Annotated in this window: 54 protein-coding genes and 1 riboswitch (2 of these 55 only partly in view); of the genes, 26 read left to right on the plus strand and 28 right to left on the minus strand. The window is 67.8% G+C overall.

The genetic code is table 11. The features are described from left to right. Window positions 1–11, plus strand: partial view of a LytR/AlgR family response regulator transcription factor gene (locus ACWV8V_RS16775; RefSeq protein WP_455900259.1) — the 3' end only. It extends 730 nt beyond the left edge of the window; 11 of the gene's 741 nt are visible here — the last part of the coding sequence; the start codon falls outside the window, past its left edge; the stop codon is at window positions 9–11. 54 nt (window positions 12–65) lie between these two features. Then, window positions 66–623: a DUF3228 family protein gene (locus tag ACWV8V_RS16780; protein ID WP_455900260.1), complete on the plus strand. Its 558-nt coding sequence runs from the start codon at window positions 66–68 to the stop codon at window positions 621–623. A gap of 34 nt (window positions 624–657) precedes the next feature. Here the strand turns inward: ACWV8V_RS16780 and ybaK are convergent, their stop codons facing one another. After that, a complete protein-coding gene (gene ybaK / locus ACWV8V_RS16785) occupies window positions 658–1,131 on the minus strand; it encodes a Cys-tRNA(Pro) deacylase (RefSeq protein ID WP_455900261.1) in 474 nt (157 codons plus the stop codon). A 17-nt stretch (window positions 1,132–1,148) separates the two neighbouring features. Here ybaK and ACWV8V_RS16790 point away from each other — a divergent pair, with 17 nt between their 5' ends. Then, a complete protein-coding gene (locus ACWV8V_RS16790) occupies window positions 1,149–2,051 on the plus strand; it encodes a tetratricopeptide repeat protein (protein WP_455900262.1) in 903 nt (300 codons plus the stop codon). Window positions 2,052–2,124: 73 nt separating this feature from the next. Here the strand turns inward: ACWV8V_RS16790 and ahcY are convergent, their stop codons facing one another. Beyond that, complete coding sequence (gene ahcY / locus ACWV8V_RS16795) at window positions 2,125–3,570, minus strand: adenosylhomocysteinase (RefSeq protein WP_123728366.1); 1,446 nt, start codon at window positions 3,568–3,570, stop codon at window positions 2,125–2,127. A gap of 35 nt (window positions 3,571–3,605) precedes the next feature. Further along, window positions 3,606–3,694, minus strand: a riboswitch (S-adenosyl-L-homocysteine riboswitch). 126 nt (window positions 3,695–3,820) lie between these two features. On the opposite strand from ahcY, the gene ACWV8V_RS16800 reads away from it, so the two are divergent. Both ACWV8V_RS16800 and ppc read left to right on the plus strand, forming a co-directional pair. Next, window positions 3,821–6,355: a prolyl oligopeptidase family serine peptidase gene (locus ACWV8V_RS16800; RefSeq protein ID WP_455900263.1), complete on the plus strand. Its 2,535-nt coding sequence runs from the start codon at window positions 3,821–3,823 to the stop codon at window positions 6,353–6,355. A 158-nt stretch (window positions 6,356–6,513) separates the two neighbouring features. Beyond that, on the plus strand, window positions 6,514–9,225 hold the full coding sequence (gene ppc, locus ACWV8V_RS16805) for a phosphoenolpyruvate carboxylase (RefSeq protein WP_259261852.1): 2,712 nt from the start codon (window positions 6,514–6,516) through the stop codon (window positions 9,223–9,225). 35 nt (window positions 9,226–9,260) lie between these two features. Here ppc and ACWV8V_RS16810 read toward each other — a convergent pair whose 3' ends face one another. Both ACWV8V_RS16810 and metK read right to left on the minus strand, forming a co-directional pair. Then, entirely contained in the window at window positions 9,261–9,779 is a 519-nt protein-coding gene (locus ACWV8V_RS16810; protein WP_070471768.1) for an acyl-CoA thioesterase, read from the minus strand. Window positions 9,780–9,969: 190 nt separating this feature from the next. Further along, window positions 9,970–11,181, minus strand: a complete 1,212-nt coding sequence (gene metK / locus ACWV8V_RS16815) for a methionine adenosyltransferase (RefSeq protein WP_019182462.1) — start codon at window positions 11,179–11,181, stop codon at window positions 9,970–9,972. Window positions 11,182–11,507: 326 nt separating this feature from the next. On the opposite strand from metK, the gene ACWV8V_RS16820 reads away from it, so the two are divergent. From ACWV8V_RS16820 to ACWV8V_RS16830, 3 genes are read left to right on the plus strand one after another with little or no spacing between them, the layout of a single operon-like run. Continuing rightward, the gene (locus tag ACWV8V_RS16820; protein WP_455900264.1) at window positions 11,508–12,350 is read left to right on the plus strand and encodes a UDP-2,3-diacylglucosamine diphosphatase; all 843 of its coding nucleotides are present in this window, start codon (window positions 11,508–11,510) and stop codon (window positions 12,348–12,350) included. A gap of 48 nt (window positions 12,351–12,398) precedes the next feature. After that, window positions 12,399–13,475: a metal-dependent hydrolase gene (locus ACWV8V_RS16825; RefSeq protein ID WP_455900265.1), complete on the plus strand. Its 1,077-nt coding sequence runs from the start codon at window positions 12,399–12,401 to the stop codon at window positions 13,473–13,475. After that, window positions 13,472–13,912 (plus strand): hypothetical protein, encoded by a 441-nt coding sequence (locus ACWV8V_RS16830; protein ID WP_455900266.1) that lies wholly within the window; start codon window positions 13,472–13,474, stop codon window positions 13,910–13,912. The genes ACWV8V_RS16825 and ACWV8V_RS16830 overlap by 4 nt, the downstream gene beginning before the upstream one ends. A 13-nt stretch (window positions 13,913–13,925) precedes the next feature. On the opposite strand, the gene ACWV8V_RS16835 is transcribed toward ACWV8V_RS16830, so the two are convergent. The 6 genes from ACWV8V_RS16835 to ACWV8V_RS16860 all read right to left on the minus strand — a co-directional run bounded on the left by ACWV8V_RS16835 (window position 13,926) and on the right by ACWV8V_RS16860 (window position 19,488). Further along, window positions 13,926–14,753, minus strand: coding sequence for a methyltransferase domain-containing protein (locus ACWV8V_RS16835; protein WP_455900267.1), 828 nt, complete (start codon window positions 14,751–14,753; stop codon window positions 13,926–13,928). A gap of 9 nt (window positions 14,754–14,762) precedes the next feature. After that, on the minus strand, window positions 14,763–15,755 hold the full coding sequence (gene dusB / locus ACWV8V_RS16840) for a tRNA dihydrouridine synthase DusB (protein ID WP_259261858.1): 993 nt from the start codon (window positions 15,753–15,755) through the stop codon (window positions 14,763–14,765). Window positions 15,756–15,944: 189 nt separating this feature from the next. Continuing rightward, window positions 15,945–16,691 carry a SagB/ThcOx family dehydrogenase gene (locus tag ACWV8V_RS16845; RefSeq protein ID WP_455900268.1) on the minus strand — a complete coding sequence of 249 codons (747 nt, stop codon included), beginning with the start codon at window positions 16,689–16,691 and terminating at the stop codon, window positions 15,945–15,947. Window positions 16,692–16,705: 14 nt separating this feature from the next. Continuing rightward, the gene (locus ACWV8V_RS16850) at window positions 16,706–18,043 is read right to left on the minus strand and encodes a YcaO-like family protein (protein ID WP_259261860.1); all 1,338 of its coding nucleotides are present in this window, start codon (window positions 18,041–18,043) and stop codon (window positions 16,706–16,708) included. After that, a complete protein-coding gene (locus ACWV8V_RS16855) occupies window positions 18,040–18,618 on the minus strand; it encodes a hypothetical protein (protein WP_455900269.1) in 579 nt (192 codons plus the stop codon). Before ACWV8V_RS16855 ends, ACWV8V_RS16850 begins: the two co-directional genes overlap by 4 nt. Window positions 18,619–18,669: 51 nt before the next feature. After that, window positions 18,670–19,488 (minus strand): hypothetical protein, encoded by an 819-nt coding sequence (locus ACWV8V_RS16860; protein ID WP_455900270.1) that lies wholly within the window; start codon window positions 19,486–19,488, stop codon window positions 18,670–18,672. A gap of 115 nt (window positions 19,489–19,603) precedes the next feature. Between ACWV8V_RS16860 and ACWV8V_RS16865 the strand changes: the two genes are divergently transcribed. Then, entirely contained in the window at window positions 19,604–20,263 is a 660-nt protein-coding gene (locus ACWV8V_RS16865) for a hypothetical protein (protein WP_455900271.1), read from the plus strand. Between the two features lie 397 nt (window positions 20,264–20,660). On the opposite strand, the gene ACWV8V_RS16870 is transcribed toward ACWV8V_RS16865, so the two are convergent. Beyond that, entirely contained in the window at window positions 20,661–21,626 is a 966-nt protein-coding gene (locus tag ACWV8V_RS16870; protein WP_259261864.1) for a ribokinase, read from the minus strand. A gap of 26 nt (window positions 21,627–21,652) precedes the next feature. Beyond that, entirely contained in the window at window positions 21,653–22,951 is a 1,299-nt protein-coding gene (locus tag ACWV8V_RS16875) for a NupC/NupG family nucleoside CNT transporter (protein WP_121042760.1), read from the minus strand. Between the two features lie 247 nt (window positions 22,952–23,198). Here ACWV8V_RS16875 and ACWV8V_RS16880 point away from each other — a divergent pair, with 247 nt between their 5' ends. From ACWV8V_RS16880 to ACWV8V_RS16895, 4 genes are all read left to right on the plus strand, one after another. Then, window positions 23,199–24,167, plus strand: coding sequence for a potassium channel beta subunit family protein (locus tag ACWV8V_RS16880; RefSeq protein ID WP_346467368.1), 969 nt, complete (start codon window positions 23,199–23,201; stop codon window positions 24,165–24,167). Between the two features lie 336 nt (window positions 24,168–24,503). Then, window positions 24,504–24,701, plus strand: a complete 198-nt coding sequence (hemP, locus tag ACWV8V_RS16885) for a hemin uptake protein HemP (protein WP_019182448.1) — start codon at window positions 24,504–24,506, stop codon at window positions 24,699–24,701. Between the two features lie 109 nt (window positions 24,702–24,810). Beyond that, complete coding sequence (locus ACWV8V_RS16890) at window positions 24,811–25,401, plus strand: ChuX/HutX family heme-like substrate-binding protein (protein ID WP_259261866.1); 591 nt, start codon at window positions 24,811–24,813, stop codon at window positions 25,399–25,401. Beyond that, window positions 25,401–26,342: a DUF6607 family protein gene (locus ACWV8V_RS16895; RefSeq protein WP_455900272.1), complete on the plus strand. Its 942-nt coding sequence runs from the start codon at window positions 25,401–25,403 to the stop codon at window positions 26,340–26,342. The genes ACWV8V_RS16890 and ACWV8V_RS16895 overlap by 1 nt, the downstream gene beginning before the upstream one ends. Before the next feature lie 296 nt (window positions 26,343–26,638). Here the strand turns inward: ACWV8V_RS16895 and ACWV8V_RS16900 are convergent, their stop codons facing one another. Together ACWV8V_RS16900 and ACWV8V_RS16905 are read right to left on the minus strand one after the other, a co-directional pair. Next, window positions 26,639–29,125: an ABC transporter permease gene (locus tag ACWV8V_RS16900; RefSeq protein ID WP_455900273.1), complete on the minus strand. Its 2,487-nt coding sequence runs from the start codon at window positions 29,123–29,125 to the stop codon at window positions 26,639–26,641. Further along, entirely contained in the window at window positions 29,122–29,724 is a 603-nt protein-coding gene (locus ACWV8V_RS16905; RefSeq protein WP_259261869.1) for an ABC transporter ATP-binding protein, read from the minus strand. The genes ACWV8V_RS16900 and ACWV8V_RS16905 overlap by 4 nt, the downstream gene beginning before the upstream one ends. A gap of 120 nt (window positions 29,725–29,844) precedes the next feature. Here ACWV8V_RS16905 and ACWV8V_RS16910 point away from each other — a divergent pair, with 120 nt between their 5' ends. The 3 genes from ACWV8V_RS16910 (at window position 29,845) to ACWV8V_RS16920 (ending at window position 32,726) form a co-directional block, all read left to right on the plus strand. After that, window positions 29,845–30,495, plus strand: coding sequence for an arylesterase (locus tag ACWV8V_RS16910; protein WP_259261870.1), 651 nt, complete (start codon window positions 29,845–29,847; stop codon window positions 30,493–30,495). Between the two features lie 77 nt (window positions 30,496–30,572). Beyond that, entirely contained in the window at window positions 30,573–31,286 is a 714-nt protein-coding gene (locus ACWV8V_RS16915) for a response regulator transcription factor (protein WP_019182442.1), read from the plus strand. Between the two features lie 168 nt (window positions 31,287–31,454). Continuing rightward, complete coding sequence (locus ACWV8V_RS16920) at window positions 31,455–32,726, plus strand: sensor histidine kinase (RefSeq protein WP_259261871.1); 1,272 nt, start codon at window positions 31,455–31,457, stop codon at window positions 32,724–32,726. Between the two features lie 31 nt (window positions 32,727–32,757). Here ACWV8V_RS16920 and ACWV8V_RS16925 read toward each other — a convergent pair whose 3' ends face one another. Continuing rightward, entirely contained in the window at window positions 32,758–33,465 is a 708-nt protein-coding gene (locus tag ACWV8V_RS16925) for an SGNH/GDSL hydrolase family protein (RefSeq protein ID WP_455900274.1), read from the minus strand. Window positions 33,466–33,697: 232 nt separating this feature from the next. Here ACWV8V_RS16925 and ACWV8V_RS16930 point away from each other — a divergent pair, with 232 nt between their 5' ends. From ACWV8V_RS16930 to ACWV8V_RS16965, 8 genes are all read left to right on the plus strand, one after another. Beyond that, on the plus strand, window positions 33,698–34,078 hold the full coding sequence (locus ACWV8V_RS16930) for a diacylglycerol kinase (RefSeq protein WP_019182439.1): 381 nt from the start codon (window positions 33,698–33,700) through the stop codon (window positions 34,076–34,078). Window positions 34,079–34,132: 54 nt separating this feature from the next. After that, window positions 34,133–34,882 carry a TerC family protein gene (locus ACWV8V_RS16935; protein ID WP_123728386.1) on the plus strand — a complete coding sequence of 250 codons (750 nt, stop codon included), beginning with the start codon at window positions 34,133–34,135 and terminating at the stop codon, window positions 34,880–34,882. A gap of 112 nt (window positions 34,883–34,994) precedes the next feature. Further along, the gene (locus ACWV8V_RS16940) at window positions 34,995–35,639 is read left to right on the plus strand and encodes a LemA family protein (protein WP_259261873.1); all 645 of its coding nucleotides are present in this window, start codon (window positions 34,995–34,997) and stop codon (window positions 35,637–35,639) included. A gap of 10 nt (window positions 35,640–35,649) precedes the next feature. Beyond that, the gene (locus ACWV8V_RS16945; RefSeq protein ID WP_455900275.1) at window positions 35,650–36,540 is read left to right on the plus strand and encodes a TPM domain-containing protein; all 891 of its coding nucleotides are present in this window, start codon (window positions 35,650–35,652) and stop codon (window positions 36,538–36,540) included. Further along, window positions 36,540–37,028 carry a TPM domain-containing protein gene (locus ACWV8V_RS16950; RefSeq protein ID WP_455900276.1) on the plus strand — a complete coding sequence of 163 codons (489 nt, stop codon included), beginning with the start codon at window positions 36,540–36,542 and terminating at the stop codon, window positions 37,026–37,028. The genes ACWV8V_RS16945 and ACWV8V_RS16950 overlap by 1 nt, the downstream gene beginning before the upstream one ends. A gap of 84 nt (window positions 37,029–37,112) precedes the next feature. Then, complete coding sequence (gene lgt / locus ACWV8V_RS16955) at window positions 37,113–38,003, plus strand: prolipoprotein diacylglyceryl transferase (RefSeq protein WP_455900277.1); 891 nt, start codon at window positions 37,113–37,115, stop codon at window positions 38,001–38,003. Next, window positions 38,000–38,794, plus strand: coding sequence for a thymidylate synthase (locus tag ACWV8V_RS16960; protein ID WP_259261877.1), 795 nt, complete (start codon window positions 38,000–38,002; stop codon window positions 38,792–38,794). The genes lgt and ACWV8V_RS16960 overlap by 4 nt, the downstream gene beginning before the upstream one ends. Before the next feature lie 11 nt (window positions 38,795–38,805). Continuing rightward, the gene (locus ACWV8V_RS16965; RefSeq protein ID WP_259261878.1) at window positions 38,806–39,297 is read left to right on the plus strand and encodes a dihydrofolate reductase; all 492 of its coding nucleotides are present in this window, start codon (window positions 38,806–38,808) and stop codon (window positions 39,295–39,297) included. 43 nt (window positions 39,298–39,340) lie between these two features. Here ACWV8V_RS16965 and ACWV8V_RS16970 read toward each other — a convergent pair whose 3' ends face one another. The 9 genes from ACWV8V_RS16970 to ACWV8V_RS17010 form a co-directional block, all read right to left on the minus strand. Further along, on the minus strand, window positions 39,341–40,375 hold the full coding sequence (locus tag ACWV8V_RS16970; protein WP_455900278.1) for a symmetrical bis(5'-nucleosyl)-tetraphosphatase: 1,035 nt from the start codon (window positions 40,373–40,375) through the stop codon (window positions 39,341–39,343). Between the two features lie 13 nt (window positions 40,376–40,388). Further along, on the minus strand, window positions 40,389–40,772 hold the full coding sequence (apaG, locus tag ACWV8V_RS16975) for a Co2+/Mg2+ efflux protein ApaG (protein ID WP_259261880.1): 384 nt from the start codon (window positions 40,770–40,772) through the stop codon (window positions 40,389–40,391). Window positions 40,773–40,895: 123 nt separating this feature from the next. Next, window positions 40,896–41,726 carry a 16S rRNA (adenine(1518)-N(6)/adenine(1519)-N(6))-dimethyltransferase RsmA gene (gene rsmA, locus ACWV8V_RS16980; RefSeq protein ID WP_152154483.1) on the minus strand — a complete coding sequence of 277 codons (831 nt, stop codon included), beginning with the start codon at window positions 41,724–41,726 and terminating at the stop codon, window positions 40,896–40,898. Next, on the minus strand, window positions 41,723–42,703 hold the full coding sequence (gene pdxA / locus ACWV8V_RS16985; protein ID WP_455900279.1) for a 4-hydroxythreonine-4-phosphate dehydrogenase PdxA: 981 nt from the start codon (window positions 42,701–42,703) through the stop codon (window positions 41,723–41,725). The genes rsmA and pdxA overlap by 4 nt, the downstream gene beginning before the upstream one ends. 3 nt (window positions 42,704–42,706) lie before the next feature. Beyond that, window positions 42,707–44,056: a peptidylprolyl isomerase gene (locus ACWV8V_RS16990; protein WP_455900280.1), complete on the minus strand. Its 1,350-nt coding sequence runs from the start codon at window positions 44,054–44,056 to the stop codon at window positions 42,707–42,709. Then, a complete protein-coding gene (gene lptD / locus ACWV8V_RS16995) occupies window positions 44,053–46,515 on the minus strand; it encodes an LPS-assembly protein LptD (RefSeq protein ID WP_259261883.1) in 2,463 nt (820 codons plus the stop codon). Before lptD ends, ACWV8V_RS16990 begins: the two co-directional genes overlap by 4 nt. A gap of 116 nt (window positions 46,516–46,631) precedes the next feature. Then, window positions 46,632–47,543, minus strand: coding sequence for a histone deacetylase family protein (locus tag ACWV8V_RS17000; protein ID WP_455900281.1), 912 nt, complete (start codon window positions 47,541–47,543; stop codon window positions 46,632–46,634). Window positions 47,544–47,577: 34 nt separating this feature from the next. Further along, a complete protein-coding gene (locus ACWV8V_RS17005; protein ID WP_259261884.1) occupies window positions 47,578–48,132 on the minus strand; it encodes a cob(I)yrinic acid a,c-diamide adenosyltransferase in 555 nt (184 codons plus the stop codon). Between the two features lie 18 nt (window positions 48,133–48,150). Then, window positions 48,151–48,735 carry a hypothetical protein gene (locus tag ACWV8V_RS17010; protein WP_259261885.1) on the minus strand — a complete coding sequence of 195 codons (585 nt, stop codon included), beginning with the start codon at window positions 48,733–48,735 and terminating at the stop codon, window positions 48,151–48,153. A 94-nt stretch (window positions 48,736–48,829) separates the two neighbouring features. Here ACWV8V_RS17010 and ubiH point away from each other — a divergent pair, with 94 nt between their 5' ends. Both ubiH and ACWV8V_RS17020 read left to right on the plus strand, forming a co-directional pair. Beyond that, window positions 48,830–50,035, plus strand: coding sequence for a 2-octaprenyl-6-methoxyphenyl hydroxylase (gene ubiH / locus ACWV8V_RS17015; protein ID WP_455900282.1), 1,206 nt, complete (start codon window positions 48,830–48,832; stop codon window positions 50,033–50,035). Then, window positions 50,032–51,207: a UbiH/UbiF family hydroxylase gene (locus ACWV8V_RS17020; RefSeq protein ID WP_455900283.1), complete on the plus strand. Its 1,176-nt coding sequence runs from the start codon at window positions 50,032–50,034 to the stop codon at window positions 51,205–51,207. The genes ubiH and ACWV8V_RS17020 overlap by 4 nt, the downstream gene beginning before the upstream one ends. Before the next feature lie 9 nt (window positions 51,208–51,216). On the opposite strand, the gene ACWV8V_RS17025 is transcribed toward ACWV8V_RS17020, so the two are convergent. The 4 genes from ACWV8V_RS17025 to ACWV8V_RS17040 form a co-directional block, all read right to left on the minus strand. Beyond that, entirely contained in the window at window positions 51,217–51,612 is a 396-nt protein-coding gene (locus tag ACWV8V_RS17025; RefSeq protein ID WP_455900284.1) for an EF-hand domain-containing protein, read from the minus strand. 113 nt (window positions 51,613–51,725) lie between these two features. Continuing rightward, a complete protein-coding gene (gene rlmM, locus ACWV8V_RS17030; RefSeq protein WP_121042813.1) occupies window positions 51,726–52,772 on the minus strand; it encodes a 23S rRNA (cytidine(2498)-2'-O)-methyltransferase RlmM in 1,047 nt (348 codons plus the stop codon). A gap of 24 nt (window positions 52,773–52,796) precedes the next feature. Beyond that, the gene (locus tag ACWV8V_RS17035; RefSeq protein WP_282263133.1) at window positions 52,797–53,357 is read right to left on the minus strand and encodes a nucleoside deaminase; all 561 of its coding nucleotides are present in this window, start codon (window positions 53,355–53,357) and stop codon (window positions 52,797–52,799) included. 202 nt (window positions 53,358–53,559) lie between these two features. Further along, window positions 53,560–54,958, minus strand: partial view of a glutamine--tRNA ligase/YqeY domain fusion protein gene (locus ACWV8V_RS17040; RefSeq protein ID WP_455900285.1) — the 3' portion only. It continues 350 nt past the right edge of the window; 1,399 of the gene's 1,749 nt are visible here — the last part of the coding sequence; the start codon falls outside the window, past its right edge; it ends in the stop codon at window positions 53,560–53,562.

Consider the following 54,958-nt stretch of genomic DNA (forward strand, 5'->3'; position numbering starts at 1 on the left):
TGGCGCTGTAGGGCGCGCGCCGCGCACGTTACCCTGTGCGGGATCTCCGCCACCTGACTGTGCCCATGTCCATCGTCCTCACCGCGTTCGCCCGGCCCCGCCTGTTCCCGCGCGTGCCGCGCGGCAATACCATTCAGGACTGCAGCGCCGAGCAGTTCGAACAGCACCTCAATACGCACGCGCCGTTCAAGGTGCTCGATGGCTACGCGCCTTTCTGCAAGCTGCATGTGTACGAAAACTGGACCTCCACGCGCTGCCTGACTGTACCGATCACCGAGGGCAACCGTCACCAGCTGCGCAGTGGTTATGAAGCGCGCAACCGCGAGGAACTGCCGGTGCTGGTGCGCTGGTTTGAAGGCGTGGAATCGCCGCGCGCGAACTACCTGGTGGTGATCCTGTACAGCGCCGAGCAGTTGGCCAAAGAGGGCTCCCCCATCGATGCGGAGTGGGGGATCGTCGGCTGCATCTACACTGCCGAGCCGGAGGAAGTGCCGATGGCCCCGATCACCATGATGCGCAACGCACTGGGCGTGGAAGAGGGTGGCTCGGGCGTGCCGCTTGATCGCCAGGCGTATCAGCGCGCGGTGACGTTCTGGGACAGCAACGCCAACTGGCGGCCCTGAGGCGCTGGAACCGGCCCGCGGCCGGCACTACCGGTCAACGGGCTTTGCCGATGCTTGCGTAGCTGCCGCCGGTGAGCTGCAGCAGATCGGCCGGTGCCAGCGCCACCTCCAGCCCACGCCGCCCGGCACTGACGTGCACGGTCGGCAGCATCTGCGCGCTCGCCTCCAGGAAGGTGCGGTGCTTCTTTTTCTGCCCCAGCGGGCTGATCCCCCCGACCAGGTAACCGGTCGCGCGCTGCACCGCCTCGGCGTTGGCCATCTCGCACTTCCGGCAGCCGGCCGCTGCGGCGAGTGCCTTGAGGTCCAGGGTGCCGCTCACCGGCACGATCGCCACCAGCAGCTCATGCTTCTCGGTGCTTGCCAGCAGTGTCTTGAACACCTGCGCCGGATCCAGCCCGAGCTGCTCTACCGCCTCGCCACCATAGGACGTGGCGGTGGCGTCATGGTGGTAGGACAGCACGCTGTGCGCGATGCCGAGCGTCTTGAGCAGGTTGATGGCGGGGGTCATGGCGGCATCCTAGCGCGGTGCGGACCGGCTGCCTTGACCGAAGCTACTGCCGTCGCTGCGATAATGGCGGCGTTCCCGTCTGGAAAGTTCCCATGCGCCTCTCTGGTCAATGCAACGCGCTCAGCTTCGATGGGGATGTGGCGCGCGGACCGTATCCCCCTCAGGGGTTTGTGTCGATCGCGGAAGGCGCGCTCGGCAATGGCGATTGTTTCGGGCTGTATTGGCCGTTGGGGCGCGAGGGAGACGCGCCCTTCGTCTGCGAGATGTTCCATGATGAATGGCGCATGGAACTGCGCCATTCCTCGGTGCAGGTGTTCTCGCGCTGGCTGGAGCTGAACGAAGGCGAGTATGGCGAGCATGAGGTCGAAGATCCCGGTTCGCCCTCCGAGCGGTTGGAGCAGGCGCGCGCGCAGGTGCTGGCAGCGGAGGTCGAGCAGGCCATTGAACTGCTGCGCGCAGCCTGCACCGCGTTCCCGGAGCTTCAGCAGGGCTGGGCGCTGCTGGCAAGCCAGTACATGCGGCAGGGGCAGCGCGATGCGGCGATCGATGCGGCACGTTCGGCGGTGCTGGCCAACTGGGCGTTTGGCATTCCCGAGGCCGGCGTACTGCGCATCCTGCGCGCTGCCCCGGCCAGCACTGACCCGGTAATCGCAATGGCGCAGCGGATGGGCTTCGCGTTTGGCGGCGCAAAGACCAATCCGGATTACGCGCTCATGCAGGCCTGCATCGATGAATGCTGGGCCGCCGGTGACACCCTGACGGCGCTGCGCCTGTCGCAGAACCGCTGCTACGTGCTTGCTGGCGAAACGGTCTCTTTTCAGGAGCGCGAAGGGTTCATGCTGTCGCGCTGGCAAGCGGACTTCGCCGGGCAGTGCCAGGCCGTCCTCAACGACGACCGCAGGGGTTTCAGCCAGGACTGAAGGGCATCGCACAAAAAAAACGGGCGCCTTCCGGCGCCCGTCTGTTTTCAACGCAACTGGACCGGCGTGCCGATCAGTAGCGGTAATGCTCCGGCTTGAACGGACCTTCCACCGGTACGCCGATGTAATCGGCCTGTTCCTGGCTCAGGGTGGTCAGCTTCACGCCGATCTTTTCCAGATGCAGGCGCGCCACTTCTTCGTCCAGCTTCTTCGGCAGCAGGTACACCTTCTTCTCGTAGCTGTCCTTGTTCGCCCACAGGTCGATCTGTGCGAGCGTCTGGTTGGCGAACGAGTTGGACATCACGAAGCTCGGGTGGCCGGTGGCGCAGCCCAGGTTGACCAGACGGCCGTCGGCCAGCAGGAAGATCGCATTGCCGTTGTCGAAGATGTACTTGTCGACCTGCGGCTTGATGTTGATCTTCTGCACGCCGGCCAGCGCGTTCAGCGCATCGACCTGGATCTCGTTGTCGAAGTGGCCGATGTTGCAGACGATGGCCTGGTCCTTCATCGCGCTCAGGTGCTCGATGCGGATGATGTCCTTGTTGCCGGTGGTGGTGACGTAGATGTCGCCACGGCCCAGGGTGGATTCGATGGTGTTGACCTCGAAGCCTTCCATCGCCGCCTGCAGGGCGCAGATCGGATCGATCTCGGTGACCACGACGCGCGCGCCGTAGGCACGCAGCGAAGCGGCGCAGCCCTTGCCCACGTCACCGTAGCCGCAGACCACGGCAACCTTGCCGGCCAGCATCACGTCCATCGCGCGCTTGAGGCCGTCGGCCAGCGACTCACGGCAGCCGTACAGGTTGTCGAACTTGCTCTTGGTGACCGAGTCGTTGACGTTGATCGCCGGGATCAGCAGGGTGCCTGCCTGGGCCAGCTGGTACAGACGGTGCACGCCGGTGGTGGTCTCTTCGGAGACGCCCTTCCAGTCCTTGACCACGCGGGCCCAGTAACCCGGGCGCTCCTTGGCCACGCGCTTGAGCAGGTTCTTGATGACCTGCTCTTCGTGCGAGGCGGCCTTTTCATCGACCCAGGTGCTGCCGTTTTCGAGCTCATAGCCCTTGTGGATCAGCAGGGTCACATCGCCGCCGTCGTCCACCACCAGCTCCGGGCCGGTCAGGGTGCCGTCGGGCAGGGTGAAGGTCAGCGCGTCCAGGGTGCAGTCCCAGTACTCTTCCAGGGTTTCACCCTTCCAGGCGAACACCGGGGTGCCCGATGCGGCGATCGCCGCGGCGGCATGGTCCTGGGTCGAGAAGATGTTGCACGAGGCCCAGCGCACGTCGGCGCCGATGTCCTTCAGGGTCTCGATCAGCACCGCGGTCTGGATGGTCATATGCAGCGAGCCGGTCACGCGCACGCCCTTCAGCGGCAGGGTGGCGGCGTGCTTGCGACGGATCGACATCAGGCCCGGCATTTCATGCTCGGCGATGTCCAGCTCCTTGCGGCCCCAATCGGCCAGGGAGATGTCGGCAATCTTGTAATCGCCTTCGGTGGAGAAGGTCTTGGCAACAGCGTTCATTCAAAGCTCCGGTGTAATGACGAGTCGATACTCGTGTTCGCCGGGCGCCGTTGGAACCAATCCTGGCCACCGAGCCTGGCCGCCCCCGGACAAGTCCGGCACGGTCGCAGCGCCCCTCGGTGGAGGGTCACCCATTATATCGCGGCCGGTTGCATTGGCATGAATCGGTCCCTGCCCCCAACCATCGGCAGGGGGGCGATCGGCGCGCGGCTGTTAAGGTCGGGGGTTCGTATCAGTACAGGCACAGAACATGACACGCACCCCCGGTCGACGCGCTCCACAGTGGCGGCATACCTTGATCCTCGGCCTGGCCCTGCTGGCGGTGCCGCCATTGGCGCTGGCCGCCACCCCGGCCGCGAAGACCACTGCGCCGACCGCAGCCGCCGCCCAGGGCGATCAGGGCGGCTACCAGCTGCCGTCGCCGGTCCTGCAGGCCGTGGTCGATGCGCCGCGTGCCCCGACGCTGAGCCTGTCCCCGCGCCGTGATCTGGCCGCGCTGCTGCAGACGCCGCCGCTGCCGTCGATCAACGACGTCGCCCAGCCGGAACTGAAGCTGGCCGGCCTGCGCATCAACCCGGCCACGCATTCGGCCAGCCGCTTCAGCTTCGCCGACAAGCTGTGGCTGATGAGCGTCGCCGATGGCAAGGAGCGCCAGATCAGCGGGCTGCCGCAGCCGTTGTCGATCGCCACCTTTGCCTGGTCGCCGGACCAGAAGTACATCGCCTTCAACCAGGTGCACGCGGCCACCCACACCAATGAACTGTGGATCGTTGATGTCGACGCCGGTTCGGCGCGCCGCCTGGTCGGTGATCTGAACACGGTGATGGGCGATGGCTACAGCTGGCAGCCCGACAGCCGGGGGCTGCTGGTGATGCAGCAGCTCAAGGGCCAGGGCGCGGCACCGGCCGCCGGCGGCATTCCGACCGGCCCGGCGATCCAGCAGACCGAGGCCGACGCCGGTGTGCGCACGATCCGTACCTACCAGGACATGCTCAAGAACGAGGCCGATGCCCGCCTCTTCGACTACTACGCCAGCGCGCAGCCGGCCAAGGTCGCCCTCAACGGCGTGACCACGCCGCTGTCCACCGGCGGGGTGTACTGGGATGTCACGCTCTCCCCGGATGGCCGTTACCTGCTGAGCGAGCGGGTGGTGCGTCCTTACTCCTATCTGGTGCCAGCCAGCGCGTTCGCGCGTCGCATCGAAGTGCTGTCCGCGGTGGATGGCAAGCTCGAACACACCGTCGCCGACCTGCCATTGAAGGAAGGCCTGCCGACCGGCAACGATGCGGTGGCCACCGGCGTGCGCCGGATCGACTGGCGCGCCGATGCCCCGGCGACCCTGGTCTGGGCCGAAGCGCAGGATGGTGGTGACCCGAACCGCGAGGCCAAGGTGCGCGATGCGGTGCTGATGCAGGCGGCGCCCTTCGATAAGCCGCCGGTGACGCTGGCGCAGCTGGGCAGCCGTTATGCGGGCATCCAGTGGGGCCGTGGCGATCTGGCGCTGCTCAACGAGTCGTGGTGGAAGAACCGCGAGGTCAAGCAGTGGCGGATCGCGCCGGATCAGCCGGAGAAGGCGGCCGAGCTGTTGTCGGCGCGTTCCTCTCAGGACCGTTACAACGACCCGGGCCGCCCGGGCCTGGTGCGCGACGTCAACGGTCGCTCGCGCCTGCAGGTCAGTGCCGACGGCCGCAGCATCTTCCTGTACGGACTGGGGGCCTCGCCGGAAGGCGACCGTCCGTTCGTGGACCGTTTCGATCTGGACAGCAAGCAGACCACCCGCCTGTTCCACTCACAGGCGCCGTCCTACGCCGCGCCGGTGGCGCTGCTCGACCAGGAAGGCACCTCGCTGTTGTTGACCCGCGAATCGCCTGATGAGCCGGCCAACTTCTACGTGCAGTCGCTGGCCGATGCCACTGCTTCGCCGAAGGCGCTGACGCACTTCCAGCACCCGTTGCCGCAGCTGCGTGGGGTGAGCAAAGAGCAGATCCGCTACAAGCGCAACGACGGCGTCGACCTGACCGCCACGCTGATGCTGCCGCCGGGCTACAACGCGAAGAAGGACGGTCCGTTGCCGCTGCTGATGTGGGCCTACCCGGGCGAGTTCAAGACCGCCGAAGCCGCCAGCCAGGTCACCGATTCCCCGTACCGCTTCAACGCGATCAGCTACTGGGGTCCGCAGGCGTTCCTGGCCAAGGGCTACGCGGTGCTGGTCAGCCCTTCGATGCCGATCATCGGCGAGGGCGACAAGGAGCCGAACGACACCTACCTGCCGCAGCTGATCGCCAATGCCGAGGCGGCCGTGAATGAAGTGGTGCGGCGTGGCGTGACCGACCGTGAGCACATCGCGATCGGCGGCCACTCCTACGGTGCGTTCATGACCGCCAACCTGCTCGCGCATACCCGCCTGTTCAAGGCCGGCATCGCGCGCAGCGGTGCGTACAACCGCACGCTGACCCCGTTCGGCTTCCAGGCCGAAGAGCGCAACTACTGGCAGGCGCAGGACGTCTACCAGAAGATGTCGCCGTTCAACTACGCCGACAAGATCAAGGACCCGATCCTCTTCATCCACGGCGTGGACGACAACAACTCCGGCACGTTCCCGATCCAGAGCGAGCGCATGTTCGCCGCGGTGAAGGGGCTGGGCGGGACGTCGCGGCTGGTGATGCTGCCCAACGAATCGCACGCCTACCGTGCACGCGAATCGATCATGACCATGCTGGCCGAGAGCGAGCGCTGGCTGGAGCAGACCGTCGGTCCGGGCAAGCCGATCAAGAAGCAGCGCTGAGGCGGGAGGTACCGGCCGTTGGCCGGTACGGGAAAGGATGGGGAGTGCCGGCCGTTGGCGGCCGGCACTACCAGATGTAACTATTTGCGCGACGCAGCAATGACCCCATTGTGGGTTAGGCTTGAGCGGATTCCGTTCCCGAGGCCAGTGCGTCGCAGATGAACGAGTACCGTAGCAGCATCGTTTTTGCCACTCCCGATATTCCCCTGCGTGACGATGTACGCCGACTCGGCGCACTGGTCGGCGACCTGCTCGCCGAGCAGGTCTCAACGCAGTTTTTCGAAGATGTGGAACAGGTGCGTACGCGCGCCATCGCCCGCCGCGAAAGCGACGCCCCGCTGTCCGATCTCAACGATGCCCTGACCGGCCTGCCGCCGGCGCGCGCCGAAGCGATGGTGCGTGCCTTCAGTACCTACTTCCAGGTGGTGAACATCGCCGAGCGCGTGCACCGCATCCGCCGCCGCCGTGACTACCAGCGTGCCGGTACGGCCACGCCGCAGCCGGATGGCCTGCAGGATGCACTGGTCAATCTCAAAGCGCAGGGCGTGACCCTGGCCGAGTTGGCGCAGTGGCTGCCGCGCATCGACATCGAGCCGGTGTTCACCGCCCATCCGACCGAAGCGGTCCGCCGCGCGCTGCTGGAAAAAGAGCAGTTGATGGTCGCCAGCCTGGTCGACAACCTCGACGGCCAGCGCACGCCCGGTGAAGCCGCCGCCGACGCTGCGCGTTTCCGCATGGCCCTGACGGCGTCGTGGCAGACCACCGATTCCTCGCCCGTGCGCCCGACCGTGGACGACGAGCGGGAGCATGTCGGCTTCTATCTGGTGCAGGTGCTGTACCGGGTGATTCCGGTGCTGTACGAATCGCTGCAGCAGGCGCTGCTGGATACCTACGGCGAGGAACTGCCGCTGCCGCGCCTGCTGCGCTTCGGCACGTGGGTGGGCGGTGACATGGACGGCAATCCCAACGTGGATGCCGGCACCATCCGCAACACGCTCGATGCGCAGCGCCAGGCCGTACTCGGCCGCTACCAGAAAGACCTGCTGCAGCTGGCCAGCCTGCTCAGCCAGTCCACCGAGCGGGTGGCGGTCAGCGATGCGCTGCAGGCGCGCGTGGACCATTACAAAACGCTGCTGCCCAAGGTCACCTCGCGGCCGCGTCACGCCGATATGCCCTATCGCCTGCTCAACGACCGCATGCGCGCACGCGTGCAGGCGACGATGGACGATGCGGACGGTGCGTATGCGTCCCCACAGGAGCTGACCGACGACATCGAGCTGATCCTGCGCAGCCTGCACGACAACAAGGGCGACCATGCCGGCGGTTTCGCGGTGCGTCGCTTGTTGTGGCGGGTACGCACCTTCGGCTTCCACCTGGCGCGGTTGGATGTGCGCCAGGAGTCCAGCGTGCACGGCCGGGCGCTGGCCAGCGTGCTGGATGGGCAGGAGGCCTGGGACGCCGCTGATGCGGTCACCCGCGCGGCGCGCCTGGCCCCGTTCGCCAGTGGCGAGCAGGCGTTGCCCGCGAGCAACGAAGAAGGCGGCGAACGGCTGGATGCGGTATTCGCGGCGCTGGCCGATGCCCGTCACCGGCACGGCGCCGACGCGTTGGGCAGCTACATCATTTCGATGGCGCATGACCGCAGCGATGTGCTCGCCGTGCTTGCACTGGCCCGTCGCGGTGGGCTGGTGGATGACGCCGGCGCGGTGCCGCTGGACATCGCGCCGCTGTTCGAAACGGTGGACGATCTCAAGCGCGGTACCGACACCCTGCGCGATCTGCTGGCCGACCCGGTCTACCGCACCCATCTGGCCTCGCGCGGCGATGTGCAGATGGTGATGCTCGGCTATTCGGACAGTGGCAAGGACGGCGGTATCGCGGCCTCGCGCTGGGGCCTGCAACGTGCCCAGGTGGAACTGCTGGACGTCGCTGCCGACAACGACATCCGGCTGACCTTCTTCCACGGCCGTGGCGGCTCGATCAGCCGCGGCGGCGGCAAGACCACGCACGCCGTGGATGCTTCGCCGCGTGGCAGCATCGACGGCCGTCTGCGGGTGACCGAGCAGGGCGAAGTGATCCATCGCAAGTACGGCATCCGCGCGCTGGCGCTGCGTTCGCTGGAACAGTCCACCGGTGCGGTGCTGCGCTCCAGCCTGCGCCCGCGCGCAGCGGAACCGCGCGAGGAACAGTGGCGCCCGGTGATGGACCTGATCGCGCAGAAGAGTTCGGAGGCGTACCGCGCCTTTGTCGGCCAGAAAGACTTCATGCAGTACTTCCGCCTGGCCACGCCCATCGACGTGATCGAGCGGATGACGTTGGGCTCACGCCCTTCGCGCCGTCTGGGCGAGGATGCCGCACTGACCAACCTGCGCGCGATTCCGTGGGTGTTCGCGTGGAGCCAGGCGCGGGCCGTGATCCCGGGCTGGTATGGCGTCGGCAGTGGTCTGCAGGCGGCGATCGACGCTGGTCACGAAGGCCTCCTGAAAGAGATGGCGCGCGACTGGCCGTTCTTCAGCACCTTCCTGGACGACATCGCGATGGTGCTGTCCAAGGGCGACCTGACCATCGCCGAACAGTTCTCGCAGCTGTCCGGTGCGTTGCATGGCCGCTTCTTCCCGCAGATCCAGGGCGAGCTGGAACTCACCTCACAGTGGATACTGGCACTGACCGGGCAGGACGCACTGCTGCAGCACGATCAGCGTCTGGCGCTGTCGATCCGCCTGCGCAATCCCTACATCGATCCGATCAGCGTGCTGCAGGTGGACCTGCTGCGCCGCTGGCGTGAAAGCGGGGGCGAAGACGACGATGTGCTGCGCGCACTGGTGGCGTGCGTGAACGGTGTTTCGCAGGGCGTGCAGAACACCGGATAGGCCATGCCGGGTAGTGGCGGGTAGGCCGGTAGGGCTCAGACCCGCTCGACCAGATCACCCGGTGCGGGCGGATTGGATGCCAGCAGCTCCAGGTGACGCTGCTCCATCTCTTCGCGCAGCTGGCGGCGGATCAACGCGGCGGCATGCCGGCGGCGTTCGTCGGCGGTCTCCAGCACCAACGGCGGCACCGGGGTCGGCTTGCCGTCGTCGTCCACCGCGACCATGGTGAAAAAGCAGCTGTTGGCGTGGCGCACGCTGCGCTTGAGGATGTCCTCGGCCACCACCTTGACCCCGATTTCCATCGAGGAGGTGCCGGTGTAGTTCACCGAGGCCAGGAAGGTGACCAGCTCGCCGACCGCGATCGGCTGGCGGAACATCACCTGGTCCACCGACAGGGTGACCACGTAGCTGCCGGCATAGCGGCTGGCGCAGGCATAGGCGACCTGGTCGAGCAGGCGCAGCACCGCGCCGCCGTGCACCTTGCCGGAGAAATTCGCCATGTCCGGCGACATCAGCACCGTCATGGAGAGCTGGTTGGATTTGAATTCGGGCATGGGTCGATTGTAGCGGGCGATGGCAGGCCCGGTAGTGCCGGCCGCTGGCCGGCAGGCTGAAACGACGACGGGCCGCTATCGCGGCCCGTCGTTGCTTCTTCGATAGTTGCCGCGCTGCGCGCGGCCAGCCGGCCAGCGGCCGGCACTACCTACAAAGTGAAAGGGCCGCTTTCGCGGCCCTTTCGAGGTCTTACTTCAACTTCGCATCCGCGCGCAGGGCGGCGGCGCGATCGGTCTTCTCCCAGGAGAAGGCGGTCGCGTTGACCTGTTCGCCAGCACCGTTGGTGTAGCTGAACTCCTTGGCTTTGCGGCCGAAGTGGCCGTAGGCCGCGGTCTGCTGGTACATCGGGTGGATCAGGTCCAGCATCTGGATGATGCCGTACGGACGCAGGTCGAAATGCTTGCGGATCAGCTTCTCGATCTTGTCATCGCTGATCTTGCCGGTGCCGAAGGTGGTGACCGAGATCGAGGTCGGCTCGGCCACGCCGATGGCGTAGGAGACCTGCACTTCGCAACGGTCGGCCAGGCCGGCGGCAACGACGTTCTTGGCGACGTAACGGGCCGCGTAAGCCGCCGAACGGTCGACCTTGGACGGATCCTTGCCCGAGAACGCACCACCACCGTGACGGGCCCAGCCGCCGTAGGTGTCGACGATGATCTTGCGGCCGGTCAGGCCACAGTCGCCCACCGGGCCGCCGATCTCGAATTTGCCGGTCGGGTTGATGTGGAACTTGGTGCCCTTGTGCAGCCACTTGGCCGGCAGCACCGGCTTGATGATCTCTTCGCGGACGGCCTCGATGAGGTCCTTCTGCTTCACGCCCGGGGCGTGCTGGGTCGACAGCACCACCGCGTCGATGGCCGAGACGGCACCGTTTTCATAGCGCAGGGTGACCTGGCTCTTGGCATCCGGGCGCAGCCAGGACAGCGGCGAGTTCTTCTTCTTGCGGATCTTGGCCTGCTGCTCGACCAGGCGGTGCGACAGGTGGATCGCGGCCGGCATGTAGCTGTCGGTCTCGTTGGTGGCATAGCCGAACATCAGGCCCTGGTCGCCAGCGCCCATTTCTTCGGGCTTCTTGCGGTCCACGCCCTGGGCGATGTGCGGCGACTGCTTGCCGATCAGGTTCAGCACGCCGCAGGTCGCGCCGTCGAAGCCGACGTCGGAGCTGTCGTAGCCGATGTCCAGGATCACCTTGCGGGTCAAGGCTTCCAGGTCGATCCAGGCGCTGGTGGTGATTTCACCGGCGACGATGGCCACGCCAGTCTTGACCATGGTTTCGCAGGCCACGCGCGCACGCTTGTCCTGGGTCAGGATCGCGTCCAGCACCGCATCGGAGATCTGGTCGGCAATCTTGTCCGGATGGCCTTCGGAGACCGATTCGGAGGTGAACAGGTAGCTGGACATCAGGCGTAATATCCTTTGATTCGGATGGAAAGATGGCCGCGAATGATACACGGCAAGTCGCGCACTTGCATTGTGCGTCAGCACGGGTTGCCGGTGGTTAAGCTCGCGTGCCCGTCGCAGGGCCCTGTGTGACGGGATTGCGTCCCAGCGTCGCCGCCCAGTGTTCCACGGGCGTGACAAATGGCCCGCGGGCCCTCCCGGTCGGCGGGCGTGGCAGACGCTCCAGTCCTGAGCGTGTCACCCGGCCGTCGTCAAACCGCCATCGGGCTGTCGCCGGGGCCGTGCAGGCTTCGGCGCATCCGGCCGCCGGACCTGAGGAGCACGCCATGCACGGATTCGAGCAGCGCGACGCGCGGGAGGCCGCCACGCGGCCCGTGACGACCCTGGCGCCCCATCGGCGGGCCGTCTTCCTGTCTGACGTGCACCTGGGCTCACGCCATTGCCATGCCGCCGAACTGGCCCGGTTCCTGGCCGAGCTGCGTTGCGAACGCCTGTATCTGGTGGGCGACATCATCGACCTGTGGTGGATGGCGCACCGCCGGGCCGCCTGGCGGCCGGCCCACAGCGAGGTGATCCAGGCGCTGCACGCGCTGCAGCGCACCGGCACCGAGATCATCTACATCCCCGGCAACCACGATGCTTCGCTGCGCAAGGTCTGCGGGCTGATGCTGCCGGCCATGCAGGTGCGTCGGCGGGCGATCCATGTGACCGCGGACGGGCGCCGGCTGCTGGTCGTGCACGGTGATGACTACGACGGTGTCACCCACTTCGGAGGTCTGCAGGAGAAGTTCGGGGACTGGCTGTACTACCGCATCCTCACCGGCAACCACCTGCTCAATGCCGCGCGACGACGGCTCGGCCAGCGCTACTGGTCGCTCTCCGAATTCCTCAAGAAGCGCAGCGGCGCGGCCGAGCGTTACATCGAACGTTTCGTCCAGGCCGGGCTTGCGGATGTGCGGCGGCGTGGACTGGACGGCATCGTCTGCGGGCATATCCACCGTGCCGCGCTGGTCGAACGCGACGGGCTGATCTATGCCAACGACGGCGACTGGGTGGAAAGCCTGACCGCGTTGGCCGAAGACCCGGATGGGAGCCTGCGGCTGCTGGATCACACCGGGCAGACCCTGGTGGCGCTGCCCGGCAGCGCCGCATTGGCCAGAGCGGCCTGAGCAGAACGGCAGAGGCGCATGACCAGTCCCGGCTGCTAGCATCGGCCGATGGACTCCTTTACCCAGATCGTTCTCGGCGGCGCAGTCGCCGCCGCCATCGCCCCGGCCGGCCATCGCCGCGCGGCCCTGTTGGCCGGTGCCGCACTCGGCACCCTGCCGGACCTGGATGCGCTGGTACTGGCCTTCACTGCTGCCGATCCCGTGGCGCTGATGGTCGAACACCGCAGCTACAGTCACTCGCTGCTGGTGCTGCCGTGGGTGGCCGCGCTGATCTGGTGGTTGTTCAAACGGTTTGGTCACGGCCGCGTGGCGCAGGCGCCGGGGCGCTGGTTCTGGGCGATCCTGCTGGCGCTGATCACCCATCCGCTGCTGGATGCCTTCACCGTTTACGGCACCCAGCTGTGGTGGCCGTTCACCCCGCACCCGACGATGTGGGCCAGCGTCTTCATCATCGACCCGCTGTATACCGTGTGGCTGCTGCTCGCCTGCGCAGTGGCATGGTTCGCGCGGGCGCGCCCGCTGGCGCAGAAAGCGCTGGTGGCCGGGCTGGTGCTCAGCAGTGGTTACCTGGGCTGGTCGTTGCTGGCCAAGCACACCGTCGATCGCGAAGCCGACCGCGCGCTGGCCGCGATGGGGCTGGGCGATGCCCCGCGCTTCTCGGTGGCGATGCCATTCAACACACTGCTCTGGCAGGTGGTGGCGATGACGCCCAACGGCTACGTGATCGGCGAGCGTTCGCTGATCGCCGACCACGGCCCGATGACCTTCGAGGGCCATCCCTCCAACGTGCAGGCCCTGCGCCAGGCGGCCGAGCTGCCGGCCGTGCAGCGGCTGAACTGGTTCAACCGCGGCTTCATGCGTGCCCAGGTGGTCGATGGCGAACTGCGGCTCAGCGATCTGCGCATGGGGCTGGAGCCGGAGTACACCTTCACCTTCGCGGTTGCGCGGGCCGAGGGCGAGGGCTGGGCCGCGATCACACCGCGACAGCTGCGCCCGGCGTATGAAGGGGAGCAGGGCAGGACGATGCTGAAGCGCCGGTTCGCGGCCCTGTGGCAGCGCATCTGGCATGCGCCGCCGAGCACGGACGTGATCGCACCGAAGGCAGGTTGGACGGAGGCACCGTGACCGAACGGTTTGAAATGGAGATCAATGGCACGCGCTACACGCGGCTGGCCGATGTGCCGCCGGAATACCGCGCGCTGTTGCTGGATGTGACCCCGGGCCGCTTCGCCGAGCAGCCGGCGGTGCCGTTGCGCGAGATCCTGCACAAGGCCAAGGCGCAGCCGGACCGCGCGCGCCAGCAGCAGGTGCTGTTGGACGAGCTGCGCAAGGTCGATCCCGAGCGGGCGCGGCGCATGCAGAACAAGATCACCGAGCGCAGCCAGCGGCCGGCCACCGGTACCCTGGAAGTGGGCAACACACCCACCGCACGCCCGCGCGAAGGCGCCCGCAACACCGCCGGTGGCAGCACGGTGGCCCCGGGGGATCGGGGCGGACTGGGTATCTGGGTGTTGCTGGCGGCAGCGGTCGTGGTGACCCTGGTCGCCTGGGCGACGCGATAGCGCCGCGCTGCGATCAATACACCGTTGCGCGGGCCTGCACGAAGGAGAAGAAGAACACCGCGTTGGGGTCGTTCTGGACCAGGCTGAACTCGCGGCGCATGCCGTCCACCGTTTCCTGGTCGACCAGGCCGGCCTCCAGCAACGGATCGGCGGCCGACAACAGCAGCTGCTCCCAGAACGCGATCATGGTCTTGCGACGGGCCGGTTCGCGGTTGTCCAGGTGGATGGTCTTGATCTCGGTGTGCACGTCGCGGAAGCCACCGGCCAGCAGCAGGTTGCCGAGCTTGGCGCCGACGAACGGATCGCCACCGTGGTCGTACTGGAAATCGTTGAAGGCCATCCAGTAGCGCCAGATATGCGGCGAGTACGGGTCGAGCAGGAACGAGGCGTTCATCACTTCGGTGACGTACACCGGCGAGCCCGGCACCAGCACGCGGCGCACTTCGTTGAGCACCCGCGCCGGTGAGGGCACATGCTCCAGCACCCAGCACAGGAAGGCCGAGTCGAACTCGCGCGCGCCGAACGGCAGGTTGCCGGCATCGGCCTGCAGCAGCGTGTAGCGCTCGCGGCACCATGGCGTCCTGGCCAGGTTGGTGGCGGCGGTGGCCAATTGCGCCTCGCTCAGGTCCACGCCGGTGACATGCAGTTCCGGGAACCGCCGCAGCAGGATGTCCGTCTGTGCGCCCACGCCGCTGCCGACTTCCAGCAGGCGCGTGGCGCCGCTGTAATCGATGCCGCTGAAGATGCTCGATTCGAACAGACGCGACTGGGTGACCAGGCGGTGCTGCTCGGTATCGGAGAAGCCGTGGAGATAGGTCGGTGCAGTGATGGGCGGGGTCATGGCGAAGGCTCAGGCAGCGGACGACAACGACTCGCCGGCGGCGAGGGCGTCGAAATATTCGGTGGTCAGGGCGACCTGGCTGGCCGCATCCTCGGCGCGGTTGACCACCGCACGGAAGGCGGCGTTTTCCGGCCGGTCCTTGGCGTACCAGCCCAGGTGCTTGCGCGCGATGCGCACACCCTGCTGCTCGCCATAGAAATCATGCAGCGCATGCAGGTGGCCCAGCAGCAGGTCGCGTACCTCGGCAACCGACGGCGGCGCCAGCAGTTCGCCGGTGGCGAGGTAATGCGCGACCTCGCGGAAGATCCACGGGCGGCCCTGGGCCGCGCGACCGATCATCACCGCATCCACGCCGGTCTGCTTGAGCACCTGCGCGGCCTTCTGCGGCGAATCGATGTCGCCGTTGGCGATCACCGGAATGCGCAGCGCGGCCTTGATCGCGGCGATGGTCTCGTACTCGGCGGTGCCGGTGTAATGCTGGTCGCGGGTACGCCCGTGCACGGCCAACGCGGCGATGCCGCTGTCTTCGGCGATGCGGGCGATCCGCGGGCCATTGCGGTGGTCGCAGTCCCAGCCGGTGCGGATCTTCAGGGTGACCGGTACGTCCACCGCGTTGACCACGGCGGTCAGGATGCGCGCGACCAGATCTTCATCGCGCATCAGTGCCGAACCGGCCCAGGCGTTGCACACCTTCTTGGCCGGGCAGCCCATGTTGATGTCGATGATCTGCGCGCCGTGGTCCACGTTGTAGCGCGCGGCCTCGGCCAGCTGCTGCGGCTCGGTACCGGCGATCTGCACGCTGATCGGGTCCGGCTCGCCGGCATGGTCCATGCGGTGGAGCGATTTGCGGGTATTCCAGAAGCGCGGATCGGAGATGGTCATCTCCGAGGCAGCCAAGCCTGCACCCAGCTGTTTGCACAGCAGGCGGAAGGGCTTGTCGGTGACACCGGCCATCGGCGCCAGCACCACGTTGGGCTGGATGTTGTAGGGGCCAATCTGCATGCAGGCATTGTAGTGCCGGCCGCTGGCCGGCAACCACGCAGGTACCGTCACCCGTTCAGGCCGATCTGGAAGGGCCTGATGCGCTCCGGTCATGAGCATATGCTTGACGATTGCTTCCGTCGTCCCCAACGGCCGGGGATGCTGGGCAGTTACGCCCTGCGCAGCCGGCGTTGCGACACCGGTGAGCGTTCACGGCGCCGGACCACACGCATAGGCCAGCACCGCCAGATGCCGCTGCGGGTCGAGCCCGAGCAGGGCCAGCACAGCGGCGTCGTCGAACGAGCCGATCGCGCAGCCGGCGACGTTCATCGCTGCCACTTCCTGCCCCAGCGCCCCCAGCCAGACCCCGGCCTCGATCAATACGAAGCGGCCACCGCGCTCGCCGTATTTGGCCAGCGTCCCAGCCGGTTCGGCGATCAGGAACAGCACGGCCGCCGGGCGCTCGGGCCAATCCACGCCGAGCAGCTTGGCCAGCGTCGGCCATGCGGGGCAGGGCGCCACCGGCACCAGCGCATGTTCACGCGGGTCGTACCAATGGATGCCTGGCTCTGCGGCGATCGCATCGTCGCTGCCGTACAGCGCGGCATAGGCCTGGATCGGGTACTTGGCCCCACCGGACGGCAGGCGCCGCGTGTCACTGTCGCCGGGCCGTGCCCGCAGCGGGGCCAGCACACGGCCCAGCTCCTTGGCGCCCCAGCGCGCGTCACCGAAGCGGCGGCCACTATGACGCTGTGCCAGAGCGTCACCGGGAAGCACCGGGTCCGGCAGGGCGATGCCGGCGGCTGCATGCAACGGCCGCGGCGGTGACCAGGCACGCGCGGCATCCTCGGCGATGCGCGCGCGCATCACCTCCGCGCGCGCAGGCGTGAGTTCGCCGTTGTGCCAGAACAGATGGAACAGGGGGGCATCGTCCCAGGGGGAAGGCGGTGATGGCATGTGGTCCTCGTGGATCAACCCAAGGGATGCGGGAAGGGATTGGGAAACGCGCCGCGGTGCGGCACGCCGGGATATCGCCAGGCCACGTCCTGGCAACGGCCGCCGAGGAACGGTGCACGCTCGTCGGCGTGCAGGCCGCTGAGCTGCGGCGACAGCACCCGCATCACCCGCAGCCCGGCTGCGGCGACATCGGCGGTGGTCAACTCGCGGTAGTACAGCGCGATGCCGGCACTGCCCAGCCGGCGCCGCAGCAGATCGAGCTCGGCGATGGCGCGCGGTGCGGCGGGCGGGATCGCCGCGACCGGCAGGGGCAACTGCAAGGTGCTGCGGCCCGCCTCCCCGAGCAACGGCAGCTGCGGCCAAAGCTCCGGACGCAGGGTGTAGAACGCGGCATGTTCATCGAAACTGCGCAGTGCTGCCGGATCGCGCGGCAGCCGGGCGCTTTCGCGGCCACACAGATGCGCGGCAAAGGTCAGCGCCTGCTGCCATTCCAGCAGCGCCTTGTGCAGCGCCTCGCCCGGATCGGCGCGGCAGGCGATGCCCAGCACGTGGCGGGGGCGGCCTTCGAACGGGATGCTGCCGGCGACCGCGATCACCGGGTGCGGGTTCCAGTGCTGGGTCAGGTCGAAGGCCTGCAGTTCACCGCCGCGCGCGTCTACATGGGCATGCCATTGCGGCGGCAACGCGATCCGCCGGCCGGCCACGCCATTGAGCCATGTCACCGCCAGTGCATCGCGCTCCAGCAGCTCCTGGGCGGCCCGCAACAGCGCCAGCCAGGCGCCATCGCGGCCATCGCGCCACGCCGCCAGCCCACTGGACGTGGACGGCAAACGCGCCAGGCCACGGCGCGGCCCCAGTCCGACCAGTTCCTGCGGCACCCAGACCATGCGGTTGTCATCCAACGCGTGCACCGCCGCGAACAGATCGTCATCGCGTTCGGGCATCGGCCACGGGAAGCCGGGCGTGGCGCGTTGGCGTGCCGAGAACAGGGCGAAGGCCGATTCGTCCAGGCGGTGTGCGGGTGTCAGCGCATCACGGCGACGCACCTCCACGCTCGCCTGCGCCGCCGCCAGCCGCTCCAGTGCCTCGGCGACCGCGCCATCGGCGGCCGCCTCGGCATCCAGGGCGACCGCGCCTGACACCCCCTGCCAGGGATTGGCCGGATCGGCCGGGGTGGCGGCGTTGTGCACGCGCCGTCCGTCGAACAACGGCCCGGTTGCATCGCACGGACTGGCCTCGATCGGCTGCGCCGGGCGTACCAGACCACAGCGCGCACGCGCCGCACCATGCAGCAGGTGCGAGGACAGCGTGGGCGTTTCCGGCTGCGCCGCCTGCACGGCGGCGCGGCTCATTTCATCACGCTCAGCCAGAGCATCATCTCGAAGGCGCCGACGGCGAACAGGCCCAGCAGCAGGGCGATGCCGATGCCGATGCCGCGCCCGAGCGAACGCCCCGAGCGCTCGTAGACGAGGGCGTAAATCCCGACATACAGCCCGACGGCAACGAACAGGCCGAATATCGGGTTGGCGGTGCTCATGAAGATGCCGCCGCCGAGCGCAGCCAGCGGCAAGGCGAACAGCCCCAGCAACACCCGACTGCTGCGGCTCAATCCGGCCACCGGTACAACGGGGACGGTCGTCTCCGGAGCGTGCGGATTGGCAGCATCAGGCGGCGCCTGCGGCAACGCAGGTGGCTGGGGGTGGAGGTCCGTACGGGTGTCGACGCTGGCGACCGTGGCGTGTGCGTCGCTGCTGACGGCGGCAGGCGTTACGGAGTCCAGCTTGCCAAGCACCACCGCCGACAGCACCGAGGTGCCGAGCAGGGTGACGATGCAGGAACTGCAGGTGGTCGACGTCGAGCCGCCGCCTGCCGCGGCAAGGTCCTGGCGTGAAGCACTGGCATCGAACTGGGTCGGCAGGCGATACATGAGGTCACTCCATTGACCGGGGCGGAAACGCCCGGCGCGTGGCGCACATTATCACGGGCGCCCGGTGTCCCAGGGCAAGGACAGCGGTGGCGGCAGCGACACTTCGCCGCCCTGGCAGGCGGGGCACCACGGCAGCCGCAGCACCCGGTCGCGCTCGCCGTGCAGGCGATGCAGGTCGAGCCAGACGCTGCGTTCGAGATAGCCCAGCAACAGCGGCGGCTGATCCAGCAACGGCGCGACCAGCGCCGCGATCCGTGCCGGTTGCGCTGCGACCGCCGGCATCGCCGGCACGGGTGCTTCGCCCCAGCGGCGTAGCACCCGGTTGCCCAGGCAATACACACAGGCGCTCTGGCCGGGCACAACATAGGGGCCCAGCGCAAGCGTGTGGTGATAGCTGAGGTCGAGCAGCAGATGCGGTTGTGTCGGCATCTGCGTGCGGTAGCGGGCCAAGGCCTGTTCCCACCCCAGCCCGTGCCGGACCAGCACGAGGAGGTCGGCATCGGCGACCGCATCGACGCGCTGCAGATCCGCGCCGGCATGCTGGTCGAAGGCGTCGGCCAACCCGGGCAGCGGTTCGCCGAGCCAGTCGAAAGCGTAGCGCGTCACTCTGCGCGCGGCGCGCAGCGGCACCAGCACACCGAGACGTATCAACTGGCGGACCGCCGGGCCGCACTCGGCATCGTCCTGCAGGATCGCCAGCGTGTCGTTTTCCCAGTGGCCGAGGATCCGTTCGATGATCGTCGGGGTATCGGCCTCATCGACCACATACAGTTCGTCGGCGCCACCGGACACCAGCAACAGCTGGCGCTGCGCATGGGTCTGCGAAAACAGCGCCCATGCCGGATTGCGCGTCCAGCGCGGTTCGCCCACGTGCGCACCTGTGTGTTCCTGACTGCCTGCTGCTGCCACTGCGTACAGTCCGTGTATCCGCGAAACCGCAAGGATAGCGGCAAACAGGCGGGCCACGTTCTGCTACGGTGCGCGCGTGCCCACGCCGTCTGTTGCCAACGCGTCCGTCCCCCAGCCGCCCTGGCGCGAGGCGATGCTGTGGATGCTGCTGCTGGGTGCGATGTTCATCCATGGCTACAGCTGGACGAACCACTGGGCGGCCAGCCAGGCGCACAGCTACAGCCTGCACGGTCGCTGGGACGAGGCGATCCCGTTCTGGGCGTGGACGATCTGGCCGTACCTGGCGCTGAATCTGTTGTACCCGCTGACGTTTTTCCTCTGCCCGACCCGATCCGCCCTGCGCCGCCATGCGCTGGCCATTGCGCTGGTGCAGGCCGCCTGCATGCTCGCCTTCGTGTGCTGGCCGACCGGCAACGTGCGTGTGCTGCCGCAGCCGGAGGGCGCGAGCGGCCTGCTGTTCGCACAACTGCGCGCGTTCGAGGCGCCCTTCAACATGGCGCCGTCGCTGCACGCTGCGGTATTGGTGGTGGTCTGGCAGACATGGCGGCAGTCGCTGCAGGCGAATGCGGCAGCGGTGCGCTGGCTGTGGCATGGCACCTGTGGGCTGATCCTGATCTCGACGCTCACTACCTGGCAGCACGATCTGCTGGATGTGCTTGCCGGGCTGTTGGTCGGTGCGCTGGCGCTGTGGATCACGCACTGCGTGCTGTTGCCACGTGATCTACCGCGAGCGTGAGGGCCCCGTAGCGACCGGCAGGCCCCTTGGCAAATGTCCCCCGGCCTCCGCCTCGCGGCGACGGCCTCCTCCTTGATTTTGCCCAGGAGCCTACCGGCCGCTACGGGGCTCCGGCTCGCGGTAGGCAGAAGGGAAACCGGTGCTTTCCATACGGCGCCAGTGGTCTGGACACGTGGGGTGCGATGCCCTTGTGGGCGAAATCAAGGAGGAGGTGGCGGCCGCAGGCCGACGCCGGGGGACATTCGCCGGCAAGGGCATCGCGCCCCAGCGCTCAACCACCCGGCCGCCGCGCATTGAAAGGCCCAGAGGTCGCTTCCTGCATTCCATGCAAGCAGGAGAAAAACCAAAAAAAAGGCCAGCGCGAACGCTGGCCTCTTGGTATCCACACCGGTGACGCTTACTTGTTCTCGGCATCACCCGGGGTGAAGTGCGGCATCGCCGCGGCGGCGCCTTCCTTCTCGGTCGAACGACCGGCGAACTGATTGGCAAAACGCACGTGGCGGGCAAACGCCGCCTCCGGGTCCTGCGCGATCGAGGCAACCAGCGCACCGTTGAACGCATCGCCCGCACCGGTCGTGTCCAGCACCTGCACCTGCTCGGCGCCGACGCGGTAGTACGGCTGGGTATCGCCACGCAGGTTCTCTTCAGCGTGCGATACGAACACACCGACCGAACCCAGCGTCACCACCACGGTGCCGTTGCCGACCAGCTTGCGGCACAGCGCATGCAGGCTGGCGCCGTCCAGCGCGGCGACGTCGTTGGCATCCACGCGCTCGCCGACATGACGGCCGAGCAGGGCAGCGAACTCGGTCTCGTTCGGGGTCAGCACATCGGCCAGCTTGAGCAGGCCGATGCTGGACGGGGCATCGGCAGGCGCCACGTTGAGCACGGTGGTGGCACCGGCCTCGCGGGCGATCGCCAGGGCGGCCTCGATGGTTTCCACCGGCGATTCCAGCTGCGCCAGCACCACCTTGGCGCCGGCCAGCAGCGCGCGCTGCTGTTCGACGAAGTCCAGGCTCAACGCGGCGTTGGCGCCCGGGCCGATCACGATGGTGTTGCGGCCGCGGCTGTCGACATAGATGCCGCCGGTGCCGGTCGGCTCGCTGCTGGCCTCGGCGGTCAGCGCAAAGCCATCCTGCTCGGCCAGGCCGCGCGCCATCGCACCGCCGGCGTCATTGCCCAGCGCGCACAGGAACGTGGTCGGCGCGCCGGCACGGCGGGCGGCCACGGCCTGGTTGAAGCCCTTGCCGCCGGGACCGGTGCTGTAGCGGCCGGCAATGGTCGCACCCGGGGCCGGGAGCGACTCACAACGCCAGACATGATCCACATTGAAGGAACCGATTACGACGACACTGCTACTCATAAAGACTGTTTCTCAAAGAACGGATATCAGCTGAAATGCGTCAGCACGCCGGCGATGGTCGCCGTCATGAAGGTGGCAATGGTACCGCCGAGCACCGCACGCAGGCCGAACTTGGCCAGATCGTGGCGACGCTCCGGCGCCAGACCACCAATACCACCGATCTGGATCGCGATGGAGCTGAAGTTGGCAAAACCGCACAGCGCGTAGGTGGCGACCAGGCGGCCTTCGGCGGAAAGCACCGTGCCCGGCACCTCGCCTCGGATGATCTTGGCCAGTTCCGAATACGCCACGAACTCGTTGATCACGACCTTCTGGCCGATCAGCGAGCCCACGGTGGTGGCATCGGCCCACGGGGTACCGATCACCCAGGCGATCGGGGCCAGCAGGAAGCCGAACAGGGTGGACAGGTCGGTCGGGCGGCCGATGAGCGCGGCCAGACCGGTGATGTCACCCAGCCAGGTCAGCGGGGCGTTGATCAGGGCGATCAGGGCGATGAAGGCCAGCAGCATCGCACCGATGTTCAGCGCCAGCTTCAAGCCATCGCCCGCACCGGCTGCGGCAGCGTCGATGATGTTGCTGGAGGTCTTCTCCACTTCCATCTTGACCGTGCCGCGGGTCAGCGGGGTACCGGTCTCGGGCACCAGCAGCTTGGCCACCACCAGGGTCGCCGGGGCGGCCATGATGCTCGCGGCGAGCAGATGCTTGGCGTAGAAGGCCTGTTCTACCGGATCACCGGCACCGAGCATGCCCACGTACGCGGCCAGCACGCCGCCGGCGATGTGCGCCATGCCGCCGATCATCATGGTGATCAGCTCGGACTGGGTCATCTTGGCGATGTAAGGGCGCACCGTCAGCGGGGCTTCGGTCTGGCCGATGAAGACGCTCGCGCAGACGCTGGTGGTTTCGGCGCCGGACACGCGCATGATCTTGGTGATCGCCCATGCCATGCCGCGCACGATCATCTGCATCACGTTGAGGTGGTACATGACCCCCATCAGCGCCGAGAAGAAGATGATGGTCGGCAGCACCTGGAAGGCGAAGATGAAACCGAACTGGCTGGTGTCCATCAGGCTGCCGAAGATGAAGCCGGAGCCGGCGTTGACGAACTCCAGGATCTTGACGAAGCCCTTGCCCAGCGCGTCGAACACATCGCGGCCACCCGGGACCAGCAGCACCACCGCCGCGAAGGCGATCTGCAGTGCGATACCGGTGACGACCAGGCGCCAGTCGACAGCCCGCTTGTTGTTCGAGAACAACCAGGCAATGCCGATCAGCACTGCCAACCCGAACAGGCCGAAGCCAATCCTGCCCAAACCTTCGACCATGAGACTTCCCTTGGGGCGCCGCGAAAAACGGGAAGCCTAGAGCAGCGGCAAGGGCGGGGCAAGGAAAAGCAGCGTCTGCGAGCCGATCGGCCGTGATCGGGCCTGTATCGGCAAGGCATGGCCCGGTTTCCGTGCGGCGTGTCACGGGCCGTGAGATCACGGTGTCGGTCCTGCGCGCGCTGCATGCCACCCTCTACACTTACCGTATCGATCCGGCCCGGTCGCGGGCCCGCAGCAGGAGAACCACATGCTCTATCGCCGTCTCGGCTCCACCGGTCTGAAGCTCTCGGCCCTGTCCTTCGGGGCCTGGGTGACCTTCGGCGACCAGATCGGCCGCGATGAGGCCCGCAAGCTGATCGCCACCGCCTGGGATGCCGGGGTCAACTTCTTCGACAACGCCGAGGGCTACGCCCGTGGCCGCGCCGAGCAGGTGATGGGCGATGTGATCGCCGACCTGCGCCTGCCGCGCGATGGCTTCTGCGTCTCCAGCAAGGTGTTCTTCGGCGCCGTCGACGACCCGCGCCCGACCCAGCACGGCCTGTCGCGAAAGCATGTCACCGACGCCTGCCACGCCGCGCTCAAGCGCCTGCGGGTGGAGTATCTGGACCTTTACTATTGCCATCGCCCGGATCCGGACACCCCCATCGCCGAGACCGTGCAGGCCATGGACACCCTGATCCGCCAGGGCAAGGTGCTGTACTGGGGGACCTCGGAGTGGTCGGCCGCGCAGATCCAGGAGGCGGTGGACATCGCCCGCGCGCGCAACCTGCATGCGCCCTCGATGGAGCAGCCGCAGTACAACCTGCTACACCGCGAGCGGGTGGAACGCGAGTACGCGCCGCTGTATGCCGAGGCCGGCCTGGGCACCACCATCTGGTCGCCGCTGGCCTCGGGCCTGCTGACCGGCAAGTACAACGCCGGCGTGGACCCGCAGTCCCGGCTGGGCCAGGACCAGCTGGGCTGGCTGAAGTCGCAGGTGCTGGACGACGGCAGCGACCGCATCGAGCGGGTGCGGCGCTACACCGCATTGGCCGCGCAGCTGGGCGTCTCCCCGGCACAGCTGGCGATCGCCTGGTGCCTGCGCAACCCGAATGTCTCCAGCGTGATCCTCGGTGCCAGCCGGGTCAGCCAGCTGGAAGAGAACCTGGGCGCGCTGGCGCTGTTCGAGCAGCTTGATGAAAGCGTGTGGCAGCAGGTGGAAGCGGTGTTTGCCTGATCGCGCGTGTCGGGATCCGGGGAGCCGGCCAGCGGCCGGCACTACCGATGGTATGGCGGGAGATGGAACGGGACGAGCAGAGCTCGGATGCTTGGCAGAACGGAGCAGGGCGCCTGGAACAGGCGCCGTCCCTCCACGGTAGTGCCGGCCGCTGGCCGGCTCTGCAGCTCACGCGACGGGCGACCACACCCAGAGCGCGCTTGACTGGCGCGATTGACAGAGGCTATCGAAGTTTAGCAATCGATCATTAATCCCATCTATCAAAGTGAGAATGGTTGTTGATTGTCAACTGAGAATCATTATCATTTGACTCGCCCCTCGCAACGAGTCCAGACGATGAACACTCAAGCTGCTGTACTGCTGCGCCCCGAAACGCTGACCCTCCGCGACCGTCCGGTCCGCGTGGTCCCGCCGGAAGAAGTGATCGACAGCGAAGCCCTGCTCAAGGGGCGCCGCGAAATCCTGATCCAGCACGGCGATCGTTTCTATCGCCTGCGTCATACCAGCAACGACAAGCTGATCCTGACCAAGTAACGGCCTTTCCTCCCCCAGCTCTCTCCCCCTCGACACTCCGCCGTCGGCTCCGGTCCACGGCGTGGGTCGAGGGTCTCCCCCCGCAACCGCCGATTGCAGGTAGACCGCCATGAGCCGTGCCCTTTCCGTCGGCCGCCCACCGGGCCGCCATCCCATCGCCGGCCTGCCATCGGCCGCGCAACTGGCCTCGCTGGGTACCGTGCTGTGCCTGTACCGTCCGGACAGCAGCGAACTCGGTGGCTGGAAACACGCCGTCTCCGCGCATGCCTGCCAGGGCATGGACAGTGAAGGCATCCGCGAAAGCCTGTGCTTCGTCGACGCCCGCGGCCGCTGCTGCTGGCGGCTGTACCTGCTGCCCGACAGCGACTTCCTCGCCTGGGATCGGCTGGTGTCCGCGTTCCCCGCACGGCCCGAACCGGTCACCGACGCCGGGGTCGCCGAACGCCTGTGGCGGCGCCTCGCCGTGCGCCTGGGCAACGACGCATGGCGCATGTGCGCGCTGCGCCTGCAGGTCGGCGAAGGCCGCGAACTGGCCGCCAGCCTGGCCTCGTTGTCGTCCCTGGGCGCCACCACCGCGCGCCGGATCGGCAACGTTGAAGGTGCCGAAGGCGAGCTCTGGGTCGACGACTGCTGCTGCGCCAGCGCGGCCCGCCGCAGCGGACCGTGGACGGCAGACGGTATGCCGGTGATCCAGCTGTAATGACGCACTCGCTCGCCCTGGCAGGGCTGCTGCTCGCGCTCACCGCCAGTGCGCATGCCACCCCTGCCGACCCCGCACGCGACCGCGCCAGCATCCTGGCCATGCAGGGCGAATACATCGTCGATTTCGCCTTTGACGAAACCGTCCTGCTCACCCCCGGCTACGAACGTGCCCCGGCCGTACGCACCGGTGGCAACGAAGTGGTGATCGTGGTCGAAGACACGCCGAAGCGGGTGGTCTTGCAGCACCTGCTGGTCGACGCCAAGAGTGGCCACGTCACCAAGCACTGGCGCCAGGACTGGGTCTACCAGGCACCGACCCGATTCGAATTCACAGCCGACCAGACCTGGCACGTGCGTCCGATTCCCACGGCGCTCACCACCGGCGCCTGGACCCAATGCGTCTACGAAGTCAGCGACGCACCGCGCTACTGCGGCACCGGCGCCTGGCGCTACGACAACGGCATCGCCGAATGGACCAGCGACCTGAGCTGGCGCCCCCTGCCGCGCCGCGAATACACCCGCCGCAGCGACTACAACGCCCTGGCCGTGATCAACCGGCACACGCGCACGCCCAACGGTTGGACCCACGAGCAGTTCAACACCAAGATTCTGCGGCGCCCCGACGGCACGCAGACACCGATCGCGCGCGAATTCGGCTTCAACGAGTACAACAAAACCACCGAGGTGGACTTCACCCCCGCCTACGCCTACTGGACCGCCACCGCAGGTTACTGGGGGAAGGTGCGCCAGCGCTGGGACGACTTCCTCGGGCAGGCACCGGGCGTGCACCTGAAAACCAAACCCGACGGCATGGCCATGATCATCCCGCTGTTCACCCAGGCCCAGGACATCCAGGACGGCAAGACCGTGGTGGACACCGAGATCGACGCCGTCTTCCAGCAGTGGGTAGAAAAAGCACCGCCAGAAAGCGCGCGCTGACACCGACGCCATAGGTAGCGCACGCGTCCATCGCCAAACCTCGAAGCAGCACATTGCCTCATCGATGGCCGTACCAACTGCAGATGAGCTGCTCTCCCCTCCGCCCAAGGCCATCCCTCGAGAAGGATGGCGGGTAGCCCTGCCCAGGACCGTCAGGGCGCCAAGGATGGCGCCCACGAGCCCCCAGGGATGGGTTTACGGCGCGTCCTGGGCAGGGCTGCCCGCCAGCCTTCAGACAGTGGACACATGGACGCCGTCGCTTTCGCTTTCGCTTTCAATGCAACGGCGCCCCAAACTCACGCCTCCCGAAGCGCCAACGCCGGCGGCGTATGCAGAATCCGCCGCGTCCCCCACCAACCGGCCAGCATGCTCAACAGCACACCCAACGCACCGCCCACCAACAACGGCCCCCACGGCGGACTCAGCGTCAACTCGAACACCTGCCGCGCCACCACCGAGCCCAGCAGCGCCGCCGCACCCACCGCCAGCAACGCCGACAACAGCCCCAGCGCACCGAATTCCACCAGCACCGCACCGCGCAGCTGACGGCGCGTCGCCCCCAGCGTCCGCAGCACCGCACTGTCGTAGCGCCGCTCACCGGCCGTCGCCTGCAACGCCGCCAGCAGCACCAGCAGCCCGGCCAGCAGACTGAACCCCATCACCAGCTGCACCGCCTGGCTCACCCGATCCACCACCTCGCGTACCCGCTCGAGGATGCCGTCGATATCCAACAGTGAAATGTTCGGGTACTCCCGCGTCAGCCCAGCCAGCGCCGGTGCCTGCGCGCGTGGCAGATGGAAGGCGGTGATCAGGTTGTACGGCGCATCGGCAACCGCGCCCTCGTTGAGCAGCAGGAAGAAGTTGACCCGGAACGAATCCCAGTCGGCCTTGCGGATGCTGGTGATCGTGAAGCTGCGCTCCTGATCGCCCATCTGCAGCGTCACCGTGTCGCCCAGCGTCATTCCGTAGCGCTCGGCCCAGCCCTGCTCGATCGAGGCCTCCGCCGCGGCGCTGCCCGCCTTCCAGAACGTCCCGCTGAGCAGCGTATTGGCCGGCGGGAAATCATGCCGCCACGAGAAATTGACCGGCCGGTTGGCATCGTCATCCTCGTTGCTGTTGTCCTCGCGTCCCTGCCGCTGCGGCGGCCGATCATTGACCGCCAGCAGGCGACCGGTGCTGAACGGCTCGATGCCCGGTGATGCCACGCCCAGCCCACCCAGCGTGGCCAGCACGGCATCGCGCTGCTCGGGCTGGATGTTCATCAGGAAGTAGTTCGGCGTATCGGTCGGCAAGCGATCGCGCCACTGCGCCAACAGCCCCGGACCGATCACCGACAGCAGCAGCAGCGAACACAGCGACAGCGACAGGCCGACCAGCTGCATCACCGCCAGCCCGCGGCGTCGCGTCAACGAGGCCAGCCCCAGCTTCCAGCGTCCGCGCAGGCGCGGCTGCAGTCCACGCAGAAGCCACAGCAGCAGGGCACCGAGCGCGCCGGCCAGCGCCGCCAGCGCGGCCAGCCCGCCCAGCACCCACGCGGCCAGCGTTACATCGCCGGTGGCCTGCACGGTCAGCGCGACGGTCGCGGCCAGCGCAGCGGCATAGACCAGCATCGAACTCGGCGGCAGCGCGGCGAAGCTGCGGTTGAGCACGCGCATCGGCGGCACGCTGCGCAGGCGCAGCAGCGGCGGCAGGCCAAAGCCCAGCAGCAGCACCAGGCCGATGCCCGCACCACTCAGTGCCGGTGTGGCCTGCGGCAGCGGCAGGCGGTTCGGAATCAATCCACCCAGCGCCTGCACCAGCCCGGCCTGCGCGGCCATGCCCAGCCCGATACCGACCAGGCAGGCCGGCACCGCCAGCATCACCAGCTGCAGTGCCATCGCGGTGAGGATGTCGCGCTGGCGCGCGCCCAGGCAGCGCAGGATCGCGACCTGATCGATGCGGCGCATCGCGAAGCGGTTGGCGGCCAGCGCGGTGGCGACACCGGCCAGCAACACTGCCAGCAGCGCGGCCAGCGAGAGGAAACGCCCGGCCAGATCGAACGCGCCGCGCACGCCGCGCTGGGTATCGTCGATCCCCACGATGCGATAGCCCTTGGCCTGCGGCGTGAGCCACTCGCGGAAGGCGGCGATCTGCGCCGGCTCACCGGCGAACATCATCCGGTAGGAGGCGCGGCTGCCCGGCCCGAGCAGGCCGGCGCGATCCACATCGATGCGGTTCACCAGCAGCGGCGGCGACAGCTGCATCAGCTCACCGGAGGTGTCCGGCTCGGCCTGCAGCACGCGGGTCACGGTCAACGTGCCCGCGCCGAATTCCAGTGCATCGCCCACCTGCAGGCCAAGCGCCTGCATCAGGCGGGGGTCGGCATACGCTTCGCCCGGCGGCGGCGTTCCTGCGGTGTCGCTGGCGCGGTCATGCAGCGTGCGGCTGACCCGCAGTTCACCGCGCAGCGGGTAGCCATCGGCCACCGCCTTGATGTTGGCCATCTGGCTGTCATCGCCATGGAACAGCACGCTGGGGAAGCTGACCATGCGCGTGTTGGCCAAGCCGCGCTCGCGCGCTGCATCGGCGAAGGTCTGCGGGATGTCCTCACGGCCGCTCAGACCCAGGTCGCCGCCGAGCATCTCCGCTGCGCTGCCGGTCAGTGCCAGGGTCACGCGGTTGACCAATGTCCCGACGGCGGTCATCACCGCCACGCCCAATACGAGCGCGGCGAACACGGTCAGCAGATCGCCGGCCAGGAATTCGCGGCGCAGCGCACGCGCTGCATGGCGCACGACGTTCATGCGCCTGCGCCGGCAACGGTGTCGGCCAGGCGGCCACCGTCGAGCTGGTAGATGCGCTCGCAGCGCTGCGCCAGGCGCAGGTCATGGGTGACCAGCACCAGGGTGGTATCGCTGGTGGCGTTGAGCGCGAACAGCAGGTCGCTGATCTGCTGCCCGGTGGTCTGGTCCAGGCTGCCGGTCGGCTCATCGGCGAACAGGATGCGCGGCCGCGCCACGAACGCACGCGCGAGTGCGACACGCTGCTGCTCGCCACCGGAAAGCTGGCGCGGGTAGTGACGTGCACGATGGCCCAGGCCGACCTGTTCCAGCACCTCGCGCACCCGCGCGGGATCTTCGCGGCCGGCCAGTTCCAACGGCAGCGCGATGTTCTCTTCGGCGGTCAGTGCCGGCAGCAGGTGGAAGCTCTGGAAAACGAAGCCGACCTCGCGTGCGCGCAGCTGTGCGCGGGCTTCCTCATCGAGCGTGTTGAGCTCGGCACCGGCCAGCGCAATGGTGCCGTGGCTGGGCAGGTCCAGCCCGGCGAGCAGGCCGAGCAGCGTGGTCTTGCCCGAGCCTGAAGCGCCGACGATGGCCACGCTCTCGCCTTCATGGACGGTCATGTCAATGTTGTCCAGTATGTGGACTTCACCCTCCGGGCCACGTGCGGACTTGCCCACGTTGTGGGCGGCGATGGCGACGGGCGCGCTGCGGGGGGACAGGCTGTCGATGAGGATTCTCCAATGAACCAAGCAAGTGGAAAGGGCCGCGTGGCCTCGATGGGCTGGCTGCTGGCAGGGTTGCTGCTGATGCCGATGCTGGCCTGTGCCAAAGGTCCGGACACCCGTGCGGCGGTGCTGGTGGTCGGCGACAGCCTCAGTGCCGCCCACAATATCCCGGCCGCGTCGGGCTGGGTAAACCTGCTTCAGCAGCGGGTCAAACAACAGATCAAGGCACCGCCGGCGATCATCAATGCCAGCATCAGCGGCGAAACCACCGCCGGCGCGCTGACCCGCCTGCCGGGCCTGCTGGAAAAGCACCGGCCGTCCGTGGTGGTGATCGAACTGGGCGGCAACGATGCGCTGCGCGGGCTGACCCCGGCGCAACTGCGCGGCAATCTGGAAAAGATGATCGTGGCCAGCCAGAAGGCGGACGCCAAGGTGCTGCTGCTGGGCATCGACGTGCCGCCCAACTATGGCCCGGCCTACCGCCAGCGCCTGCGCCAGACCTATGCCGAGCTGGCCAAACAGTACGACGTACCGCTGCTGCCGTTCCTGCTTGAGGGGGTGGCCTTGAAGCCGAATCTGATGCAGGCCGACGGGCTGCACCCCACCGCAGCTGCGCAGCCGCAGGTGCTGGACAACGTCTGGCCGCTGCTCAAACCCCTGCTTTGATCGGTGTGTGAGGAACTTCACACCGCGTCCACTGACGATGCGGCATGTTTCACAAAGCTGAAGAAAGAGGGAATCCCATGCGTCAGACAAAGGAGACCTCCGGCCTGGTGCTGGTGGTCGAAGACAACCGTAATATTTCCGAGATGATCGGCGAGTACCTGGAAGGGCGCGGCTTCGAAGTCGACTACGCCCAGGATGGGCTGGACGGTTATCGTCTGGCGGCCGAGAACAGCTACGACGTGGTCGTGCTCGATCTGATGCTGCCGCGTCTGGACGGCATCGAAGTCTGTCGCCGCCTGCGCAACGACGCCCGCAAGTCCACGCCGGTGCTGATGCTGACCGCGCGCGACACGCTGGACGACAAGCTCACCGGCCTGGGGTTCGGCGCCGACGACTACCTGACCAAGCCGTTCGCGATCCAGGAACTGGAAGCCCGCCTGCGCGCGCTGATCCGCCGCGAGCGTCGCCAGGTCGGCTCGGAAGTGCTCAAGGTCGCCGACCTCGTGCTCGATCCGGTCAGCATGCGCGCCACCCGTGCCGGGACCGAACTGCAGCTCTCGCCGATCGGCCTGCGCCTGCTGACGATCCTCATGCGCGAATCGCCGCGTGTGGTGACCCGCCAGGAAATCGAACGCGAGATCTGGGGCAATGGCCTGCCCGACTCGGACACCCTGCGCAGCCATCTGTACAACCTGCGCAAGATCATCGACAAGCCGTTTGATCGCCCGCTGCTGCATACCGTGCAGAGCGCCGGTTACCGCATTGCCGATATCGCCCAGCCGATGAGCTGATGGGCGGTCGATCGCCGCTCGGCCGCCTGCGGGCGGCATGAGCGATCCGATCCTCCGGTACCCTCTGGAGCATGACGGCCCGGCATCTGCCGGGCCGTTGTCATGGTTTGCACGATGGACTCACGGCAAGCTTTCCTATAATCGCCGCGAACCGCCCTGGACCCCGTAATGCCGCACGGTCTGCCGCGCAAGATCCGCATCGTCTTCATCCTCCAAGCCGTGCTCGCCAGCCTGGGCATCCTGCTGGGTGCGTGGCTGGTGTCGTTGGTGATCAAGCACAGCCTGGTCAGCAGCGCGCTGCAGGAAGAGGCCGGGTACTACTGGCAACTGCACGAGGCCTCGCCGGTGCAGCCACCGCCCAATACCCAGAACATCCGCGGCTATCTGCTTGAGACCGGGCAGTCCCCGCTGAGCCTGCCGGCCAACCTGCGCACGCTCCCCCCCGGCTTCCATGAGCTCAAGGACGACGACCAGCTGGTGCTGGTCGATGCACGCCCGGAAGGTCGCCTTTACCTGGTGTTCCTGCGTTCGCGTGCGGAAATGCTGGCGTTCTGGTTCGGCGTGGTGCCGGTGCTGCTGACCCTGCTGGCGGTCTATGGCGCCTCGTGGATCACCTACCGCGCCTCCAAACGTCTGGTGTCGCCGGTCAACTGGCTGGCCCGCCGCGTCTCGCGCTGGGACCCGGGGCACCCGGAAGCGGCCGACCTGGCGCCGGCCAAGCTGCCGGCCGACATGCAGGGCGAGACCCGTCAGCTGGCCGCCGCGCTGCACTCGCTGGCCACCAAGGTCACCGCGCACGTCGCGCGCGAGCGCAACTTCACCCGCGATGCCAGCCACGAGCTGCGCACCCCGCTGACCGTGATCCGCGTGGCCAGCGACATGGCGCTGGGCGACCAGGACATCACCCCGCGCCTGCGCCGCGGCCTGCAGCGCATCCAGCGCGCCGGGCGCGACATGGAAGCGGTGATCGATGCCTTCCTGATCCTTGCCCGCGAGGCCGATGTCGAGCCGCAGATCGAGCTGTTCGACGTCAACGAGATCGTCCGCCACGAGGTGGACAATGCCCGCGAGCTGATCGCCGGGCGGCCCGTGGAGATCCATCTGCACAGCAGCGGACCGGTGATGCTGCACGCACCGCCGCGGGTGTTGCAGGTAGTGATCAGCAATCTGCTGCGCAACGCGTGCAGCTATACCGACGAGGGCCGGATCGACGTGGAGGTCGGGGAAGATCGCGTGGTCGTGCGCGATACCGGCATCGGCATGTCCGCCGAAGCACTGGGCCGCGCCTTCGAGCCGTTCTACCGCGCTGAGCCCAGCCGCCCGCAGGGCACCGGGCTGGGGCTGTCGATCGTACGCCGGCTGTGTGACCGCTTCGGCTGGAAGATCGGCCTGACCAGTGAACCCGGGCAGGGCACCCAGGCCACGATCCACTACCGTTGAGTCGGGGAGGCGCTGCGCCTCCCCGGATCGCTCAGTTGCACTGCACCTTGGGCGCCAGCGCCGTGCGCCAGATCGCGTAGCCTTCGGGCGTCATGTGCAGCATGTCCTCGCGGAACAGCGCGGCACGCGGCTGGCCATCGGCACCGAGCATCGGCGTGTAGACGTCGGTGTAGCCGGTGTTGGGCAGCGTGGTCAGCGCGGCCTTGATCAGCCCGTTGGCTTCCACCACCGCCGGCAGCAGGTTCGCGCGCGACGGGCTGGGTTTGATCGAGATGATCTCCACCGTGGTCTTGGGCAGGTCGCGGTGCACGCGCTTGACGAAGGCCACCACGTCATCGCGGACCTGGGCAGGGCTGCGGCCGCTGTTGAGGTCGTTGTCGCCGGCGTAGAAGAACACCTTGCAGGGCGCATACGGGATCACGATGCGGTCGGCATACCAGGTGCTGTCGCGCACTTCCGAGCCGCCGAAGCCGCGGTTGAACACCGGCTGGCCCGGGAAATCGGTGGCCAGGCCCTCCCACATGCGGATCGAGGAGCTGCCGATGAACTCGATGCCACCGCGCGGCGGCGGGTTGGCCGCGTCCTGGGCCGCGAACTGGGCCATGTCGCCGGCCCAGGCCACGTTGGAGACCTGGGTCGGTACCTGCGGCGCGGCGGGGGCCGGGGTGCGTGCCAGGGCGGGCAGGGTGGCGCCCAGGGCAAGGGCGAGCAGAAGGGGACGGGCACGGCGGTGCAGCATGGACGACTCCTGTGGTGGGGCACCCGAAGGCGCCCGGACGGGTAGGCATTCATCATAGAAGCTGCCACCGCGCCGCGCTTTACCACGGACGGGCGTTGGCCGCCTTCGACAATGCCCCGGCCGGCTTATGGCAAAATGCGCGATTGCCTGCCCCATTCAGCGATGCCCATGACTGTCTGCCGTGTGCTGTTCCTGCCGTTCCGGCCCGCATTGCCGACCGGGGTGATTGCCCATGGCGGATGAAATCGGGCACCTGCCGCGCGGCCCCAAGCGCATTTTCAAGGCCGCCGTGTGGTCGTGGCAGGGGCTGCGTGCGGCCTGGCTGCATGAGTCCTCGTTCCGGCTGGAGGTCTACCTGCTGATCGTGCTCGCCCCGCTGGCGCTCTGGCTCGGCCAGACCCCGGTGGAGCGCGCGCTGATGATCGGCTCGGTGCTGCTGGTGCTGGCCATGGAACTGGCCAATTCGGCGATTGAGGCGGTGATCGAACGCTACGGCGCCGAGTTCCACGAGCTCGCCGGGCGTGCCAAGGACATGGGCTCGGCCGCCGTGTTCGTGCTGATGATGAACGTACTGGTGTGCTGGGTCCTGATCCTGCTGCCGCAGATCTTCTGACGTAATACTTCTGACGCGTCACACGCGTCATCCCCCCTGTAAGGATGGAAGTCCATGTTCCTTGAGTTGTTGTCCGACCCCAATGTCTGGTTGACCCTTCTGACGCTGAGCGCACTGGAAATCGTGCTGGGCATCGACAACCTGGTGTTCATCTCGATCGCGGTGAGCAAGCTGCCCGAGGCGCGTCGTCCGTTCGCGCGCAAGCTCGGCATCGCCGTGGCCTGCATCACCCGCATCCTGCTGCTGGTCTCGCTGGCCTACCTGGCACACATGCAGGCCAACCTGTTCACGGTGGCCGGGATGGGCATCTCGATCCGCGACCTGGTGCTGATCGTCGGTGGCCTGTTCCTGATCATCAAGGGCGGCATGGAAATCCGCGAGCTGATCACCGGCGGTGAGGACGAAGATCCGACCACCACCAAGGCCTCTGCCGTGTTCGGCATGGTCATCGCGCAGATCGCCATCATCGACATCGTGTTCTCGCTGGACTCGGTGATCACCGCCGTCGGCATTGCCGAACATGTGCCGGTGATGGTCGCCGCGATCCTGCTGTCGGTCGCGGTGATGCTGCTGGCCGCCAACCCGCTGGGCCGCTTCATCGACGCCAACCCGACCGTGAAGATGCTGGCCCTGGCCTTCATCCTGCTGATCGGCGCGGTGCTGATCCTCGATGGCCTGGATGTGCATGTGCCCAAGCCCTACATCTACGCCGCGATGGGCTTCTCGGTGCTGGTGGAGTGGCTGAACCTGCTGATGCGCCGCCGCGCCGTGGCCCACCACGTGCCGGGTGCCGGCAACTGGTAAGAAGGTAGGGGGAAGCGGCAGCCCCCTGACTCAGGGGGCGTGGGTGGTTACGCCGGCTTTACTGCAGACGTGGCATGCTCCGGATCCCGTTCATCGAGCTCCGGAGCCGGCCATGCGATCGTTCTCCCGTTTGTTGTGCCTGGCCGTGCTGGCCTCGCTGTTGTCCGGTTGCGGCTACAACGCCATCCAGCAGAAGGATGAGCAGGTCAAGGCCGGTTGGGCCGAGGTGCTCAACCAGTACAAGCGCCGCGCCGATCTGATCCCCAACCTGGTGCAGACCGTGGAAGGCTATGCCAACCAGGAACGCCAGGTGCTGACCGATGTCACCAACGCCCGTGCGCGCGTGGGGCAGGTCAACGTCAACGCCGACGATGCCGACTCCCTCAAGCAGTTCCAGCAGGCCCAGGGCGAGCTGAGCGGTGCGCTGTCGCGCCTGCTGGTGGTCACCGAGAACTACCCGAACCTGAAGTCCGACCAGGGCTTCCGCGATCTGCAGGCCCAGCTGGAAGGCACCGAGAACCGCATCACCGTGGCGCGCGGTCGCTATATCCAGATGGTGCAGGACTACAACACCTATATCCGGCAGTTCCCGCAGGTGATCACCGCCAAGCTGTTCGGCTATGCGACCAAGCCGAACTTCACGGTGGAGAACGAAGCGCAGATCTCGCAGCCGCCGGCGGTCAAGTTCGGTTCGCAGCCACCGGCCCCGGCACCTGTACCGCAGGCGCCGCAGCCGCAGCCGCAGCCGGCGAACTGAGCCCGTGACCATGCGCCTGCTGCACTGCCTGTTGCTGCTCTGCCTGGCGCTGGCGTTGCCTGCCTGGGCGCAGACGCAGGCGGCGATCCCGGCGATGTCCTCGCCGGTGGTCGACACCACCGGCACCCTGGATGCGGCGCAGATCCAGGCGCTGGAGGCGCAGGCGTTGGCCTTGCAGCAGCGCAAGGGCAGCCAGCTGCAGATCCTGATGGTGCCGACCACCGCGCCGGAAACCATCGAGCAGTACACCCAGCGCGTGTTCGAGCAGTGGTCCATCGGCCGCAAGGGCGTGGATGACGGCGTGCTGCTGGTGGTGGCCAAGGACGACCGCCGGGTCCGCATCGAGCCGGGCTACGGCCTGGAAGGCGCGATCCCGGATGCGATCGCCAACCGGGTGATCCAGGAGTACCTGGCCCCGCGTTTCCGCAGCAACGACTATGCCGGTGGCCTCACCGACGCCAGCGCCGCGCTGGTCAAGCTGATCGACGGCGAGGCGCTGCCCGCGCCGGTCAGCACGCATCGCGCCCAGGACACCCCGGCCGGTGGCAACTGGACGATGGCGCTGGGCATCGGCCTGTTTGCCGGTCTGTTCCTGCGCGGCATCCTGGGCTGGCTGCCGCGGCCGCTGCGCGCGCTGGCGAGCGGTGCCGGGGCCGGGGTGGCCGCGTTCCTGTTCACCTCGCTGGTGGTCGCCAGTGGCGCGGCCGCCGTGGTGGGTTTGCTGGTCGGCCTGACGTCGGCCGGTCGCGGCGGCGTGTTCGCACGCAGTGGCGGCTGGGGTGGTGGTGGCTGGGGCGGCGGCGGGTTCGGTGGCGGCGGGGGTGGCTTCGGCGGCGGTGGAGGCGGCTGGGGCGGAGGGGGTGGACGCTCGGGAGGCGGTGGCGCCTCGGGAGGCTGGTGATGCGCTGGCTCCGGCACGTGTTCTCCCCGTCGGTGCGGCGCGCCTTCCCACCCGCACATCTGCAGGCGATCACCGATGCGATCACCGCCGGCGAGCGGCGCCACGGTGGTCAGGTGATGTTCGCGGTGGAAGCGGATCTGGCGCTGGCCGCGTTGTGGCAGGGCATCACCGCACAGCAGCGCGCTGAGCAGGCCTTCGCCCAGTTGCGCACCTGGGATACCGAACACAACAACGGCGTACTCATCTACCTGCTGCTGGCCGACCATGCCATCGAGCTGGTCGCCGACCGCGGCCTGCGCGGACGCATCGGCGAGGCGCAGTGGCAGGCGATCTGCGCACACATGCAGCAGCGGCTGCGCGACGGCGCCCTGCAGGAGGCCGTGCTGCTGGCCATCGAGGATGTCTCGGACCTGCTGGCCGGGCACTATCCGCCGGTTCCGGGGTCACACGATGACGGCCTGCCGGACACGCCGCAGATGCTGGGCTGAAGCCCGGCAATCGCGCGATCGGGGCCGCCGCGAGGCCGCTCCCTGGCGGCGCTAGAATATCGGCATCCCTGCAAGGCGCCCTTCATGATCTATTTCCACGATATCGACCCCATCGCCATCTCGCTCGGGCCGATCAAGGTGCATTGGTACGGCATCATGTACCTGCTCGGCTTCACCGCTGCCTGGTGGCTGGGGCGCAAGCGGATCGCGGCCGGGCGCCTGCCCGGGGTCGATGCCAACGGCTTCTCCGATCTGCTGTTCTACGCGATGCTCGGCGTGGTCGTCGGTGGCCGCGTGGGCTACATGCTGTTCTACGCGACCTCGGAATTCCTGCACAACCCGCTGCTGCTGTTCAAAGTGTGGGACGGCGGCATGAGCTTCCACGGTGGCCTGCTCGGCGTGCTGCTCGCCGCGTGGTGGTGGTCGCGCAAGCATCGCCTGCATCTGTTCGACACCCTCGATTTCGTCGCCCCGTTGGTCCCATTGGGCCTGGGCTTCGGGCGCATCGGCAACTTCATCGGCGCCGAGCTGTGGGGCAAGTACACCGGCGGCAGCTGGGGCGTGGTGTTCCCGAGCGGCCTGCCGGCGCCGTTGAACGGGCTGGATCTGGCCACGCTCAAGGCCGAGTTCGCCACCGGCGCGTTGAACCCGTACGCCCGCCATCCCTCGCAGCTGTATGAAGCGCTGCTGGAAGGCTTGGTGATGTTCCTCGTGCTGTGGGCGGTGTCGGCCAAGCCGCGCCACCGCTACGTGATCGCCGGCCTGTTCGCACTGATGTACGGCATCTTCCGCTTCGCGGTGGAGTTCGTGCGCATGCCGGACAATGGCGTCTACCTCGCCTTCGACTGGTTCACCCGTGGCCAGCTGCTCAGCCTGCCGCTGGTGGCCTTTGGTCTGGTCCTGCTGGTGCTGTCGCGTCGCGCACCGGTCCTGCAGCCGGTGCTGCCGGTCGCCCCTGAAGGCGCCAAGGCATGAAGACCTATCTCGATCTGCTCGCACATGTGCTGGAGCACGGCACGGAGAAATCCGACCGCACCGGCACCGGCACGCGCAGCGTGTTCGGCTGGCAGATGCGCTTCAACCTCAATGACGGATTCCCGCTGGTCACCACCAAGAAGCTGCACCTGCGCTCGATCATCCATGAGCTGCTGTGGTTCCTGAAGGGGGATACCAACATCGGGTATCTCAAGGAGCACCAGGTGCGGATCTGGGACGAATGGGCCGATGCCAACGGCGATCTGGGCCCGATCTACGGCAAGCAATGGCGCAGCTGGGCCACCGCCGATGGCGGGGCGATCGACCAGATGCAGTGGCTGGTGGACGAGATCAAGCGCAACCCGGATTCGCGCCGCCTGGTGGTCAGCGCCTGGAACGTGGGCGAGCTGTCGCAGATGGCGTTGATGCCGTGCCACAACCTGTTCCAGTTCTATGTGGTGGACGGCAAGCTCAGCTGCCAGCTGTATCAGCGCAGTGGCGACATCTTCCTCGGCGTGCCGTTCAACATCGCCAGCTATGCGCTGCTGACCCACATGGTGGCGCAGGCGACCGGGCTGGGCGTCGGCGATTTCGTGCACACCCTGGGCGATGCGCACCTGTACTCGAACCACGTCGAGCAGGCCCGCGAACAGCTCGCCCGTGAGCCGCGCGCGCTGCCGACACTGTGGTTGAACCCCGAGGTGACCGATCTGTTCGGGTTCCAGTTCGATGACATCCGCATCGATGGCTACGACCCGCACCCGGCGATCAAGGCCACGGTGGCGGTGTGAGCGACACGCGCATGACGCTCTCCCTGATTGCCGCGCTGGATACCGACCACGGCATCGGCCGTGACAACGACCTGCCATGGAAGCTGCCGGACGATCTCAAGCGCTTCAAGGCGCTGACCGTCGGCAAGCCGATCCTGATGGGTCGCAAGACCGCGCAGTCGCTCGGCCGTGCCTTGCCGGGCCGGTTGAATCTGGTGCTGACCCGCAGTGGCCAGGTGCCCTTCGAGGGCATGCAGGCGGTGGCCTCGATCGAGCAGGCGCTGCAGGCAGCGGGCGCTGCGGGAGCGGAGGAGCTGTGCGTCATCGGTGGCGGCGAGATCTATCGCCTGGCCATGGCCGAGGCTACCGATCTGCACCTGACCTGGGTGCAGACCACCGTGCCGGCCGATACCCATTTCCCGCCGGTCGACCCGGCGCTGTGGGTGGAGGTGGCGCGCGAACACCACGCGGCCGACGAGCGGCACGCGTTCGCGTTCGATTTCGTGGATTACCGCCGCGCCTGAGCCGGTGGTGCAGGCAGGCCGGTCGTACTGACCGGCCTGCGGATCATTCCGCGTCGCTGGTGACGTCGGTGTTCTGCGGCTGGTGCTGCGGCTGGGCGTTCTGCGCGGGCTTCGCACCCCCGCCTTGTCGTCCCTGACCACCACGGCCACGGTCGCGCCCTTGGCCTTGCCCCTGGCGCGGCGGACGCCCGTTCGGCTGTGCACCCCCCTCGGCGGCCGGCCGGCGAGCCGGTGGACGCGGTGCGGACACCGGCTTGGGCACATCGCGGCCCGGTACCTGCACCACGCGCAGTTCTTCGGTATCCAGCTGCAGTGCGGTGAGCTTGCCACCCCAGACCGCGCCGGTATCGATCGCATGCACGCCCTGGGTGATGGTCAGGCCGAGGGCGGACCAATGCCCGCAGACGATCTTCAGATCGCGCTCGGCGCGGCCCGGCACTTCGAACCAGGGGTACAGGCCCTGTTCCTGCGTGCCCGGCGTGCCCTTGTCCTCGATCCCGATCCGGCCCCGCGGGGTGCAGTAACGCATCCGGGTGAAAAGATTGATGATCGCGCGGGAGCGGTCGTAGCCGGCCAGCCCGGGGGACCAGCTGGGCTTGTCGCCGTACATGTTGCGGAACAGCTTGCGGTAGCCGCTGCCGTGCAGCTGCTGCTCGACCTCGCGGGCATGCTTTTCGGCCAGCTGGGTGGTCCACTTCGGGGCCAGCCCGGCGTGGATCATCATCCAGCCCAGCTCGCGGTCCACATGGGCCAGCTTCTGCAGACGCAGCCAGTCCAGCAGCTCGTCGCGGTCCTCGGCCTGCACGATGCGCAGCAGGTCCGGGTTGACCTTGCGCTGCTCTTCCTCGGTGCGTGCACCGACCGCGAGCAGGGACAGGTCGTGGTTGCCCAGCACGATCACGCTGCTCTCGCGCAGCGAATGGACCAGGCGCAGGGTTTCCAGCGACTGCCCACCGCGGTTGACCAGATCGCCGCAGAACCACAGCTTGTCGACCGCGGGGTCGAAGTTGATTTTTTCCAGCAACCGCTGGGTGACGTCGTAGCAGCCCTGCAGGTCGCCGATGGCCCAGACACTCATGCGTGCGCCTCCATCAGTGCAGTGTGCGCGGAACGGTCAGGACGAACGGCGCGATGTCGGCGGCGAACTCGGTGCCGTCGTCGGCCACCATGTCGTAGTGCCCCTGCATCGTGCCGTGCTCGGTCTCCAGCATGACACCGGAGGTGTAACGGAAGTCTTCACCGGGGCGCAGCCGCGGCTGTTCGCCGATCACCCCATCGCCATCGACATGCTCGATGCGGCCATTGGCATCGGTGATCCGCCAGTGGCGGGCCACCAGCCGTGCCGCGACGCGGCCCCGGTTGAGGATGCGGATCGTATAGGCGAACGCGTAGCGGCCGTCCTCCGGGGTGGACTGGTCATCGAGGAAGCGGGGGGCGACCTCGACGGAGATCGCGTAGTTTGCAGCGTCGTTCATGCAGGCAGTTTAGTGAATGTTGTGCACGATGAGATGAGTGCTGCCCAAGCTGGCAGCGCCCCCGTCATGGATATCAGGCGGTTCCACATGCGCGCGGCCGGTGAGGGCCACGAGGTGGCGCGCTCAACCTTGCGGCGCGTCAGCCTCGTACGGGACGTTGGCCAGCGCGATGAACTGCGCCACGTCCAGCTGCTCGGCACGGGCATCGCTGCGCACGCCGGCCGCCTCGAACTGTTCGGGCGTGCACACGTTCTGAAGCGCGTTGCGCAGGGTCTTGCGGCGCTGCCCGAAGGCGGCCTTGACCACATGGGCAAAGCGTTTGCGGTCCAGAATGCCGACCGTGGCCGGATCCCGCGGGACCAGTCTCACCACCGCCGAATCGACCTTGGGCGGCGGACGGAACGCACCCGGCGGCACCACGAACAGCGAGGTCACCTTGCAGAACGCCTGCAACATCACGCTCAGTCGGCCATACACCTTGCTGCCCGGATCGGCGGCCATGCGGTCGACCACTTCCTTCTGCAGCATGAAGTGCATGTCGGTGATCACCGCGGCGTGGTCCAGCGCATGGAACAGGATCGGCGAGGAGATGTTGTAGGGCAGGTTGCCAACCAGGCGGATCGGGCTGCCGGCGGCCAGCTCGGTGAAATCCACCTGCAGCACGTCGCGATGGATGATGGTCATCTCGCCCAGCGGCTCGGCGGCGGCGGCCAGCGGGCCGACCAGATCCCGATCGAACTCGATCACGGTCAGCTTCGGGTGGCGGCGCAACAGCGGCAGGGTGATCGCGCCCTGGCCCGGGCCGATCTCGACCAGTCGGTCGCCGTCTTTCGGGCTGACCGCCAGGACGATCTTGTCGATGTAGCTGCGGTCGGCGAGGAAGTGCTGGCCGAGCTGCTTCTTGGCGGGGCCGGAGAAACCGGGGGCGCCGGAGGAGGAATACGAAGAAGTCATGGCACCAGTGTACGTTGGCGCGCCAGCCGGGCACACAGCGCGGTGGCAGCGAGGAGGCTGGAAGGGTCGGCCAGGCCGCGGCCGGCCAGATCCAGGGCAGTGCCATGGTCGACCGCGACGCGCGGGTAGGGCAGGCCCAGGGTGATGTTGACGGCCTGCTCGAAGCCGCTGTACTTGAGCACCGGCAGGCCCTGGTCGTGGTACATGGCCAGCACCGTGTCGAACCCGGCCAGCTTGGCCGGCAGGAAGGCGGTGTCGGCCGGCAATGGGCCGACCAGGTCCATGCCCCGGGCGCGCAGGCGCGCCAGCAGCGGGATGATCAGGTCCAGTTCTTCGCGGCCCAGGTGGCCGTCTTCGCCGGCGTGCGGGTTGAGCCCGAGCACGGCGATGCGCGGCGAGGCCAGGCCGAAATCACGCTGAAGCGCGTCGTGGACGATCTGCAGGGTCAGCGCCAGGCCATCGGCGGTAATCGCATCGGCGACCGCCCGCAGGGGCAGGTGGGTGGTCGCCAGCGCCACCCGCACGATCTCGTTGGCCAGCATCATCACCACCGGGGTGCGGGCCTGGTCGGCCAGCAGTTCGGTGGTGCCGCTGTAGGCGATGCCGCCCTCGTTGATGACCGCCTTGTGCACCGGGCCGGTGACCACGCCAGCGAGTTCACCGGACAGGCAGGCCTGACCGGCCTGACGCAGCGCGCCGATCACCGCCCCGGCGTTGGCCGCATCCGGCGTGCCGAAGCGCGACGGCACGGCATTGGGGATCGCGCGCAACGGCAGATCGCCCGGCTGGCGGGCGATGGCATCTTCAGGCAGGAGCTGCAGGGGCAGCGACAGCGCCGCGGCGGCGGCGTGCAGGGTATCCGGGTCGGCGAAGGCGAGCAGCCGGCAATCAGTGCGCGGCTGCTGGATCAGACGGAGGCAAAGCTCCGGGCCGACCCCCGCCGGCTCGCCCGGGACCAGCGCGAGCTGCGGGAGCATCGATCAGGACTGCGGCGGGGTGGGTGCCGCGGCGCCAGCAGGCGTGTTGCCGCGCATGTCCACGTAGGCTTCGCCACGCAGTTCCTGCAGGAAGCGGTTGTACTCTTCCTCCAGCTTGCGACGGCCGATCGTTTCACGGATCTGGGCGCGCTGGTTGTCGGTGGTGGCATCGGTCTGGCGCGTGGCGACGCGCTGGACGATGTGCCAGCCGGCATCGGTGCGGAACGGCTGGCTCACACCACCGTCGGCGACACCTTCAACCTGCTTGCCGAAGTCCGGACCGAACGCATCGACCGGGAACCAGCCCAGATCGCCGCCCTGGCCCTTGCTGTTGTTGTCTTCCGAGGATTCCTTGGCTACCGCATCGAACTCGGCGCCGCCGGCAATGCGGGCGCGCAGGGTGTCGATCTTGGCCTTGGCCGCGGCGTTGTCCTGCTGGTCGGTGATGCGGACCAGGATGTGGCGGGCGTGATACTCGGTGATGCTCTGACCACCGCCGGCGGTGGCATTGGCGTCACGCACCTCGACCAGCTTCAGCAGCTGGAAGCCGCTCGGGCCACGCAGCGGGCCGACCACGTCGCCGGACTTCATCTCTTTCATCATCTGCGCGAACGCATTCGGGATTTCATCCAGCGAACGCCAGCCCAGGTCGCCGCCTTCCAACGCGTTGGGGCTGTCCGAATAACGGACCGCCGCGGCGTTGAAGTCGATCTCGCCCTTGTCCAGCAGCGCCTTCACGCCATCGGCCTTCTTCTGGCCGGTGGTGATCTGCTCGGCGGTGGCCCCTTCGGGCAGGCCGATCAGGATGTGCGCCAGGTGGTACTGGGTACCGACGGTGGCCTGCTGCTTGAGCGCGCCATCCACTTCGCCTTCGCTGACCGAGATGCGGCTCTGCGCAAAGCTCTGGCGCAGGCGCTGCACGGTGATCTCGTCACGGACCGAATTGCGGAAATCGTTGAAATCCAGGCCGTCGCTGGCCAGCCGCTGGCGCAGGGCATCCAGGGTGGAGCCGTTCTGCTGGGCGATGGCGTTGATGGCCTGGTTCAGTTCCTGATCGCTGACCTTGATACCGCTGCTCTCGGCGCGGGCGACCTGCAGCTTGACCAGCACCAGACGCTCGAGCACCTGGCGGTTGAGCACGTCATCGGGCGGCAGCTGGTTTTCGCGACCGGCGTACTGCGCTTTGATGTTCTGGACGGCACGGTCCAGTTCGCTCTGCAACACGACGTCTTCGTCAACGATGGCGGCAATGCGGTCCAGCGGCTGGGACTGCTGGGCCAGCACCTGCAATGGCGCGGAGACGGTAGAGACCGCGAGCAGGGAGGCGAGTAGGACGGGAAGGGTCTTGGTCATGGGATCTGGTTCGGATCGTAGTCGTCGCGCGTGGGGGCGCCCGTGTTGCTGGGCGGCACGAGATAGAGGTCGTCTCGGTAGTACCCGAGAATAGCACGGCGCAAAGTGCGGTCCGTGTTCTGGCCGATGGAGCTCAGGCCCTTGAGCACGAACTCGATCTGGAAGGAATTGTTCAACTCACCTTCGCGGTTGCGCACGTAGCGGCGGGCCAGGGCGCGCACGGCCAGGCAGCAGCTGTCCCACTGCACGCCACCGATGATTTCCAGCGGCGCCTTGTCGGCGATGGAGTAGTAGTAACGGCCCACCACGCTCCAGCGCTCGTTGATCGGGTACAGGAAGGACAGGTCCGCCTGTTCCAGCAGGGTGCGCTCTGCCTTGGTCGCCGTGCTCGGGGCGGCCGCATTGATGCGGTAGCGGTAGGTCAGGTTGATGATGCCATCGTTGGACATCAGGTAGCGCGCACGCACGCTGGCCAGATCCTCCCGCTTGTACTTCGGGTCCCACTGGTAAGTGGCGCCCAGGTTCCAGCGGTCGTTGATGGCGTAGTTGGCATCAGCGATCCAGGCCGACTTGCCCTGCTCCACCTGCGAGGTGGTACCGGGCAGCCTCACCCGCGAATCGTCGAAGTACAGGATCTGGCCGATGCTGCCGGAGAAGCGCTCACGGCCGGTTTCCTGGTTGATGAAGCGCGTGCTCACCGCCATGGTCAGCTGGTTGGCGTCGTTCTGGCGGTCCGCACCGGTATAGCGCGAATCGCGGAACAGCTGGCCCCAGCTGAAGGTGAAGTCGCGCGTGTCGAAGATCGGCAGGTCGTCCTGGTCGCGGTACGGCGTGCGCAGGTAGAACAGGCGCGGCTCCAGCGTATGCAGGTAGGAGGTGCCGCCGATCTCGGTTTCGCGGTCGAAGAACATGCCGGCGTCGAGGCTGGCGATGGGCACGCTGCGGTGCGGCGAGGTGTTGCCGCGCAGCTGATCCGGGGTAGCCGTGGTCGGGTCGATACCCGGCGTGTCATAGAGCATCCGCAACCGGGTCTGGTCGGCCAGTCCGCGGTCCAGCTCATACCCGGTGTAGCGGTAGGCCAGCGTCGGGGTGACATACCAGGACGCGCCGGCGAACGGCAACGTCACGTATGGCTTCACGTCCAGGCGCGAGCCGTTGTACATTGGGTAGACGTCGCCAGTGCGCACATATTCGCCATCGGCGTCGATCGTCTTTTCATTGATGTCGTCATGGGTGAAGCGCACTGCTTCGGCATATACACCTACTTCCAGCCACGGCAGCAGCGGCTTGTCCCAGTTGAAGTACGCGCGCGGCTGGCGGGCATACGGAAGCGCGCCTTCGGTGAGCGTGTAATCGGTGAGCTGCCAGTAGTCGGCCATCAGGCCCGCGGTCCAGTTCTCACCGGTGCCGTAAAGCCCCACTTCGCTGTGCACGGTTGATGCGGTCACGCCAAGCAGCTTGCTGGCGAAATCCTCGGTATAACGCTCATCGCTGACCCAGGCCAGATTGGCGCGCGCCTGCCAGTTGGCATCGATGTTGTGGTAGCCAAAATACTGGACCTGGCCACGATCCTTGTCGCGCAGCTTGTCGTTGGGCAGATAGGAGGTAACCAGTTCGCCGCGACCGCCGCCGTACAGGTAGCGGAACTCGTTGTTCAGCATCAGGCCGCGCTTGCTCATATATCGCGGCGTCAGCGTGTCGTCGTAGTTCGGCGCCAGGTTGAAGTAGATCGGCTGCGCGTAGTCGAAGCCGTTGCGCCCGGACAGGCCGAGCTCCGGGTACAGCAGGCCGGTCTGGCGGCGATCATCGATCGGGAACTTGAAGTACGGCGCCCACAGCACCGGCACCTTGCCGATGCGCAGCACCGCATTGCGTGCGGTACCGAAGCCGGCGTCGTTATCGACCTCGATCTGCGGTGCCGACAGCTTCCACACCGGCTGCGAGGGATCGCAGGTGGTGTACGTGGAGCGATGCATCTGGCCGACCGCACCCTGCAGGTCGATCGACTCGGCACCGCCGTTGCCGCGGCGGGACACCAGCTGGTACTGGATGTCGCTGATCTTGTGGGTGTCGCTTTCCTGGTTGCCCTCGGCGCGACGGGCCTTCATCCGGATCGAGGAGTCCTGGTAGCGGACGTTGCCCTCGGCGACGTAATTGCCGCTCTCGGTATCGAAGCTCAGGTTGTCGGTCCCCAGGAACTGGTCACCGCGCTTGAGCGCGACGTTGCCCTGGTAGTTGGGCACCACAGAGGTGCCGGTGAGTTGGTCACCCTCGATATCGGTCGGCTGCTGGTCACGCGTCGCGGCCGCGGCTTTGTCGGCCTTGGGCGCATCGTCGAACACGGGCAGCACGTCGGTAACCGGGCACAGGCCCCAGTTCACCGGCTTGTCGTCGGCCAGGGCCGGCAGGCAGATGGCGATACTGAGGGGGAGGGGCAGCAGGCGGAGGGCTCGGCGCACGCGGTATCGGATTCGGGCGAAAACGGATCGTAGCTTGCCCCATCCCTTGCATAGGGGCAATGAAGGTCGCGCCGATGCAGGGGGCCGGGTTCATTCGCCACCCGTACCGGGTGGCCTCAGCGCAGCTGCCCGACGTGGGCCACGCTGCACTCGGCCAAGGCCTGCAGGTCGTATCCGCCCTCGAGCATGGAGACGATCCGGCCGGCGCCGTGGCGCCGGGCCAGGCCGCGCAGCTCGGCGGTGATCCAGGCGAAATCCTCGGTTTCCAGCATGAGGTCGGCCTGCGGGTCGCGCATGTGCGCGTCGAAGCCGGCCGAGATCAGCAGCAGCTGGGGCCGGAAATCGTCGATGGCCGGCAGCATCTCGTCGGCCCAGGTGTTGCGGAAGCGGAAGCCGCCACTGCCCGGCGGCAGCAGGATGTTCATCAGGTTGCCGGCCCCGCGGTCGCGGCGCAGGCCCGAATTCGGGAACAGCCCGGCCTGGTGGGTGCTGTAGTAGGCCACGCCGGGATCGGCGATGAAGATGTCCTGGGTGCCGTTGCCGTGGTGGACGTCGAAATCGACGATGGCGATCCGTTCCAGTCCATACCGATCGCGGGCGTAGGCCGCGGCGATGGCGATGTTGTTGAACAGACAGAAGCCCATCGCGGTGCTGGCACTGGCGTGGTGGCCGGGCGGGCGCACCGCGCAGAACGCGACCGGGTCACTGCCGAGCATCACCGCATCGACGGCCGCCACCCCGGCACCGGCCGCGTGCAGGGCCGCGCTGGCCGAGCCGGGCGAGGTCATGGTGTCCATGTCGATCAGGCGCAGCGGCTCGGTCTGCGGCGTGAGCACCAGATCGATCAGCTCGCTGTCGTGTACGCGGGCCAGCTCGCCGAGCTTGGCCGGCGGGGCCTCGCGCCAGTCCAGCTGGTCCGGATAGGCCGCCTTGAGCGCATCCAGCACCCCCTGCAGGCGGGCCGGGCATTCGGGGTGGCCGCGGCCGGGATCGTGTTGCAGACAGGCGGGGTGGGTGAAAACCAGCATGCGGGCAGAATATCCGGTGGGGCGGCAGGGCCGTTCAGGCGTGGCGGCGCTCGTGGCGCCAGAGCACCTCGCCGTGGCCGTCGGCGCGGGCCAGCACGCGCGCGAGCACGAACAGCAGGTCCGACAGGCGGTTGAGGTAATGCAGCGCTTCCGGGCGGACCGTCTCCCGGCGCGCCAGCGTGACCGTCTCGCGCTCGGCCCGGCGCACGATGGTGCGAGCCAGGTGGCAGCGCGCGGCCGCTTCACCGCCGGCCGGCAGGATGAACTCCTTGAGCACGGGCAGATCGGCGTTGTAGTGGTCCAGCTGCTGTTCCAGTGCCTGGATGTCGGCAGCGTGGATGGCGGCATGGCCGGGGATGCACAGCTCGCCGCCCAGATCGAACAGCTGGTGCTGGATCACCGTCAGCAGCGCGCGGACATCCTCCGGCAGCGGCACGGCCAACAGCACGCCGAGCGCCGAGTTGGCCTCATCGACCGTGCCATAGGCGGCCACGCGGGCATCGTCCTTGGCCACGCGGCTGCCATCGCCCAGGCCGGTGCTGCCATCGTCACCGGTGCGCGTATAGATGCGGGAAAGGCGGTTGCCCATCGGCGAGCCCGGCCGCGCTCAGTGCAGCACGTCGCGGCGCGCCTGCAGCAGCTTGCCGACCTGCTCGGTCGCCAGCTGCAGGGCGGCGGCCAGGCCGACATAGACCGCTGCGGTGCGCAGGTAGGGCAGGAACCAGTCGCCGTAGTTTTTCGCCCAGCCATCGACGGTAGGGGCGGCCACGCTGTCGCTGGTCCAGTAGAAGCCGCCCTGGGCGAACAGATGGCAGACCGCGACCGCCGCGACCAGCAGCAGGGCGCCCTTGCCCAGCGCGGCCCAGGTGGCACCGTGGTAGCCGCCGCGCAGGAGCATGCCGCCGCTCCACATGGCGAAGTACGCCGGGAGCAGCATCCAGTAGCCGGGGGATACGCAGTAGTGCTGCCAGAAATCCAGGCCACTGCGGCGGATCACGATCCAGTCGACCAGCACCGCCAGCGCCATCAACAGCGGGAACGCCCAGCGGGTCCACGCGCGCAGGTAGAAGCCGCCGATGAAGAACACCGCCCAAGAGGCATCCGGAATCGCCGCGAAATGGTTGACCCGGGTGGCCGCCATCAACAGCACGAGCACGGACAGGACAAAGGCGCGTTGGGCAGTGGAGGTCATGGCGGTGACGGGTGAGGGCAGGCATTCATTCTAGCGCCTGCTGCGGCAGCCCGCCGCACGCCGCCGGAACGGGCGAACCCTTATCATGGCGGGCATGAGTGAACGACAAGATGTAGTGATCGTAGGCGGCGGGCTGGTCGGTGCCAGCCTGGCCATTGCCCTGGACCGTGCCGGCCGCGATGTCGGCCTGGTCGAGGCCTCGCCGCTGGGCACGCTGCCGGCGGTGTTCGACCAGCGCAACCTCAGCTTTGCTGCCGCCACCGTCAATGCGCTGACCGCGCTGGGCGTGATGCAGATGCTGGCCGGTGCCCCCGGTGCGATCACCCGTATCCATGTCAGCCGCGCCGGCGATTTCGGCCGGGTGCAGATGGAGGCCGCGCAGTATCAACGGCCCTGGTTCGGCCAGGTGGTGGTCGCCCGCGATTTCGGCCAGGCGCTGGAAGCGCGGCTGGACACGCTGACCCACCTGACCCGCTATCGCCCGGCCCGGTTCGTGCGCCTGGGCGCGACGGTGGACGGTTATCGCCAGGTCTTCATCGCCGATGACGGCGGTGAGCGCTGCCTGCTGGCGCGGCTGGTGGTCGGTGCCGACGGGACCCGCAGCGGCGTGCGCGAGGCGCTGGGGATCGAGGTGGACGAGCATGATTTCGAGCAGACCCTGTTCGTGTCGCGGGTGCGCGCCGCCCGTGCGCCGGACGGCACCGCGTACGAGCGCTTCACCGACACCGGCCCGACCGCGTTGTTGCCGCGTGGCGATCGCCACTTCGGCGCGGTGCACGGCGTCGCCCGTGACCAGGCCGAGGCCGTGATGGCGCTGGGCGATGCGGCGTGGGTGAGCCGCCTGCAGGGCGCGATCGGCTGGCGTGCGGGCCGGTTGCTGGAGAGCGGGCCGCGCAGCGCCTACCCGCTGGTCCAGGTGCTGTCGCAGGCATTGGTCGGCGAGCGTGCCGTCCTGCTTGGCAATGCCGCACAGACCATCCATCCGCTGGGCGCACAGGGCTTCAACCTGGGCCTGCGCGATGCGCTGACCCTGGCAGAGCTCGTGGCCGACGCCGACGATGCCGGCAGCGATGCGCTGCTGCGTGAACACGTGGCACGGCGTCTTGAAGACCGCGAGCAGACCATCGCCTTCTCCGGTGGGCTGGCGCGATTGACCAGCAACCCGGCACCGCTGATGCGGCCGCTGCGGTCGCTTGGGTTGTTGGCCGCGCAGGCCACGCCGATGCAGTCGATGCTGGTGGGCGGCGCGATGGGCTTCCGCGGCCAGGTGCCGGCGCTGTGCCGCGGAGCGGGCCTGTGAGCCGGCGTCCGCAGGATGTCGTGGTGGTTGGCGGCGGCGTGGTCGGCGCGGCCTGCGCCTTGGCCCTGGCCGATGCCGGGCTGTCGGTGACGCTTGTTGAAGGCCGCGAGCCGGCCGCCTGGCAGCCGCAGCAGCCGGATCTGCGCGTGTATGCCTTCGCGCCGGACAACGCCCAGCTGCTGGCCGCGCTCGGCGTGTGGCCGGCGGTGACTGCCGCGCGTGCCTGTGCCTACCGCCGGATGCGGGTCTGGGATGCGGCCGGCGGCGATGAACTGCGGTTCGATGCCGATACGCTCGGCCGCGAACAACTGGGCTGGATCGTCGAGAACGATCTGCTGGTGGACCGCCTGTGGGCGGCGCTGCCCGCGGCCGGCGTGCAGCTGTGCTGCCCGGCGCGGGTGGAAGCGCTGGAGCAGGACGCCAACGGGGTGCGCCTGCGCCTGGACGACGGCCGTCGGCTGGAGGCCTCGCTGGCGATCGCCGCCGACGGTGCCGAATCCACCCTGCGCCGCTTGGCGGGGCTGGAAGTCAGCCGGCATGACTACGCCCAGCGTGGCGTGGTTGCCTACGTGGATACCGAAAAGAACAATGAAGCCACCGCGTGGCAGCGCTTCCTGGTCACCGGCCCGTTGGCGGTACTGCCGATCAGCGCACAGCGCAGTTCGATCGTGTGGACGCTGCCCGAGGCCGAGGCCGAGCGCGTGCTGGCACTCGACGACGCCGCTTTCGGCCGTGAGCTCAGCCATGCCTTTGCCGGGCGGCTGGGGGCGATGACCCTGGCCTCCAAGCGCGCGGCCTTCCCGCTGCGCCGCCAATTGGCGACCGGCTACGTCGCTGGCCGCGTGCTCGCGCTCGGTGATGCGGCCCATGTGGTGCATCCGTTGGCCGGGCAGGGCGTCAATCTCGGCCTGCGCGATGTCGCTGCGTTGCGGACGATGGTGCTGGCCGCACAGCAGCGCCGCCAGGACTGGATGTCACCGCACCGCCTGCAGCGCTGGGCACGCGAACGCCGCAGTGAAAACACCGTCGCTGCGTACAGTTTCGATGCGATCAACACGGTGTTCTCCAATGATGAGATGCACCTGACCCTGGCGCGCGGTCGCGCGCTGGGCTGCGCCGGCAAGCTGCCGCCGCTGGTATCCATGTTCTGGAAGCGCGCGGCGGGGTTGTGACCCGCGCGCTCAGTCGATCAGCCAGCCGGCCAGATCGGCGCGGTCCAGCGTGCCGCGCCGCTTCACGTCCAGCGCGTTGAATTCTTCGGCCAGCGTCGGATTGGCCTGCGCCTCGGCGCGGCTGATGAAGCCGTCGCCGTCGACATCCAGCGCCGCGAACGCGATGCGGTACTGGCCGACCACGCTCACCGGCTGCACCGAACGCACCGTCACCGCGGCTTCGCCGGCCGGTGCGGCCAGCGTCACCTGATGGGTCACCTCACCCTGCGAGAGCGGCTGCGCGCGCACGCTGGCCGGCACCTCGCGCAGCGGTTCGCTGACCGCCGGTGGCGGGGTGCGGACCTGGGCCAGCGCGAGCGTGGGCAGCAGTGACAGCAGCAGGGTGAGGCGGGATCGGCGTCGCATGGAAACTCCGTACATGACGTGGGGGCGCCGGGTGCCCGGCGCGTGCGTCGATCATTGCCGCGCGTTGCGCGGCCAGCCGGGCATGGCCCGGCGCTACCGGTGCTGCGCCTGGGTCAGCGCAGCGGCGAGGCCAGCACCGTGATTTCTTCGCGGTCGTGATACAGCTGTTTGGCGCGCAGGTGCAGCGGTTTGCCGGCCTGTTCCTGGAACAGCTCCAGACACAGGCGGGTTTCATCCCAGCGCTTTTTCATCGGCAGCTTGAGGTTGAAGATCGCGTGCTTGCACCAGCCCTCACGGAACCAGGTGGCCATGCGCTCGGCCACGCGGCGCGGCTGTTCCACCATGTCGCAGACCATCCAGTCCAGCGGCGTCTCCGGCTGCCAGTGGAAGCCGTCGGCGCGCAGATGTTCCACCAGGCCGGTTTCCAGCACGTGTTCGCGCAGCGGGCCGTTGTCCACGCTGATCACCTTCACGTGCTGACGGGTCAATACCCACGTCCAGCCGCCCGGTGCGGCGCCCAGATCGGCCGCGCGCATGCCCGGCTTGACCAGCAGCTCGCGCTCTTCCGGCGTCATCAGGGTGAGCAGGGCTTCGTCCAGCTTCAGCGCCGAGCGCGAAGGCGCATCGGGCAGCAGCTTCAGGCGCGGGATGCCCAGCGGCCACGGCGCGCTGTCGCGGGTATCGGCCACGCACACAAAGGCATGGCGACCATCGACGAACACGATGTGCAGGCGCGGCAGGCCGGTGTTGGGCTTGTCGGTCAGCAGGCCGGCCTTGCGCAGCGCCGGGCGCAGTGCATTGCCGAACGCGCGGGCCAGGCCGGCCAGCGGCTTGCCTTCGTCCGAGTCCGGATGCTCGACCCACATGTCGCCGAAGCGTTGCTGCCCCTGAAGCGCGGCAATGATCGGGGTGATGCGGTCGGCGGCATCGAGCTGCGGCAGTTCGGCCAGCACCTGCAGCTTCTGCCGGGCGAAGATCAGCGAGCGCCAGGACAGGGCCTTGGACAGCGCCGCACCTTCCTCGGTGACGAACACCACGTAGCCGTCATTGCGCTGGGTGCGCGCATAGCCGGCCACGTTGGCATACGCCGCGCGCTCGGACAGCTCGGCAGCCAGTTCCGGTTCAAAGCCCTGGCGGCACAGACACAGCAGGCCGCTCATCGCATCGCGCCCGAAGCGCGGATATCAGTAATGGGCACCGTTGATCTCTCCGTACTGGCGCAGGACCGCGCGTGCAGCGTCGCGCTCGATGTCGCGCACGACCTCGATGCCACGCGTGTTGAGTTCGCCGATCCAGTCCGCCGGCAGCGGACCCTCGTCGAACGGGGTCAATTCTTCCACGTCCTGTGCGCTGGCACCGATCAGCAGCCGATCGATACCGGCCCAGATGGTGGCGCCGTAGCACTGGCAGCACGGCTGCGAGGAGGTCGCCAGGGTGATCGGCGACAGCACATCGTTCAGGCGCGGGGTCTGCAGGCGCTGCTGGGCCAGCATGTAGGCCATGTTTTCGGCATGCGCCAGCGAGGTCGTATGCGGGACTACGCGGTTCACGCCGGCGGCAATCACGCGGTGGTCCGGCCCAAACACCACGGCGCCGAAGGGGCCACCGGTCTGCGCCTCGACATTCAGGCGCGACAGTTCGATCGCCAGCGCGACCTTGTCGGCATCCTCGGGATAGACACGGCCCAGATCGATCTGGTCGTGGATCCAGGCGGGCAGGGTGAGATGGACTTGCGCGTACAGCATCGGGACATGAACCTCTTCAAAGATGGCGCAGCGGCAGTGTATCGGGCCGCGCCCAGGGATGCCGTGCCCGCGCTGAACACGGCCACGCGCACGCCGGCGCAGGGCTGCGCCGGTCGCAGGGGAACTGGAGCGCAGGCCCTGCCATGGCAGGGCTGCGTAGGTGACATCGGGCGGCCGGTGCCTGGCACCGGCCGGGTGCAGCTTACGCCGACCAGGTATCGCGCAGGGTCACGCTGCGGTTGAACACCGGCGTGGCCGCGGTGTGATCGCGGCGATCAGCGACGAAGTAGCCGGTCCGCTCGAACTGGAACGACTGTTCCGGCGCGGCGGTGGCCGCGGCCGGTTCGACATAGCCGGTAACAGTGCGGCGCGAGTCCGGATTAAGGTAATCGCGGTAGGTCTTGCCCTCGGATTCGTCGTCGGGGTTGGCCACCGAGAACAGACGGTCGTACAGGCGGATCTCGGCCGGCACTGCGTGCACGGCGCTGACCCAATGGATGGTGCCCTTGACCTTGCGGTTGGCGCCTTCCATGCCCGGGCGCGATTCCGGATCCAGCCAGCCGCGCAGTTCGGTGATGGTGCCCTCGGCATCCTTGATCACCTCATCGCAGCGGATGATGCCGGCGCCGCGCAGGCGCACTTCGCCGCCCGGCACCAGGCGCTTCCAGCCCTTCGGCGGGACTTCAGCGAAATCCTCGCGCTCGATCCACAGCGCGCGTGCGAACGGCACTTCGCGGGTCCCGAACGCCTCGTCCTTGGGGTGGTTGGAGAAGGTCAGGGTTTCTTCGTGGCCTTCGGGCAGATTGGTCAGCACCAGCTTGACCGGGTCGACCACGGCCATGCGGCGCGCGGCGGCACTGTCGAGGTCTTCGCGCAGCGCGCCTTCGAGCACGCTGAAATCGATCAGCGAGTTCTGCTTGCTGATGCCCACGCGTTCGGCGAACAGGCGCATCGCCGCCGGGGTATAGCCACGGCGACGCAGGCCCTGCAGGGTCGGCATGCGCGGGTCTTCCCAGCCATCCACCAGCTGCTCGGTGACCAGCGCGATCAGCTTGCGCTTGCTCATCACCGTGTAGTTGATGTTCAACCGCGAGAATTCGATCTGGCGCGGCTTGGCGGCTTCACGCGGCAGGCCGCGATCGACCAGCGGCTGGGTCAGCGCATCGTGGTGGGCGAAATCGACGTTGTCCACGCACCAGTCGTACAGCGGGCGGTGGTCTTCGAACTCCAGCGTGCACAGCGAGTGGGTGATGCCCTCGATGGAATCGCCCAGTGCATGCGCGAAGTCGTACATCGGGTAGATCGGCCATGCGTTGCCGGTGTTCTGGTGTTCGACGTGCTTGATCCGGTACAGCGCCGGGTCGCGCAGGTTGATGTTGCCGCTGGCCATGTCGATCTTGGCGCGCACGGTGCGCGCACCATCCGGGAACTCGCCCGCGCGCATGCGGCGGAACAGATCCAGGTTTTCTTCGACGCTGCGGTCGCGGAACGGCGACGGACGGCCCGGCTCGGTCAGGGTGCCGCGGTAGGCGCGCACTTCCTCGGCCGACAGGTCGCACACATACGCCTTGCCATCGGTGATCAGCTTCTGCGCGGCCAGG

The organism is Stenotrophomonas sp. Ker107b (assembly GCF_053847245.1).

Excerpts from the sequence above, each read along its gene's own strand:
- ACWV8V_RS16780 (WP_455900260.1), top strand. The coding sequence starts at position 66 with ATGTCCATCGTCCTCACCGCGTTCGCCCGGCCCCGCCTGTTCCCGCGC.
- ybaK (WP_455900261.1), bottom strand. The coding sequence starts at position 1,131 with ATGACCCCCGCCATCAACCTGCTCAAGACGCTCGGCATCGCGCACAGC.
- ahcY (WP_123728366.1), bottom strand. The coding sequence starts at position 3,570 with ATGAACGCTGTTGCCAAGACCTTCTCCACCGAAGGCGATTACAAGATT.
- ACWV8V_RS16800 (WP_455900263.1), top strand. The coding sequence starts at position 3,821 with ATGACACGCACCCCCGGTCGACGCGCTCCACAGTGGCGGCATACCTTG.
- ppc (WP_259261852.1), top strand. The coding sequence starts at position 6,514 with ATGAACGAGTACCGTAGCAGCATCGTTTTTGCCACTCCCGATATTCCC.
- ACWV8V_RS16810 (WP_070471768.1), bottom strand. The coding sequence starts at position 9,779 with ATGCCCGAATTCAAATCCAACCAGCTCTCCATGACGGTGCTGATGTCG.
- metK (WP_019182462.1), bottom strand. The coding sequence starts at position 11,181 with ATGTCCAGCTACCTGTTCACCTCCGAATCGGTCTCCGAAGGCCATCCG.
- ACWV8V_RS16820 (WP_455900264.1), top strand. The coding sequence starts at position 11,508 with ATGCACGGATTCGAGCAGCGCGACGCGCGGGAGGCCGCCACGCGGCCC.
- ACWV8V_RS16825 (WP_455900265.1), top strand. The coding sequence starts at position 12,399 with ATGGACTCCTTTACCCAGATCGTTCTCGGCGGCGCAGTCGCCGCCGCC.
- ACWV8V_RS16835 (WP_455900267.1), bottom strand. The coding sequence starts at position 14,753 with ATGACCCCGCCCATCACTGCACCGACCTATCTCCACGGCTTCTCCGAT.
- dusB (WP_259261858.1), bottom strand. The coding sequence starts at position 15,755 with ATGCAGATTGGCCCCTACAACATCCAGCCCAACGTGGTGCTGGCGCCG.
- ACWV8V_RS16845 (WP_455900268.1), bottom strand. The coding sequence starts at position 16,691 with ATGCCATCACCGCCTTCCCCCTGGGACGATGCCCCCCTGTTCCATCTG.
- ACWV8V_RS16850 (WP_259261860.1), bottom strand. The coding sequence starts at position 18,043 with ATGAGCCGCGCCGCCGTGCAGGCGGCGCAGCCGGAAACGCCCACGCTG.
- ACWV8V_RS16855 (WP_455900269.1), bottom strand. The coding sequence starts at position 18,618 with ATGTATCGCCTGCCGACCCAGTTCGATGCCAGTGCTTCACGCCAGGAC.
- ACWV8V_RS16870 (WP_259261864.1), bottom strand. The coding sequence starts at position 21,626 with ATGAGTAGCAGTGTCGTCGTAATCGGTTCCTTCAATGTGGATCATGTC.
- ACWV8V_RS16875 (WP_121042760.1), bottom strand. The coding sequence starts at position 22,951 with ATGGTCGAAGGTTTGGGCAGGATTGGCTTCGGCCTGTTCGGGTTGGCA.
- ACWV8V_RS16880 (WP_346467368.1), top strand. The coding sequence starts at position 23,199 with ATGCTCTATCGCCGTCTCGGCTCCACCGGTCTGAAGCTCTCGGCCCTG.
- hemP (WP_019182448.1), top strand. The coding sequence starts at position 24,504 with ATGAACACTCAAGCTGCTGTACTGCTGCGCCCCGAAACGCTGACCCTC.
- ACWV8V_RS16890 (WP_259261866.1), top strand. The coding sequence starts at position 24,811 with ATGAGCCGTGCCCTTTCCGTCGGCCGCCCACCGGGCCGCCATCCCATC.
- ACWV8V_RS16895 (WP_455900272.1), top strand. The coding sequence starts at position 25,401 with ATGACGCACTCGCTCGCCCTGGCAGGGCTGCTGCTCGCGCTCACCGCC.
- ACWV8V_RS16900 (WP_455900273.1), bottom strand. The coding sequence starts at position 29,125 with ATGAACGTCGTGCGCCATGCAGCGCGTGCGCTGCGCCGCGAATTCCTG.
- ACWV8V_RS16905 (WP_259261869.1), bottom strand. The coding sequence starts at position 29,724 with ATGACCGTCCATGAAGGCGAGAGCGTGGCCATCGTCGGCGCTTCAGGC.
- ACWV8V_RS16910 (WP_259261870.1), top strand. The coding sequence starts at position 29,845 with ATGAACCAAGCAAGTGGAAAGGGCCGCGTGGCCTCGATGGGCTGGCTG.
- ACWV8V_RS16915 (WP_019182442.1), top strand. The coding sequence starts at position 30,573 with ATGCGTCAGACAAAGGAGACCTCCGGCCTGGTGCTGGTGGTCGAAGAC.
- ACWV8V_RS16920 (WP_259261871.1), top strand. The coding sequence starts at position 31,455 with ATGCCGCACGGTCTGCCGCGCAAGATCCGCATCGTCTTCATCCTCCAA.
- ACWV8V_RS16925 (WP_455900274.1), bottom strand. The coding sequence starts at position 33,465 with ATGCTGCACCGCCGTGCCCGTCCCCTTCTGCTCGCCCTTGCCCTGGGC.
- ACWV8V_RS16930 (WP_019182439.1), top strand. The coding sequence starts at position 33,698 with ATGGCGGATGAAATCGGGCACCTGCCGCGCGGCCCCAAGCGCATTTTC.
- ACWV8V_RS16935 (WP_123728386.1), top strand. The coding sequence starts at position 34,133 with ATGTTCCTTGAGTTGTTGTCCGACCCCAATGTCTGGTTGACCCTTCTG.
- ACWV8V_RS16940 (WP_259261873.1), top strand. The coding sequence starts at position 34,995 with ATGCGATCGTTCTCCCGTTTGTTGTGCCTGGCCGTGCTGGCCTCGCTG.
- ACWV8V_RS16945 (WP_455900275.1), top strand. The coding sequence starts at position 35,650 with ATGCGCCTGCTGCACTGCCTGTTGCTGCTCTGCCTGGCGCTGGCGTTG.
- ACWV8V_RS16950 (WP_455900276.1), top strand. The coding sequence starts at position 36,540 with ATGCGCTGGCTCCGGCACGTGTTCTCCCCGTCGGTGCGGCGCGCCTTC.
- lgt (WP_455900277.1), top strand. The coding sequence starts at position 37,113 with ATGATCTATTTCCACGATATCGACCCCATCGCCATCTCGCTCGGGCCG.
- ACWV8V_RS16960 (WP_259261877.1), top strand. The coding sequence starts at position 38,000 with ATGAAGACCTATCTCGATCTGCTCGCACATGTGCTGGAGCACGGCACG.
- ACWV8V_RS16965 (WP_259261878.1), top strand. The coding sequence starts at position 38,806 with ATGACGCTCTCCCTGATTGCCGCGCTGGATACCGACCACGGCATCGGC.
- ACWV8V_RS16970 (WP_455900278.1), bottom strand. The coding sequence starts at position 40,375 with ATGAGTGTCTGGGCCATCGGCGACCTGCAGGGCTGCTACGACGTCACC.
- apaG (WP_259261880.1), bottom strand. The coding sequence starts at position 40,772 with ATGAACGACGCTGCAAACTACGCGATCTCCGTCGAGGTCGCCCCCCGC.
- rsmA (WP_152154483.1), bottom strand. The coding sequence starts at position 41,726 with ATGACTTCTTCGTATTCCTCCTCCGGCGCCCCCGGTTTCTCCGGCCCC.
- pdxA (WP_455900279.1), bottom strand. The coding sequence starts at position 42,703 with ATGCTCCCGCAGCTCGCGCTGGTCCCGGGCGAGCCGGCGGGGGTCGGC.
- ACWV8V_RS16990 (WP_455900280.1), bottom strand. The coding sequence starts at position 44,056 with ATGACCAAGACCCTTCCCGTCCTACTCGCCTCCCTGCTCGCGGTCTCT.
- ACWV8V_RS17000 (WP_455900281.1), bottom strand. The coding sequence starts at position 47,543 with ATGCTGGTTTTCACCCACCCCGCCTGTCTGCAACACGATCCCGGCCGC.
- ACWV8V_RS17005 (WP_259261884.1), bottom strand. The coding sequence starts at position 48,132 with ATGGGCAACCGCCTTTCCCGCATCTATACGCGCACCGGTGACGATGGC.
- ACWV8V_RS17010 (WP_259261885.1), bottom strand. The coding sequence starts at position 48,735 with ATGACCTCCACTGCCCAACGCGCCTTTGTCCTGTCCGTGCTCGTGCTG.
- ubiH (WP_455900282.1), top strand. The coding sequence starts at position 48,830 with ATGAGTGAACGACAAGATGTAGTGATCGTAGGCGGCGGGCTGGTCGGT.
- ACWV8V_RS17025 (WP_455900284.1), bottom strand. The coding sequence starts at position 51,612 with ATGCGACGCCGATCCCGCCTCACCCTGCTGCTGTCACTGCTGCCCACG.
- rlmM (WP_121042813.1), bottom strand. The coding sequence starts at position 52,772 with ATGAGCGGCCTGCTGTGTCTGTGCCGCCAGGGCTTTGAACCGGAACTG.
- ACWV8V_RS17035 (WP_282263133.1), bottom strand. The coding sequence starts at position 53,357 with ATGCTGTACGCGCAAGTCCATCTCACCCTGCCCGCCTGGATCCACGAC.